40 protein-coding genes and 1 riboswitch are annotated in these 50,454 nt (G+C 70.5%); of the genes, 27 read left to right on the top strand and 13 right to left on the bottom strand.

All coding sequences use genetic code 11. The features are described from left to right. Positions 1-246 precede the first annotated feature (246 nt). A complete protein-coding gene (locus tag AB0C46_RS23860) occupies positions 247-1,083 on the bottom strand; it encodes a M23 family metallopeptidase (RefSeq protein ID WP_362830128.1) in 837 nt (278 codons plus the stop codon). A gap of 809 nt (positions 1,084-1,892) precedes the next feature. On the opposite strand from AB0C46_RS23860, the gene rpsB reads away from it, so the two are divergent. The 5 genes from rpsB (at position 1,893) to AB0C46_RS23835 (ending at position 6,569) form a co-directional block, all read left to right on the top strand. After that, positions 1,893-2,792: a 30S ribosomal protein S2 gene (rpsB, locus tag AB0C46_RS23855; RefSeq protein WP_018087132.1), complete on the top strand. Its 900-nt coding sequence runs from the start codon at positions 1,893-1,895 to the stop codon at positions 2,790-2,792. 108 nt (positions 2,793-2,900) lie between these two features. Then, positions 2,901-3,737, top strand: coding sequence for a translation elongation factor Ts (tsf, locus tag AB0C46_RS23850; RefSeq protein ID WP_362830127.1), 837 nt, complete (start codon positions 2,901-2,903; stop codon positions 3,735-3,737). A gap of 162 nt (positions 3,738-3,899) precedes the next feature. Beyond that, the gene (gene pyrH / locus AB0C46_RS23845) at positions 3,900-4,670 is read left to right on the top strand and encodes a UMP kinase (protein ID WP_362830126.1); all 771 of its coding nucleotides are present in this window, start codon (positions 3,900-3,902) and stop codon (positions 4,668-4,670) included. A gap of 175 nt (positions 4,671-4,845) precedes the next feature. Continuing rightward, the gene (frr, locus tag AB0C46_RS23840; RefSeq protein WP_006602824.1) at positions 4,846-5,403 is read left to right on the top strand and encodes a ribosome recycling factor; all 558 of its coding nucleotides are present in this window, start codon (positions 4,846-4,848) and stop codon (positions 5,401-5,403) included. Beyond that, positions 5,403-6,569 carry a phosphatidate cytidylyltransferase gene (locus tag AB0C46_RS23835; protein ID WP_362830125.1) on the top strand — a complete coding sequence of 389 codons (1,167 nt, stop codon included), beginning with the start codon at positions 5,403-5,405 and terminating at the stop codon, positions 6,567-6,569. The genes frr and AB0C46_RS23835 overlap by 1 nt, the downstream gene beginning before the upstream one ends. 229 nt (positions 6,570-6,798) lie before the next feature. On the opposite strand, the gene AB0C46_RS23830 is transcribed toward AB0C46_RS23835, so the two are convergent. Further along, positions 6,799-7,596: a hypothetical protein gene (locus AB0C46_RS23830; RefSeq protein ID WP_362830124.1), complete on the bottom strand. Its 798-nt coding sequence runs from the start codon at positions 7,594-7,596 to the stop codon at positions 6,799-6,801. Positions 7,597-7,846: 250 nt separating this feature from the next. Between AB0C46_RS23830 and rlmN the strand changes: the two genes are divergently transcribed. The 4 genes from rlmN (at position 7,847) to AB0C46_RS23810 (ending at position 13,082) form a co-directional block, all read left to right on the top strand. Next, positions 7,847-8,953: a 23S rRNA (adenine(2503)-C(2))-methyltransferase RlmN gene (gene rlmN, locus AB0C46_RS23825; protein WP_327224352.1), complete on the top strand. Its 1,107-nt coding sequence runs from the start codon at positions 7,847-7,849 to the stop codon at positions 8,951-8,953. A 33-nt stretch (positions 8,954-8,986) separates the two neighbouring features. Further along, positions 8,987-9,107, top strand: a riboswitch (TPP riboswitch). A gap of 103 nt (positions 9,108-9,210) precedes the next feature. After that, positions 9,211-10,287, top strand: coding sequence for a thiamine ABC transporter substrate-binding protein (locus AB0C46_RS23820; protein WP_362830122.1), 1,077 nt, complete (start codon positions 9,211-9,213; stop codon positions 10,285-10,287). Positions 10,288-10,355: 68 nt separating this feature from the next. After that, on the top strand, positions 10,356-12,008 hold the full coding sequence (locus tag AB0C46_RS23815; RefSeq protein WP_362830223.1) for an iron ABC transporter permease: 1,653 nt from the start codon (positions 10,356-10,358) through the stop codon (positions 12,006-12,008). Then, positions 12,009-13,082, top strand: a complete 1,074-nt coding sequence (locus AB0C46_RS23810) for an ABC transporter ATP-binding protein (RefSeq protein ID WP_362830121.1) — start codon at positions 12,009-12,011, stop codon at positions 13,080-13,082. A gap of 94 nt (positions 13,083-13,176) precedes the next feature. On the opposite strand, the gene AB0C46_RS23805 is transcribed toward AB0C46_RS23810, so the two are convergent. From AB0C46_RS23805 to AB0C46_RS23795, 3 genes are all read right to left on the bottom strand, one after another. Continuing rightward, positions 13,177-14,115 carry a hypothetical protein gene (locus tag AB0C46_RS23805; protein ID WP_362830120.1) on the bottom strand — a complete coding sequence of 313 codons (939 nt, stop codon included), beginning with the start codon at positions 14,113-14,115 and terminating at the stop codon, positions 13,177-13,179. A gap of 163 nt (positions 14,116-14,278) precedes the next feature. Further along, positions 14,279-15,439 (bottom strand): LOG family protein, encoded by a 1,161-nt coding sequence (locus AB0C46_RS23800; RefSeq protein WP_362830118.1) that lies wholly within the window; start codon positions 15,437-15,439, stop codon positions 14,279-14,281. Between the two features lies 1 nt (position 15,440). Beyond that, positions 15,441-15,848 carry a MarR family transcriptional regulator gene (locus AB0C46_RS23795; protein WP_362830117.1) on the bottom strand — a complete coding sequence of 136 codons (408 nt, stop codon included), beginning with the start codon at positions 15,846-15,848 and terminating at the stop codon, positions 15,441-15,443. Between the two features lie 140 nt (positions 15,849-15,988). Here AB0C46_RS23795 and AB0C46_RS23790 point away from each other — a divergent pair, with 140 nt between their 5' ends. Further along, on the top strand, positions 15,989-16,417 hold the full coding sequence (locus tag AB0C46_RS23790; RefSeq protein ID WP_362830116.1) for a Rid family hydrolase: 429 nt from the start codon (positions 15,989-15,991) through the stop codon (positions 16,415-16,417). A gap of 191 nt (positions 16,418-16,608) precedes the next feature. On the opposite strand, the gene AB0C46_RS23785 is transcribed toward AB0C46_RS23790, so the two are convergent. From AB0C46_RS23785 to AB0C46_RS23770, 4 genes are all read right to left on the bottom strand, one after another. Further along, positions 16,609-17,790, bottom strand: a complete 1,182-nt coding sequence (locus AB0C46_RS23785) for a hypothetical protein (RefSeq protein WP_362830115.1) — start codon at positions 17,788-17,790, stop codon at positions 16,609-16,611. Further along, positions 17,772-18,512: an ATP-binding cassette domain-containing protein gene (locus tag AB0C46_RS23780; RefSeq protein WP_362830114.1), complete on the bottom strand. Its 741-nt coding sequence runs from the start codon at positions 18,510-18,512 to the stop codon at positions 17,772-17,774. Before AB0C46_RS23780 ends, AB0C46_RS23785 begins: the two co-directional genes overlap by 19 nt. Positions 18,513-18,726: 214 nt before the next feature. Then, positions 18,727-20,088: an aspartate aminotransferase family protein gene (locus tag AB0C46_RS23775; protein ID WP_362830112.1), complete on the bottom strand. Its 1,362-nt coding sequence runs from the start codon at positions 20,086-20,088 to the stop codon at positions 18,727-18,729. Between the two features lie 2 nt (positions 20,089-20,090). Next, positions 20,091-20,585, bottom strand: coding sequence for an Lrp/AsnC family transcriptional regulator (locus tag AB0C46_RS23770; RefSeq protein ID WP_088800306.1), 495 nt, complete (start codon positions 20,583-20,585; stop codon positions 20,091-20,093). A gap of 170 nt (positions 20,586-20,755) precedes the next feature. On the opposite strand from AB0C46_RS23770, the gene AB0C46_RS23765 reads away from it, so the two are divergent. Both AB0C46_RS23765 and AB0C46_RS23760 read left to right on the top strand, forming a co-directional pair. Beyond that, positions 20,756-22,210, top strand: a complete 1,455-nt coding sequence (locus tag AB0C46_RS23765) for a gamma-aminobutyraldehyde dehydrogenase (RefSeq protein ID WP_362830111.1) — start codon at positions 20,756-20,758, stop codon at positions 22,208-22,210. A 146-nt stretch (positions 22,211-22,356) separates the two neighbouring features. Further along, complete coding sequence (locus tag AB0C46_RS23760) at positions 22,357-23,538, top strand: spermidine/putrescine ABC transporter substrate-binding protein (RefSeq protein WP_362830110.1); 1,182 nt, start codon at positions 22,357-22,359, stop codon at positions 23,536-23,538. Positions 23,539-23,701: 163 nt separating this feature from the next. Here the strand turns inward: AB0C46_RS23760 and AB0C46_RS23755 are convergent, their stop codons facing one another. Continuing rightward, positions 23,702-24,775 carry an adenosine deaminase gene (locus tag AB0C46_RS23755; protein WP_362830109.1) on the bottom strand — a complete coding sequence of 358 codons (1,074 nt, stop codon included), beginning with the start codon at positions 24,773-24,775 and terminating at the stop codon, positions 23,702-23,704. 70 nt (positions 24,776-24,845) lie between these two features. Then, positions 24,846-25,469: an NADAR family protein gene (locus AB0C46_RS23750; protein WP_362830107.1), complete on the bottom strand. Its 624-nt coding sequence runs from the start codon at positions 25,467-25,469 to the stop codon at positions 24,846-24,848. A 201-nt stretch (positions 25,470-25,670) separates the two neighbouring features. Between AB0C46_RS23750 and AB0C46_RS23745 the strand changes: the two genes are divergently transcribed. The 6 genes from AB0C46_RS23745 (at position 25,671) to AB0C46_RS23720 (ending at position 33,007) form a co-directional block, all read left to right on the top strand. Beyond that, positions 25,671-27,200 (top strand): gamma-aminobutyraldehyde dehydrogenase, encoded by a 1,530-nt coding sequence (locus AB0C46_RS23745; protein WP_362830106.1) that lies wholly within the window; start codon positions 25,671-25,673, stop codon positions 27,198-27,200. Positions 27,201-27,332: 132 nt separating this feature from the next. Further along, entirely contained in the window at positions 27,333-28,580 is a 1,248-nt protein-coding gene (locus AB0C46_RS23740) for a spermidine/putrescine ABC transporter substrate-binding protein (RefSeq protein ID WP_362830105.1), read from the top strand. Positions 28,581-28,639: 59 nt separating this feature from the next. Next, on the top strand, positions 28,640-29,803 hold the full coding sequence (locus tag AB0C46_RS23735) for an ABC transporter ATP-binding protein (RefSeq protein ID WP_362830104.1): 1,164 nt from the start codon (positions 28,640-28,642) through the stop codon (positions 29,801-29,803). Further along, the gene (locus AB0C46_RS23730; RefSeq protein ID WP_362830103.1) at positions 29,800-30,738 is read left to right on the top strand and encodes an ABC transporter permease; all 939 of its coding nucleotides are present in this window, start codon (positions 29,800-29,802) and stop codon (positions 30,736-30,738) included. Before AB0C46_RS23735 ends, AB0C46_RS23730 begins: the two co-directional genes overlap by 4 nt. Then, positions 30,738-31,583 carry an ABC transporter permease gene (locus AB0C46_RS23725; RefSeq protein WP_362830102.1) on the top strand — a complete coding sequence of 282 codons (846 nt, stop codon included), beginning with the start codon at positions 30,738-30,740 and terminating at the stop codon, positions 31,581-31,583. Before AB0C46_RS23730 ends, AB0C46_RS23725 begins: the two co-directional genes overlap by 1 nt. 20 nt (positions 31,584-31,603) lie before the next feature. Then, entirely contained in the window at positions 31,604-33,007 is a 1,404-nt protein-coding gene (locus AB0C46_RS23720) for an FAD-dependent oxidoreductase (RefSeq protein ID WP_362830222.1), read from the top strand. Positions 33,008-33,058: 51 nt separating this feature from the next. Here AB0C46_RS23720 and AB0C46_RS23715 read toward each other — a convergent pair whose 3' ends face one another. Both AB0C46_RS23715 and gabT read right to left on the bottom strand, forming a co-directional pair. After that, positions 33,059-33,688, bottom strand: coding sequence for a phosphatase PAP2 family protein (locus tag AB0C46_RS23715; RefSeq protein WP_362830101.1), 630 nt, complete (start codon positions 33,686-33,688; stop codon positions 33,059-33,061). Positions 33,689-34,385: 697 nt separating this feature from the next. Next, complete coding sequence (gene gabT / locus AB0C46_RS23710) at positions 34,386-35,735, bottom strand: 4-aminobutyrate--2-oxoglutarate transaminase (protein ID WP_362830100.1); 1,350 nt, start codon at positions 35,733-35,735, stop codon at positions 34,386-34,388. Between the two features lie 277 nt (positions 35,736-36,012). Here gabT and AB0C46_RS23705 point away from each other — a divergent pair, with 277 nt between their 5' ends. The 9 genes from AB0C46_RS23705 to AB0C46_RS23665 all read left to right on the top strand — a co-directional run bounded on the left by AB0C46_RS23705 (position 36,013) and on the right by AB0C46_RS23665 (position 50,217). Then, positions 36,013-38,505 carry an ATP/GTP-binding protein gene (locus AB0C46_RS23705; protein ID WP_362830220.1) on the top strand — a complete coding sequence of 831 codons (2,493 nt, stop codon included), beginning with the start codon at positions 36,013-36,015 and terminating at the stop codon, positions 38,503-38,505. A gap of 231 nt (positions 38,506-38,736) precedes the next feature. Continuing rightward, entirely contained in the window at positions 38,737-40,383 is a 1,647-nt protein-coding gene (locus AB0C46_RS23700; RefSeq protein ID WP_362830099.1) for a PucR family transcriptional regulator, read from the top strand. A 261-nt stretch (positions 40,384-40,644) separates the two neighbouring features. Further along, positions 40,645-42,105 (top strand): aldehyde dehydrogenase family protein, encoded by a 1,461-nt coding sequence (locus tag AB0C46_RS23695; protein WP_362830097.1) that lies wholly within the window; start codon positions 40,645-40,647, stop codon positions 42,103-42,105. Positions 42,106-42,596: 491 nt separating this feature from the next. Further along, a complete protein-coding gene (locus tag AB0C46_RS23690) occupies positions 42,597-44,516 on the top strand; it encodes an acyl-CoA dehydrogenase family protein (RefSeq protein ID WP_362830096.1) in 1,920 nt (639 codons plus the stop codon). A gap of 203 nt (positions 44,517-44,719) precedes the next feature. Continuing rightward, a complete protein-coding gene (gene dxr, locus AB0C46_RS23685; protein WP_362830095.1) occupies positions 44,720-45,985 on the top strand; it encodes a 1-deoxy-D-xylulose-5-phosphate reductoisomerase in 1,266 nt (421 codons plus the stop codon). Continuing rightward, positions 45,982-47,283 carry a site-2 protease family protein gene (locus AB0C46_RS23680; RefSeq protein WP_362830093.1) on the top strand — a complete coding sequence of 434 codons (1,302 nt, stop codon included), beginning with the start codon at positions 45,982-45,984 and terminating at the stop codon, positions 47,281-47,283. The genes dxr and AB0C46_RS23680 overlap by 4 nt, the downstream gene beginning before the upstream one ends. A gap of 195 nt (positions 47,284-47,478) precedes the next feature. After that, the gene (gene ispG, locus AB0C46_RS23675) at positions 47,479-48,636 is read left to right on the top strand and encodes a flavodoxin-dependent (E)-4-hydroxy-3-methylbut-2-enyl-diphosphate synthase (RefSeq protein WP_085927565.1); all 1,158 of its coding nucleotides are present in this window, start codon (positions 47,479-47,481) and stop codon (positions 48,634-48,636) included. A gap of 174 nt (positions 48,637-48,810) precedes the next feature. Next, positions 48,811-49,656: a GNAT family N-acetyltransferase gene (locus AB0C46_RS23670; protein ID WP_362830092.1), complete on the top strand. Its 846-nt coding sequence runs from the start codon at positions 48,811-48,813 to the stop codon at positions 49,654-49,656. A 24-nt stretch (positions 49,657-49,680) separates the two neighbouring features. After that, positions 49,681-50,217, top strand: a complete 537-nt coding sequence (locus tag AB0C46_RS23665) for a GNAT family N-acetyltransferase (RefSeq protein ID WP_362830091.1) — start codon at positions 49,681-49,683, stop codon at positions 50,215-50,217. The last annotated feature ends 237 nt before the right edge of the window (positions 50,218-50,454 follow it).

Genomic DNA, 50,454 nt, shown 5'->3' with positions numbered 1-50,454 from the left:
GGCACGCAGCACGCAGCACGCAGCACGCAGCACGCAGCACGCAGCACGCAGCACGCAGCACGCAGCACGCAGCACGCAGCACGCAGCACGCAGCACGGTGGCTCCTGTGGCGTGGTGTCGGTGTGCTGTGCGGCTCTCCTGCCCCCGGTGCCGGTGCCGGTGCCGGTGTCTGGATGTGTGCCGTTGCCCGTCCCGTGTGGTCGTTACCACTGCCTCGCTGACCTGGCTGTTCTCACCGTGCCGTGTTCACTGCTCCGTCGCGATCGCGGCCATCTCGCGGGCACTCACCACCCGCCGGAGGTCGTGCCAACCCCATCCCCGCCACCGCCTTCGCGTACCTTTCGCGCCTATCGCAGACCGAGCCGAGGGAAGTCGGCCGAGCGCCCAGATCGCCACGGACGCGAGTCCGACCGCTGCTATGAGGGCAGCTGCCGTCGGTGCCGAGCTCCTCGCATGAGCTGTTGGCTCCGGTGGTTCCGGATGCCGGGGAACCGTGTGGCCGCCCGCCGGTACGGGAACCCCGAAGATCGGCAGCAGGCGCGAGGGGCCGCCGCGGAGCATGCTCGGGGGCAGCAGCGACAACGGGTCCAGGTAGGTCGTGCCGCGGCGCAGGCCCCAGTGGAGGCAGGGCTCCCGGCAGTGGAACGGGCCGCCGCGCTGCAGAACGGCGACCGGCTGGCCCGCCGTGACGCGCTGACCCTTCCGGACCGTGGAGCGAACGGGTTCGTAGGTGGTGCGTAAGGGAGGACTGCCCGAGCGGGACACTTCGAGGGTCAGGACGCCACGGCCGGCGACGGCCCCCGCGTAGATCACCCGGCCAGGGGACGCCGCTCGCACCACGGCACCGGCGGATGCGGCCAGGTCCACCCCGCGGTGTCCGGCCGCCCAGGGGGCAGGAGGCGGCTCCCAGCCCCTGACCACCGTGGGCGGTATGCCCGCTGGCCCTCCCACCGGCCAGGACCTGTCCTCACCCGGTGGCGCGGCACGCGCCGCAGGCGCCACACGCTCGGCATGCCCTACACCCTCCTCGCCGCGTTCCACATCCACTGCCCGAGCCGCCGCCCCACCCGCCGCCCGATCCATCCCCCGTTCCACCGGCCGAGCCGCCACGAGCCCCAGCCCGTGCGGTGCCCCGCTTTCTGCTCCTCGTTCCACGCCATGTCCTGCCACCGCGGGCAAGGGCGAAGCGGCGGCGCTCGGGAGCGCCGGGGTGAGGAGCATGAGGACCGCAGCCGCGGTGGGGGCAAGCAGTACACCCGCCGCGTGGGCGGGGAAGAAGCAGCTCGGCCCGAATCCGTTCGGCTCCCCGCGCGGTGCCGGTGGTAGAGGCACGGGCGGCCGGAGGCGGGACCGGGGCCGGGACGGGGACCGGAATCGGACCCGGGGAGGAGGAAGGGGAAGGGGACGGGGGAGGGGGCCCGGCCCGTGTCCCGGCTGGCTCCGGGGGCTGGGGTGCCTGCGGTCTGCCGGTCGTGGGAAGCGTTCGCGGAGGCCGGTGAAGGCAGGGAAGCGCCTCGTCGGGACGGAGTTTTGTCGTGTGTTTCGTCGCATGTGCTGACGGTGGCGCAGTCCGTCGCGGCGTGCGGATCTTGGTCCGAAGCTGTGGACAACCGGGCGGTTGTGGACAACGGTGTCACCCGCCCGGGGCTCGAAATGGAGTGTGTCGCCCGGTGCATCGGCAGTCCCGTACACTTCTGGTGGCGATCCGGGTCACCGGGTCGACTTCGCACGCCCCGCCGTCAGTGCACCAGTCCCCATTCGGGCAGCACGACGGCCGCGCCCCTCGGTCCTCGGACGGCTCCGCAAGGTGTCATCCCCGGCAGGCGCGTCGGGGCGTCAGGCACCGCGGCCGACCGGCCGCAGTGGAACCGAGAACAACAAGGAGTACGGCCATGGCCGTCGTCACGATGCGGGAGCTGCTGGAGAGCGGCGTCCACTTCGGGCACCAGACCCGTCGCTGGAACCCGAAGATGAAGCGCTTCATCTTCACCGAGCGCAACGGCATCTACATCATCGACCTGCTCCAGTCGCTGTCGTACATCGACCGCGCCTACGAGTTCGTCAAGGAGACCGTCGCCCACGGCGGCTCGGTCATGTTCGTCGGCACGAAGAAGCAGGCCCAGGAGGCCATTGCCGAGCAGGCGACCCGCGTGGGCATGCCCTACGTGAACCAGCGCTGGCTCGGCGGCATGCTGACCAACTTCTCGACCGTCTACAAGCGCCTGCAGCGCCTGAAGGAGCTCGAGCAGATCGACTTCGAGGATGTGGCCGCCTCCGGCCTCACCAAGAAGGAGCTCCTGGTTCTCTCCCGCGAGAAGGCCAAGCTGGAGAAGACCCTCGGCGGTATCCGCGAGATGCAGAAGGTGCCCAGCGCCGTCTGGATCGTGGACACCAAGAAGGAGCACATTGCCGTCGGTGAGGCGCGCAAGCTCAACATCCCGGTCGTCGCGATCCTCGACACCAACTGCGACCCGGACGAGGTCGACTACAAGATCCCGGGCAACGACGACGCGATCCGCTCCGTCACCCTGCTCACCCGCGTGATCGCCGACGCCGTCGCCGAGGGCCTCATCGCCCGCTCCGGTGCCGCCACCGGCGACCAGAAGCCCGGCGAGAAGGCTGCTGCCGCCGAGCCGCTGGCCGAGTGGGAGCGCGACCTGCTCGAGGGCGAGAAGAAGGCTGACGACGAGGCCCCCAAGGCCGAGGAGAAGCCCGCTGAGGAGGCCGCCCCGGCCGCCGAGGCTCCCGCCGCCGAGGCCGAGAAGCCGGCCGCGGACGCCGAGCAGGCCTGACCCGCAGCATCCGGCTGATGACGGCGGGGGAGGGCGCCACAAGCGCCGCCCCCGCCGTCCACCCGTAGATCTTTCGACTTCGAGATTTCGAGAAGAGATTCACAGACCATGGCGAACTACACCGCCGCTGACGTCAAGAAGCTCCGCGAGCTCACCGGCGCCGGCATGATGGACTGCAAGAAGGCCCTGGACGAGGCCGAGGGCAACGTCGACAAGGCCGTCGAGGCGCTGCGCATTAAGGGCCAGAAGGGCGTCGCCAAGCGCGAGGGCCGCTCCGCCGAGAACGGCGCCGTGGTCTCCGTGATCGCCGCCGACAACACCGCCGGCGTCATCGTCGAGCTGAAGTGCGAGACGGACTTCGTCGCCAAGGGCGAGAAGTTCCAGGCCGTCGCCAACGAGATCGCCGCGCACGTCGCGAAGACCTCCCCGGCCGACATCGAGGCCCTGCTCAGCTCCGAGATCGAGGCCGGCAAGACCGTCCAGGCGTTCGTCGACGAGGCCAACGCCAACCTGGGCGAGAAGATCGTCCTGGACCGCTTCGCGCAGTTCACCGATGGCTACGTGTCGGCGTACATGCACCGCACCATGCCCGACCTGCCCCCGCAGATCGGTGTCCTTGTCGAGCTCGACAAGGAGAACGCCGAGGTCGCCAAGGGTATTGCGCAGCACATCGCCGCCTTCGCCCCGAAGTACCTCGCCAAGGACGACGTCCCGGCCGAGGTCGTCGAGGCCGAGCGGCGTGTCGCCGAGGAGACCACCCGCGCGGAGGGCAAGCCCGAGGCTGCTCTGCCGAAGATCGTCGAGGGTCGCATCAACGGCTTCTTCAAGGACGCGACGCTGCTCGGTCAGCCGTACGCGCTCGACAACAAGAAGTCCGTCGAGAAGGTCCTCCAGGAGGCCGGTGTCACCCTGAAGCGCTTCTCGCGCATCAAGGTCGGCATCTGAGCCTGTCGCGAAGGCAGCGAATGACCTACGACCCCGCTAGGGTCGTACGCAGTCGGCCGCTCAACGGCCGGCCGCAGATGTGACGAGGAGGCCATTGCCGCACAGGGATCTGAACCAGACCCACGGCAATGGCCTTCTTCGTATGTGCACGAGGAGAGCTCAATGATTCACGGTGCCGACGGCGCGCACACAGACCATCCCGGTCACGGCGGCAGGCGACGCTTCCTGCTGAAGCTGTCGGGCGAAGCCTTCGCCGGTGGCGGCGGACTGGGCGTCGACCCCGACGTCGTGCACGCGATGGCCCGCGAGATCGCCGCTGTGGTGCGCGAAGGCTACGAGATCGCCATTGTGATCGGCGGCGGAAACTTCTTCCGCGGCGCCGAACTCCAGCAGCGCGGCATGGACCGGGCCCGCTCCGACTACATGGGCATGCTCGGTACGGTCATGAACTGTCTGGCCCTCCAGGACTTCCTGGAGAAGGAGGGCATCGACTCCCGCGTCCAGACAGCCATCACCATGGGACAGGTCGCCGAGCCGTACATTCCGCTGCGCGCGGTGCGCCATCTGGAGAAGGGCCGGGTCGTCATCTTCGGCGCCGGCATGGGCATGCCGTACTTCTCCACCGACACCACCGCCGCCCAGCGCGCCCTGGAGATCGATGCCGAGGCCATGCTGATGGGCAAGAACGGGGTGGACGGGGTCTACGACTCCGACCCCAAGAAGAACCCGGACGCGGTGAAGTTCGACGCCCTCGAATACGGCGAAGTGATCACCCGCGACCTGAAGGTCGCCGATGCCACCGCCATCACGCTGTGCCGGGACAACAAGCTCCCGATCCTCGTGTTCGAACTGCTCGCCGAGGGCAACATCGCGCGCGCGGTGAAGGGTGAGAAGATCGGCACGCTCGTCAGCGATCAGGACACCCGGGCCTGACGGCCTCAACTGCCGCGATTCCGTACGGGCATCGGCCCATACGGGCGGCAACTCCCGGCCGGGGGAAGACCTCGGTACGGGGATGGACAACTGCCTGCCGGTCGGACACCGTGCAGGAGAAGACGCGCGGCAGGGGCGAGGCTCTGCTTCTTACCGAAAAGACCAGGAGCAAGTGGTGATCGAAGAGATCCTCCTCGAGGCCGAGGAGAAGATGGAGAAGGCCGTCGTGGTCGCCAAGGAGGACTTCGCCGCGATTCGCACCGGGCGTGCGCACCCGGCGATGTTCAACAAGATCGTGGCGGACTACTACGGCGCCATGACGCCGATCAACCAGCTGGCGTCGTTCTCGGTTCCCGAACCGCGGATGGCCGTGGTGACCCCGTTCGACAAGAGCGCGCTGCGCAACATCGAGCAGGCCATCCGTGACTCCGACCTCGGCGTCAACCCGAGCAACGACGGCAACATCATCCGAGTGACGTTCCCGGAGCTGACCGAGGAGCGCCGCAAGGAGTTCATCAAGGTCGCCAAGAACAAGGGCGAGGACGCGAAGATCTCGATCCGCAGCGTCCGGCGCAAGGCCAAGGAGACCCTCGACAAGCTGGTCAAGGACAAGGAGAGCGGCGAGGACGAGGTGCGCCGCGCCGAGAAGGAGCTCGACGACACCACCGCGAAGTACGTCGCGCAGGTGGACGAGCTGCTCAAGCACAAGGAATCCGAGCTCCTCGAGGTCTGATGAACGAGCCTTCCTGGGGGGCCCCGCCCGGCGCCGGTCAATGGGGACCGCCCGATCACGGACCGTCCCCCTCGCTTCGCGGAGCGGCGCCCCCCGCCCCGGCGGGTCCGGTGTACGACTGGGGCGATGCGGCGCAGACTCGGCCCATGCCCTTTGTGCCCGGGCAAGGCGGATACCAGGATGACAACCGGGAACATCGGGACATCCGGGATAGCCGGGACCACCTGGACGACCGGGGGGCTGCTCGACGGAGCGGCCCCCTGTTCCGCGACGAAAAGCCGCAGGAGCCCATGCCCACCTCTCTTTCCGGGTCCGACAACTCGCCGGACTCAGAGAAGCCGAAGAAGAAGAGCGCGGGCCGCAACCTGCCCGCTGCCATAGGGGTCGGTGTCGGCCTCGGCGCGATCATTGTTGCGTCGCTCTTCGTCTACAAGCCCGTCTTCATCGGCGTGATAGCGATCGCCGTTGTCGTGGGCCTGTGGGAGCTGACCTCGCGGCTGGCGGAGCGCAAGGACATCAAGGTGCCGCTGGTGCCGCTCGCGGTCGGTGGCACCGCCATGGTGGTCGCCGGATATGTCCGCGGCGCCGAGGGGGCCTGGGTGGCGATGGCGCTCACCGCGCTCGCCGTACTCGTCTGGCGGATGACCGAGGCACCCGAGAACTATCTGCGCGACGTCACCGCCGGCGTCTTCGCGGCGTTCTACGTGCCCTTCCTCGCGACGTTCGTGGCGCTGATGCTCGCGGCCGAGGCCGACGGGCCGCAGCGGGTGCTGACGTTCCTGCTGCTCACGGTCGTCAGCGACACCGGGGCGTACGCGGTCGGCTGGCGGTTCGGCAAGCACAAGCTCGCCCCGCGCATCAGCCCCGGCAAGACCCGCGAGGGACTCGTCGGCGCGGTGCTCTTCGCGATGGCGGCCGGCGCGCTGTGCATGGAGTTCCTGATCACGGACGGCGCCTGGTGGCAGGGCCTGCTGCTCGGCCTCGCCGTCGCGGCCAGCGCAACCCTCGGCGACCTCGGCGAATCCATGATCAAGCGGGACCTCGGCATCAAGGACATGGGCACCTTGCTCCCCGGCCACGGCGGCATCATGGACCGGCTCGACTCCCTGCTGCCGACCGCGCCTGTCGTCTGGCTGCTGTTCGTGGTCTTTGTGGGAGCCGGCTGATCGCAGGGCCCTCGCAGGTGAGGGCGGGTGGAGAGGCATTCTTCCCCGTCGACCTCTCCCGCGCGCCGCGCCGCTCCTCCGATGGCCCAGAGGGGTCTGCCACCTTGTGTGGCGGACCCCTCTCCGCATGTCTGAGGGCGGTCCGGCCGCCCGGCCACCTCGCCTCGGCCCGCTCGTGAGCGACCCAGCCGACGGCCGCAGAGCTCACCGTCCTGGCCCCCGGCCTCGCCTACTGGGGCGACGACAAGAACTGGACCGCCCCGCGCAGTGGCTCCGGCGACGTGGCGAACTCACCGAGGTAGGGATACGACAGTTCCGTGACGAGGAACAGGTTGGTGGCAACCAGGACGCTCACCGCCGCGACCATCCCGTAGTGGATCAGAGCCTGCTCGGAGCCGAAGGTGGCGGAGAACCCGAGGACCAGTGCACTGGTCAGCAGGACCGCCATCCACAGGGACAGGGGTGGCCCGAGGTTGGTGCGTGCCTGGAGCAGCCGTTCGGTGCGTGCGAGGCTCAGTTCCTTCAGGGACGCGAGCGAGCTGGCGAGGAAGGCCCGCTGGGTGTCGTTGCGGGGCTGAATGCTCTCGTACGTGCTGTGGAGGCGGCTCAGCGCGTGTTCGGCCTCGGGTGCGGTATCGCCGGCCGCGGCGCTGAACCATTCGGCCGCCGCCGCGCGTCCGTACGCCAACAGGCTCTGCCTGATCCGCGCGCTCTCGGCCGTGCCGAACACCTCGCTGCCCATGGCCAGCTGCGTCACCATCGCGCCCTCGGTGCGCGTCGTCTGGTCTGCCGTGTTCACCTGACCCCAGAGCGCGAGGACGATGAAGCCGATGAGGAATCCGTAGACGACCGCGACCACGGGGAAGAGGAACTGCGCGATCTCGTTCTGCTCGCCCCGCTTGAGGCGGGGGATGCGGTGCCGGACCGTCGCCTGGACGGCCGCTGTCCCGCCGGCGATCACGACGACGAGGCCTGCCAACAGCAACCAGGAAGGGAGGTTGGTCACGATCCAACGGGTCACGGCCACTGTTCCACGCTCCTGACGTACCCCACACCAGCCACCACGGCGCGGTGGCCAACGAAGGCACCGGGCTGCGGACACGCCTGCTGCGTCCCTTCGGTGAGCGAGTGCCGCCCTTCGGCGCGCGATTGCCCCTGCTTGGGTGCGCGATGACCCCTGCTTCGGTGCGCGATGACCGCGCATGATCGGCACCCACCGGGCGCGGGACACTGCCGCACCTGGGCCCCCGTAAACGATCTGCCACACTGGACGGACCATGCCTGCACCCGGAGAACTCACTTTCGTAGCGCCGCGCGGGGCCAAGAAGCCTCCGCGGCACCTTGCCGATCTCAGCCCCGTCGAGCGTCGCGAGGCGGTGGCGGCGATCGGAGAGAAGCCGTTTCGCGCCAAGCAGCTGTCGCAGCACTACTTCGCCCGTTATGCGCACGACCCGGCGCAGTGGACCGACATCCCGGCCGCGGCGCGCGAGAAGCTGGCGAGCGAGCTGCTGCCGGATCTGATGAAGGTCATGCGGCACATCTCGTGCGACGACGACACCACACGCAAGACGCTGTGGAAGCTGCATGACGGGACGCTCGTCGAGTCGGTGCTGATGCGCTACCCGGACCGGGTCACCATGTGCATCTCCTCGCAGGCCGGCTGCGGGATGAACTGCCCGTTCTGTGCCACCGGCCAGGCAGGACTGGACCGTAACCTCTCCACCGCCGAGATCGTGCACCAGATCGTCGACGGGATGCGTGCGCTGCGCGACGGTGAGGTGCCCGGCGGACCGGCGCGGCTGTCCAACATCGTCTTCATGGGGATGGGGGAGCCGCTCGCCAACTACAAGCGGGTGGTCGGCGCGATCCGGCGGCTGACGGATCCCGAGCCGGACGGGCTGGGGCTGTCCCAGCGGGGTATCACCGTCTCCACGGTCGGCCTGGTCCCGGCGATGCTGCGGTTCGCCGACGAAGGCTTCAAGTGCCGGCTGGCCGTGTCGCTGCACGCCCCGGACGACGAGCTGCGCGACACGCTGGTGCCCGTCAACACGCGCTGGAAGGTGCGGGAGGTGCTGGACGCGGCGTGGGAGTACGCCGAGAAGTCCGGCCGCCGGATCTCCATCGAGTACGCGCTGATCCGGGACATCAACGACCAGGCATGGCGCGGTGATCTGCTGGGCCGGCTGCTGAAGGGCAAGCGGGTCCATGTGAACCTGATTCCGCTGAACCCGACGCCCGGCTCGAAGTGGACCGCGTCGCGTCCCGAGGACGAGCGGGCGTTCGTCCAGGCCATCGAGGCGCACGGGGTGCCGGTGACGGTCCGCGACACCCGCGGCCAGGAGATCGACGGTGCCTGCGGGCAGCTCGCGGCCTCGGAACGCTGACCGCCCGCTGGTACCGTGTGGTCGAACAAATGCATATTCCGACAGGGGAGCGCCACAGCGCTGAGAGTGCGGAAGCGCCGTAGTCCTACGGTGCCCGCAGACCCTTGAACCTCGCCCGGGTCATTCCGGGTAGGAAGTTCGGTCGTCACTCATGCTGTTGCGCCCTGCCCGAAGTCCGCTCCGTACGTCCTGGGACGTCGGGAACGGCGGACATCGGGCAGGGCCGCGTCTCTTCCTGGCCAGCCAGGAGGAACTCAGTGAGCACCACCAGCAGGATCACCGCGACGGCGGTCGTCGCCGCGGTCGGTATGGCCGCCCTCGCCGGGTGCGGCAGCTCGGGCGGCGGGAGTGCGGACGCCAAAACCGTCACGCTGGTCAGCCATGACTCGTTCCGCGTCTCCAAGTCCGTGCTGGCCGCCTTCGAGAAAAAGAGCGGCTACAAGGTCACGATGCTCAAGGGCGGGGACGCCGGCAAGGCCGTGAACCAGGCGATCCTGTCCAAGGGCAACCCCCAGGGCGATGTCTTCTTCGGGATCGACAACACCCTGCTCTCGCGCGGTCTGGACGAGGGCCTCTTCAGCCCGTATCAGGCCAAGGGGCTGCAGAGCGTCCCGGCGGGGCTGCAGCTCGACAAGGGCGAGCACCGGGTCACCCCGCTCGACTACGGCGACATCTGCGTCAACTACGACCGCGGCTACTTCGACCGGCACAAGATCGCGCCGCCGAAGACCTTCGACGATCTGCTCAAGCCCCGGTACAAGGGGCTGCTCGTCACGGAGAACGCCGCCACCTCCTCCCCGGGACTCGCCTTCCAGCTCGGCACCATCGCCAAGTACGGCGAAAAGGGCTGGCCGGACTACTGGAAGAAGCTCAAGGCCAATGGCGTCGAGGTCGTCGACGGCTGGGACCAGGCCTACTACGACCGGTTCTCCGGCTCCGCGGCCGGCAAGGGCAAGGGCGACAAGCCGCTGGTGGTCTCCTACGCCTCCAGCCCGCCCGCCGAGGTGCTCGGCAAGAAGCCCGCGCCCAAGGAGGCACCGACCGGTGTCGCGACCGGCACCTGCTTCCGGCAGATCGAGTTCGGCGGTCTGCTCAAGGGCGCGAAGAACGAGAAGGGCGGCAAGGCGCTGCTGGACTTCCTGCTGAGCAAGGAGTTCCAGGAGGACGTACCGCTGCAGATGTTCGTCAACCCGGCCCGCAAGGATGCCGAGGTGCCGGAGCTGTTCACCAAGTACGGCACGACGATCGACAAGCCGGCGACACTGGCCCCCGAGACGATCACCAAGAACCGCGAACAGTGGATCAAGCAGTGGTCCTCACTCGTTCTGAAGTAGCGCCTGCGGACGTCACGGGCGCCCGGCGCGGCAGGCCCGCGCGGGGGACGGCGGTGCGGCTCGGCCTGATGGCGGTGCCGCTCGCCTTCTTCGCGCTGTTCTTCGCCTATCCCGTGGTGGCGATCGTCGGACGGGGGCTCAAGGACGGCGGGCAGTGGCAGCTCAGCCGGTTCGGCGCGGTGCTGAGCGACCCGGATGTCGTGCAGGTGCTGTGGTTCACCGTCTGGCAGGCGGCGGCCTCGACCGGGCTGACGCTGCTGGTCGCGCTGCCCGGCGCCTATGTCTTCGCGCGCTTCGACTTCCCCGGCAAACAGCTGCTGCGGGCGGTCGTGGCGGTGCCGTTCGTGCTGCCGACCGTCGTCGTCGGCTCGGCCTTCCTGGCGCTGGTCGGGCGGGGCGGACTGGTGGACGACCTGTGGGGCGTGCGCCTGGACACCTCGGTGTGGGCGATTCTGCTGGCGCATGTCTTCTTCAACTACGCCGTGGTCGTACGGACCGTCGGCGGGCTCTGGGGACAGCTCGATCCGCGTCAGGAAGAGGCGGCGCGGGTGCTGGGCGCCGGGCGGTTCGAGGCCTGGCGGCGGGTCACGCTGCCCGCGTTGGGGCCGGCCGTCGCGGCCGCCGCCCTGATGGTCTTTCTGTTCACCTTCACCTCCTTCGGGGTGGTGCAGATTCTCGGCGGCCCCACCTTCTCCACGCTGGAGGTGGAGATCTACCGGCAGACCGCGGACTTCCTGGATCTGCCGACGGCCGCCGTCCTCACCATGATCCAATTCGCGGCGGTGCTGGGCGTACTGGCGCTGCACGCCTGGACCGTGCGCCGCCGGGAATCCGCGCTCCGGCTCGTGGACGCGTCGCAGACGGCCCGCCGGCCGCGCGGCGGTGGCCAGTGGGCGCTGCTGTGGGGGACGTTCGCCGTCATCGCCGTGCTGCTGCTCGTGCCGCTGGTGGTGCTCGTCGAGCGGTCGTTCGCCGGGCCGGACGGCTACGGAGCGGTCTTCTACACCTCGCTGAGCTCCGCCGCGAGCGCCGACAGCACCTTCGCCGTCGCCCCCCTCGACGCCCTGTGGAACTCCCTCGCCTACGGGGCCGCGGCCACCGTGATCGCGCTGGTGGTGGGCGGACTGGCGGCCGCCGCCCTGACCCTCCCGAGGCTGCGCCGCGGCCCGTCCGGGCGGACCCCCGTGGTCAGCCGGTTCGTCCGCGGCTTCGACGTGCTGCTGATGCTGCCCCTGGGAGTCTCCGCGGTGACCGTGGGCTTCGGCTTTCTGATCACCCTCGACGAACCCCCGCTCGACCTGCGCGCCTCGTGGTGGCTGGTCCCGCTCGCCCAGGCGCTGGTGGGGGTGCCGTTCGTGGTCCGGACGATGCTGCCGGTCCTCCGGGCCGTCGACGGCCGGCTGCGGGAGGCGGCCGCCGTACTCGGCGCCTCGCCCTGGCGGGTGTGGCGCGAGGTCGACCTGCCGATGGTGCGGCGGGCGCTGCTGATCGCCGCGGGCTTCGCCTTCGCCGTGTCGCTCGGTGAGTTCGGCGCGACGGTCTTCATCGCACGGCCGGACCAGCCGACGCTGCCGGTCGCCGTGGCCCGGCTGCTGGGGCGTGCGGGGGAGCTCAACTACGGGCAGGCGATGGCCTTGTCGACCATCTTGATGGTGGTGTGCGCCGCCGCCCTGCTGGTACTGGAGCGCCTGCGACCCATCGACCGATCCGGGGAGTTCTAGATGACGGCACAGGCCGGCACCACGGCGCAGGAGCTGCTGCGGCTGGGCGGGGTGACCGTCCGCTTCGGCAGCCGCGGCCGCCCCGCGCTGGACGCGGTGGACCTGGAGGTCGCCGCCCACGAAATCGTATGCGTCCTGGGGCCGAGCGGCAGCGGCAAGTCCACCCTGCTGAGAGTGGTCGCCGGGCTCCAACAGGCCGACGCGGGGCAGGTGTTGCTGGAGGGGCGGGATCAGTCGGGAGTGCCCACACACCGGCGCGGGGTCGGCCTGATGTTCCAGGACCACCAGCTCTTCCCGCAGCGCGATGTCGCGGGAAACGTCGCCTTCGGGCTGCGGATGCGGCGTTCCTCGCGCGGTGACCAGGAGCGTACGGTCGCCGGACTCCTGGACCTCGTGGGGCTGCCGGGCGCCCAGCGGCGCGCCGTGGCGTCCCTGTCCGGCGGCGAACAGCAGCGGGTCGCCCTGGCCCGCGCCCTGGCCCCGCGCCCCCGTCTGCTGATGCTGGACGAGCCCCTCGGCCAGCTCGACCGCGGGCTGCGCGAACGGCTGGTCGTCGAACTCCGCCGGCTCTTCCACGAGTTGGGCACGACCGTGCTGGCCGTCACCCACGACCAGGGCGAGGCCTTTGCGCTCGCGGACCGGGTCGTGGTGATGCAGGACGGCCGGATCGCGCAGACCGGCACCCCGCTGGAGGTCTGGCAGCGGCCCGCGACCGAATTCGTCGCCCGCTTCCTCGGCTTCGACAACGTGGTCGAGGCGACGGTGCAGGGCGAGGCCGCCGCCACCCCCTGGGGGAAGGTGCCCGTCCCGGCAGCCACCCCGGACGGGCCGTGCCGGCTGCTGGTACGGCCGGCCGGTGTGCGGTTGACGGCCGCCCCGGAGGGCCTGCCGTGCACGGTCGCGGCCCGTACCTTCCGCGGCACCCATGTCGCGCTGCTGCTCCAGCCCTCCGGCGGACCGCAGGTGGAGGCGGCCTGCGCACTGCGGGACGCGCCCGAAGTGGGCGAGCGGGTGGGCATCGCCTTCCATGCGCAGGACGTGGTGGTGCTGGACGCCTCCGCCCCGGCGGGCTGACCGCGCGGCGGGGCATCCGGTGGGGCGCCGGGCCGTGGGCCGCCACCAGGCGCCCCACGTCCGGCAGTTGCGCCGTGCAGGCGCGGCGGCGGCCTCAGCGGGCCGCGGCCTCCGTGGGCAGCTCGTCGGCCTCCGATGACCCGGCCTGAGGTGCGCCGGGCTCCGGCTCCGGCTCGCCGAACCAGGCGACCGCGACAGCGCCGGCCACCGCCACCACGAAGCCGAGGACCGCGACCCAGGCGAAGCCCGGACGGGAGGAGTCACCCAGCCACAGCACCCCGAGAATGCCGGGGACCACCGTCTCGCCCACCACCAGCGCCGCCGTGGCGCCGTTCACCGAGCCGATCTGCAGGGCGACGGTGTGCAGGTACATGCCCCCGATACCGGCGACGAGAATCGCGTAGAGAGCGGGGTCGCCGAGCAGGGACGGCAGGTGGAAGGGTTCCACACCGTTCAGCACCCGTACGCCCACACCGAGCGCGCCGAACCCCAGCCCGGAGAGCAGACCCGCCAGGATCGCGGCCCGTCCGCCGAGCAGCCGCACGATCAGTGTGCCGCCGCCGATGAGCACGAGGGAGGCGACGAGCAGCCACCAGTGTGTGGCGATCGGTGTGTGGCCGCTGCCCTCCGGCCCGGCGGCCGTGGCCAGCAGCACCAGTGCCGAGCAGACCACCGCGATGGACGACCACTCCGCCCGGTTGAGCCGGATACCGAGGAGCTTGATGCTCAGTACGGCCGTGATCACGAGATTGGCGCTGATCACCGTCTGGGAGAGGAACAGCGGCAGCATCCGGGCCGCCAGCGCGCCGAGCCCGAACCCCACGAAGTCCAGCACTGTGCCCACCATGAATTCCCAGGTCACGGCCGCCTTCGCGGTCGACGACAGGCTGGGTCCGCCATGCTGGGTGACACCGGTGTCGGAGGACGCGGCCGCCTCCCGGCGGGCGGACTTGCGGGAGCCCACCGCCTGCAGGACCGATCCCGTGCCGTAGCAGGCCGACGCCGCCACGGCCGTCAGAAGGCCGATGATCACCAAGAGCTCCGTTCGCCTGCTGTCTGCATTACCTGTTCATTACCTTCCTGGCAGACGTGCATTTCGGGGCGGGAGTTGCCTCCGGTGGCAAACACGTCGAGTCGCCGAACGGCGGGGAAGTGGCGGGCCTTCGGCACGGGGGAGACGGAGGGCGGCGGCCGGGTCAGGAAAGCGCCTGGGAGCGGAGGCGGGCCAGCGCGTCCGGGGCGTCGTCCACCGAGTCGACCAGGGCGATCCGGGCCGCCATGGGCCGGTCCGCGGCGAGCGCCTGGAGCAGCGGCCAGGTGGGGAGCTTCTCGGTCCAGTGCGCGCGGTTCACCAGCACCATCGGGGTCGGCTCGCCCCGCGACCCGTAGTAGTTCGGGGTCGCGTTGTCGAAGATCTCCTGGACGGTCCCGGCCGCGCCCGGCAGGAACACGACGCCGGCACGGGAGCGCGCCAGCAGGCCGTCCTCACGCACCGCGTTGACGAAGTACTTCGCTATGTGGGATGCGAAGGCGTTCGGCGGCTCATGGCCGTAGAACCAGGTGGGGATGCCGACCGAGGTGCCGCCGCCCGGCCGGCTGCGCCGTATCTCGAAGGCGGCCTGTGCCCAGTCCGTGACGGACGGGGTGAAGTGCGGCGTCTTGGCGAGGAGTTCCAGCGCCGAGTCGAGCATCTCGTCCTCGAAGGGCGCGGCGTACGCCCCGAGGTTCGCCGCCTCCATCGCGCCGGGGCCGCCACCGGTCGCGACGGTCAGCCCGTCGCGGGTGAGCCGGCGGCCGAGCCGGGCCGCGCCCGCGTAGGCCGCGGAGCCGCGCTCCAGGGCGTGGCCGCCCATGATGCCCACCACCTGGGCACCGGCGAGGTGTTCGTCCAGGGCGTCGGAGACGGCGTCGTCGTGGATGCTGCGCAGCATGGAGGCGAAGATGTCGCCGTCCGACTTGGTCTCCTGGTACCAGCCGTAGGTGCGGGCGTCCGGGGTGGCGTCGAAGCCGGCGTCGGCCAGCCCCTCGAAGAGCTCGTCCGGGCCGTAGAGGACGCCCCGGTACGGATCGAACGGCAGGCCCGGTACGGGAGGAAAGACCAGAGCGCCACCGGCGCGTATCTTGGCGGCGGCGTCCGGCTCCATGACGCAGCCGAGGAACACCGACTCCGTGGTGTCCGCGCTGAGCAGCGCGAAGGTACGGTCCGTCAGATCGACCGACTGGACGCGATGTCCGGCGAGACTGCCCGAGGCGACCACCCGGTCGAACTCCTCGAGGGACTCGATCTCACGGTCGTCGTGGTCGTGGTGGGCGTGGCGGGGTGCTGGGGGCTGTGAATTCGACTGCACGTCCGTCATGTTAGGACCGCAGTGTCGCCACCAGGGGGCCGAGGTGTCCGTCCGCGGCCGCCGCGTCGAGTGCGTCGCGCAGCGCACCGTCGTAGGTCGGGCGCGCCTGCTGCTGTACTTCCCTGCCCTCGTCCGTGATCACGCTGTACACACCGCGCCGGTCATCGGGGCACAGGTCGCGGCGGGTCAGCCCGGACGACTCCAGGCGGGAGGCCAGCCGGCTCACGGAGCTCTGGTTGAGGCCGATGAGGTCGGCGAGCTCCTGCATCCGCAGCTCACCGTCGTCCGACTCGGCCAGCCTGGCCAGCGCGCGGTACTCGGACAGGCCGATGCTGTGATGCTGCTGCAGGGCTTTCGCCAGCTCCTGCTCGACGCGTGTGTGCAGCGTTCCGAGCAGGTCCCAGTGCTCCGCGTCCATCGCCCTCTGCCTTCTTCTGCCTCTTTGCCGTGTGTCGCTGGGCTCTTGACAGGAGCGTACATGCAACAGAAACTTGTGTATGTGCATGCAAGTGATTGCCGGGTGGGTGACGTGTGCGCAGGGAATCGAGGGGGAGAGCGATGACGATGTCGGTGGACGTTGCCGCCGAGGGACAGGGGCGGCGGGGGATCGAGCAGATCGCCACGACGCCCGACTGGTACGAGCCGTACAAGATCTCGCAGGCCGTCAGGGCGGGCGGACTGATCCATGTCTCGGGCCAGGTGGGTGTCGACGAACAGGGCCGGACCGTCGCCGACGACTTCCTGACGCAAGGGCGTCAGGCGTTCGCGAATGTCGAGCGGGTGCTCGCCGCAGGGGGTGCCGTGCTCGCCGATGTGGTGAAGGTGGGCCTCTTCGTCACCGACATGGCTGCCGACCTCGGCCATGTCAGCACGCTGCGCGAGGAGTTCCTGTCCGCGCCCTATCCCGCGGAGACGCCCGTGGAAGTGTCCTCGCTGGCTCAGCCGGAGTGGCGGATAGAGGTGGAGGTCACGGCGCTCGCGCGCTGAGGCGTCGCCCCCGCCCGCACCGGACCGCGCGGTGGTGCGGCCAGGGGGCGCCGGGGGTGCCCAGGCCTGTTGGTGCCGCGGACTGTTGCGGAGTCCGGGGCGGACCCGCCGCCCGACGGTGGCGCGGTCGGCATGCCGCGCCGCCGTCGGGCGGCGCCGTCAGGTGGACGGACCGCCCTGCGCCAACACCCTCAATGCACCAGCGGAAGTGTGGCCATTTCCGCGACGGTCCAGGTCAGGGGGGCCAGGACGATGACCAGAGCCAGGAAGCGCAGGGCTGCGGCGCGGTGGAGGACGGAGGCGGACGCACCCAGGCGGCGGAGGGCTGCCGTGGTGTGGGCGCGGGCCGAGCGGGATTCCAGCGCGGCGGTGAGCGCGCTGGCGGTGACACAGGCGAGGACGACCGCCGCGCCGACGGCGGTGAGCGGTCCGAATGGACGGGAGGAAGAGGCTTCGTACACCTTCACGGCGGCATACGCGGCGGAGCCGACCGCACACAGCACCCCGAGCGGGCGGCCGAGACGGTGCGACTCCTCCTGGAGCACGCGCCCGGACAGCAGACGCAGTGCGCCGGGACGGCCGACGCAGAGCAGCCGGCCGCACAGATGCACCAGACCGGGGCCGGCCAGCACGAGACCGAAGGCCGACAGTGCCCAGCCGGCGAGTACCCCAGGGGGGCTGCCGACCAGCCGGCCGGGCAGCGGCAGCAGTCCGCCGGTGGCGTGGGCGCCGCGGCTGGTGTACGCCTCGATCGCCAGGCCGGCCGCGGCCAGGGCGATGCCCCACGGGAGACCGGAGGGCGGGGCGGTCCTGGGGCGGTTCCCGGTCTCGGGCGAGCCGGACTCGTCGCGGGGGCGCAGGGAGACGGCGGTCGCGGCGGCAGCGGTCAGCGGCACGGTCGCCAGCAGCATGAGGGCGCCGACGAGCGGCACCGGGTGGCCGGCACCGAGCAGGTCGGCGTCGATACCGAGGGAGGACGGGCGGCCGAGGTGGCCAAGACCGTCCAGGTCGCCGCGGAGCCGGAGGAACAGGAGCAGGGCCAGCAGGACGCCGAGGAAGCAGGTCAGTGCGGTGGAGGCGGTGGCGAGCAGGGTGAGACGGAGCGGGCCCAGACCGGCGGCGGTCATCCCGCGCTGGAGGCGGGCGGCGGGGTCCGTACGGGCCGTGGACACCGCGAACTGGGCGGTGGCGGCGAGCGGGGCCGCACACCACAGCAGGCGCACCAACGACTCGTCGGCCGCGGACGGGTGGCCGGCGGCGTGGCCGAGGGTGGAGAGCAGGAGGAAGCCGGTGCCGGCCGCCGCGGCGGTGACGGAGAGGCGGCGCAGCAGGACGAGGGGGTGAGAGCCGCGGGCTAGACGGAGAGCGAGCACGCTGCCCTGCTTTCCTCATCGGAGGAGCCGTCGGTGGCGGGCGCGCCGCTCGACTGGTGGCCGTCGAGGAGCGCGAGGGACCGGTCGGCGAGCGTGGCGACTTCGGGGTCATGGGTGGCCAGGACCACGGTGATCTGGTGCGAGCGGGCCGCGGTGGTGAGGGTGCGCAGCACCTGCGTGCCGTCGGCGCGGTGCAGCGGGGCGGTCGGCTCGTCGGCGAACAGCACCTGGGGGGTGGTGGCGAGCGCACGGGCGATGGCGATGCGTTGGCGCTGGGACTGGTCGAGCTGCGCGGGGCGGCGGCTCGCGCACATGCCGACGTCGAGGCGGTCCAGCCATTCGATGGCGGTGTGCTTGGCGGAGCGGGTCCCGGTGCCGCGGAGCAGGAGGGGGAGAGCGGCGTTCTCCCAGGCGGTGAGTTCGGCGACGAGGTGCGGTTGGGTGTCGATCCAGCCGAACCGGTCCAGGCGCAGCCGTTCGCGGCTGGGGGAGGAGAGGGTGTGCACGGGGGCGCTGTTGAACCAGACCTCGCCCTCGGCCGGGACGAGTTGACCGGAGAGACATTTCAGGAGGGTGGTCTTGCCGCTGCCACGCGGGCCGGTGACGGCGAGGATCTCGCCTTCGCGGACGCCGACGGAGACTCCGGCGAGGGCGGAGGTGCCGCCGTACGCGTGGTGCAGGCCGCGGGCCCAGAGAACGTCGTTGTCAGGCGGGGCCACCATCTGCGCACCTCTTGTTGTAGGCGTCGAATCGTTCCCCCGACCGGGTGAACGACCATGGAGGGTATCGGTCACAAGCACGGTAAGGATTGGTGACCCCCGGTATTCGTCGCTTGGCAGCACAACGGCCCAGATTCACTCGTATGGCTTGAAGTGAGTGAATCTGAGCCGCTGGATACTCAATTGTGTACGTGTGGACCGGGAGGTGCCGTGAGGGTCAGAGCTTGGTCCAGGCCTCGGTGAGGACCGTGCGCAGAATCTGCTCGATCTCGTCGAAGACCGACTGGTCGGCGATCAGCGGCGGGGCGAGCTGGATGACCGGGTCGCCACGGTCGTCGGCGCGGCAGTAGAGACCGTTGTCGTACAGCGCCTTGGAGAGGAAGCCGTACAGGACGCGCTCGGTCTCCTCCTCGTTGAAGGACTCCTTGGTGGTCTTGTCCTTGACGAGCTCGATGCCGTAGAAGAAGCCGTTGCCGCGGACGTCGCCGACGATCGGCAGGTCGTGCAGCTTCTGCAGGGTGCTCAGGAAGTTGCCCTCGTTGTCGAGGACGTGCTTGTTGAGGCCCTCGCGCTCGAAGATGTCGAGGTTGGCGACACCGACGGCCGCGGAGACCGGGTGGCCGCCGAAGGTGTAGCCGTGCAGGAAGGTGTTGTCGCCCTTGTAGAACGGCTCGGCCAGGCGGTCGGAGATGATGCAGGCGCCGATCGGGGAGTAGCCCGAGGTCATGCCCTTGGCGCAGGTGATCATGTCCGGGATGTAGCCGAACTTGTCGCAGGCGAACGTCGTGCCGAGGCGGCCGAAGGCGCAGATGACCTCGTCGGAGACGAGCAGCACGTCGTACTGGTCGCAGATCTCGCGGACCCGCTGGAAGTAGCCGGGGGGCGGCGGGAAGCAGCCACCGGCGTTCTGCACCGGCTCCAGGAAGACCGCGGCGACGGTCTCCGGGCCCTCGAAGAGGATCTGCTGCTCGATCTGGTCGGCGGCCCAGCGGCCGAAGGCCTCGGGGTCGTCGCCGTGGATCGGGGCGCGGTAGATGTTGGTGTTCGGAACCTTGTGCGCGCCGGGGACCAGCGGCTCGAAGGGGGCCTTCAGACCCGGCAGGCCGGTGATGGACAGGGCGCCCTGCGGGGTGCCGTGGTAGGCCACCGCGCGGGATATCACCTTGTGCTTCATCGGCTTGCCGACGAGCTTGAAGTACTGCTTGGCCAGCTTCCAGGCGGTCTCGACGGCCTCGCCGCCACCGGTGGTGAAGAAGACCTTGTTGAGGTCGCCGGGGGCCTCGTTGGCCAGCCGCTCGGCAAGCTCCACGGCCTTGGGGTGGGCGTAGGACCACACGGGGAAGAAGGCCAGCTCCTGCGCCTGCTTGTAGGCGGTCTCGGCGAGCTCGACCCGGCCGTGGCCGGCGTTGACCACGAACAGGCCGGCGAGGCCGTCGATGTAGCGCTTGCCCTTGTCGTCGTAGATGTTGGTGCCCTCACCGCGCACGATCGTGGGCACGGGGGCATTCTCGTACGACGACATGCGGGTGAAGTGCATCCACAGGTGGTCGTAAGCCGTCTTGGAGAGGTCGCCGCTCATTGCTATCTCGTTCCCCAGGTGTAGGTCTGCTTCCGGAGCTTGAGGTACACGAAGCTCTCGGTGGATCGGACGCCGGGAAGCGTGCGGATCCGCTTGTTGATCATTTCCAGAAGGTGGTCGTCGTCCTCGCAGACGATCTCGATGAGGAGATCGAAGGAGCCTGCCGTCATGACGACGTACTCGACCTCTTCCATGGTCGTCAGGGCATCGGCCACGGGGTCGAGGTCACCTTCGACGTTGATGCCGACCATTGCCTGCCGCCGGAAACCGACCGTGAGGGGGTCGGTGACCGCGACGATCTGCATCACGCCTTGGTCGAGCAGTTTTTGTACGCGCTGGCGTACCGCCGCTTCGGACAGGCCGACGGCCTTGCCGATCGCGGCGTACGGACGGCGCCCGTCCTCCTGGAGCTGCTCGATGATCGCCAGGGAGACGGAGTCGATCGACGGGGTTCCGGTTCTGTCATGACTGTTTCGAGAGGCCGCCACGCCGTTCACTGTGCACGAGCCTCGCCCGTCTTGCAACCCTAAGACGATGAAATTAGTCGTGTCGCGATCGATATTTCACTGATTCCGTTGTTCCTGGGTGGCGGGTGTGTTGAAAACGTGGGTTCCATGGCTAGGGTGGATGTCCAAACCACCAGACTTCTGACTGAAGGGGGCGCACAGTGACCACCGCACTGCGTCGTCTGCGCAACTACATCGACGGGGAGTTCCGGGACGCCGCCGACGGGCGGACCACGGAGGTGGTCAATCCCGCGACGGGTGAGGCGTACGCCACCGCCCCTCTTTCGGCCGCCGCCGACGTGGACGCGGCCATGGCTGCCGCCGAGGCCGCCTTCCCCGCCTGGCGCGACCTGATCCCGGCCGAGCGCCAGAAGGTCCTGCTGAAGATCGCTGACCGCTTCGAGGAGCGGGCGGAGGAGCTGATCGCCGCCGAGTCGGAGAACTGCGGCAAGCCGATCGCGCTCGTACGGTCCGAGGAAATCCCGCCGATGGTGGACCAGATCCGCTTCTTCGCGGGTGCCGCCCGGATGCTGGAGGGCCGCGCGTCCGGCGAGTACATGGAGGGCTTCACCTCCATCATCCGCCGCGAGCCGGTCGGCGTCTGCGCCCAGGTCGCGCCGTGGAACTACCCGATGATGATGGCCGTGTGGAAGTTCGCCCCGGCGCTGGCCGCGGGCAACACCGTCGTCATCAAGCCGTCCGACACCACCCCGGCCTCCACGGTACTGATCGCCGACATCATCGGCAGCGTGCTGGACGAACTGGGCCACTCCCGCGGTGTGTTCAACGTCATCTGCGGTGACCGCGAGACCGGCCGGCTGATGGTCGAGCACAAGGTCCCGGCGATGGCCTCGATCACCGGCTCCGTGCGGGCCGGTATGCAGGTCGCCGAGTCCGCGTCCAAGGACCTCAAGCGGGTCCACCTGGAGCTGGGCGGCAAGGCGCCGGTCGTCGTCTTCGAGGACACCGACATCCCCAAGGCCGTCGAGGACATCTCGGTCGCCGGCTACTTCAACGCCGGCCAGGACTGTACGGCCGCCACCCGCGTCCTGGTCCACGAGTCCATCCACGACGAGTTCGTCTCCGCGCTGGCCAAGGCCGCCGCGGAGACCAAGACCGGCGCGGTCGACGACGAGGACGTGCTCTACGGCCCGCTGAACAACGCCAACCAGCTCAAGCAGGTCAAGGGCTTCATCGAGCGGCTGCCCGCGCACGCCAAGATCGAGGCGGGCGGCGAACAGGTCGGCGACAAGGGCTACTTCTTCGCCCCGACCGTCGTCTCGGGCCTCCAGCAGGACGACGAGATCGTCCAGCAGGAGGTCTTCGGCCCGGTCATCACCGTCCAGTCCTTCAGCGACGAGAAGCAGGCCGTGGAGTGGGCCAACGGCGTCGAGTACGCCCTGGCATCCTCGGTGTGGACCAAGGACCACGCCCGCGCCATGCGGATGTCCAAGAGCCTCGACTTCGGCTGTGTGTGGATCAACACCCACATCCCGCTGGTCGCCGAGATGCCGCACGGCGGATTCAAGAAGTCCGGCTACGGCAAGGACCTTTCGGCCTACGGCTTCGACGACTACACCCGGATCAAGCACGTGATGACCTCGCTGGACGGCTGAGCCGACCGGCCGGCCGGACCGGCTGAGGCGGGGATCCCCGCCGTCGGGCGGCACGGAAACGCTCGACACACCGTCGCGGGCGGAGGCCCGGCAACTGACGCTCTGTCGCTTGCCGCCTCCGCCCGCGGCACGTGAGAGTGCTCGCCATGGCTGATCTTTCGCGGCGGGCGCTGCTCCGGGGTATGGGCGGTTTGGGTGTGACGGGGGCGCTGGCCGCCATGACCGGCTGCGGGGTGCCGCCGGCCTACGTCGAGGCGGCGGACCGCGGAGGGCCGGACCGTTCGGCCCGGGACCGGAAGCTCGTCTTCGCCAACTGGCCGCTCTATATCGACGTCGATGACCACCACAAGCAGCGCCGACCCACCCTGGACGCCTTCGAGCGGCGCACCGGGATCTCCGTCACGTACACCGAGGAGATCAACGACAACGACGAGTTCTTCGGCAAGATCAGCCCGGCGCTGATGAACCACCAGAGCACCGGCCGCGATCTGATCGTCATCAGCGACTGGATGTGCGCCCGGTTCGTCCGGCTGGGCTGGGTGCAGGAGATGGACCGCGCCGCCCAGCCGCACGTCGCCCGGCATCTCGACCCGCTGCTGCGCACCCCGCACTTCGACCCCGGCCGCAAGCACTCCGTGCCCTGGCAGTCCGGGATCACCGGTATCGCCTACAACCGGAAGAAGCTCGGCCGGGAGATCCAGCACACCGCCGACCTGTGGAAGGACGATCTGCGCGGCCGGGTCACCCTGCTCTCCGGGCTCGATGAGTCATTCGCCATGCTCATGCAGGGCAACGGGGTGGACATTACCCGCTGGACGGCCGACGACTTCCACCGGATGACCGACCAGATCCGCCGTCTCGTGAGCAAGGGCCACATCAGGCGGTTCACCGGCAACGACTACATAAAGGACCTGGACTCCGGGGATGTGCTCGCCGCACAGGCCTACTCGGGCGATGTGATCCAGCTCCAGGCGGACAACCCGGACATCGAGTTCGTGGTGCCGCAGGAGGGCGCGGAGCTCTGGGCGGAGAGCCTGCTGATCCCCAACCTCGCCGAGCACAAGCGCAGCGCCGAGCGGCTGATCGACTACTACTACCGCCCGGAGGTCGCCGCGGACCTGGCCGCCTGGGTCAACTATGTCTGCCCCGTACCGGCGGCGCGTGAGGTCCTCGCCTCCTCCAAGGACAAGGACCGCGCCGCACTCGCCGAGGACCCGCTGATCTTCCCCGACGAGGCGATGCGCAAGCGGCTGGTCATCGCCCGCGACATCACATCGAAGGAACGGACCGCATTCGCCAAGGAGTGGAACGCGATCGTGGGGTTGTGAGGGTGGGGCGGTAGGGGAGGCGGAGGAGGCACAGGGGTGCCCGGCGGCCGTACGGGCACCCCGGGGAGCCCGTTCGGCCCCCGTCCCCGGCCCCGGCCACGGCGCGGGCCCGGCGGGGCGGCGGCCGGGGCAGCGGACGGTCAGGACTCCACGGCCTCCGTCGCTAGCCGCGCCAGGACGCCGTGTAGGTGTCGATCTCGGCCGTCAGCCGGGCCTTGGCGGTGGTGTCCATGAAGGACGCGGTGACGGCATTCCTGGCGAGCCCGGCCAGCCCCTCGGCGTCCAGCCCCAGGAGCCGGGCGGCGACGGCGTATTCGGTGTTGAGGTCCGTGCCGAACATCGGCGGGTCGTCGCTGTTGATGGTGACCAGCACACCCGCGTCGACCATCTCCTTGAGGGGGTGCTCCTCCAGGGTGCGCACCGCGCGGGTGGCGATGTTGGAGGTCGGGCAGACCTCCAGCGGAATGCGGTGCTCGGCGAGATGGGCCAGCAGCCGGGGATCCTGGGTGGCGCTGGTGCCATGGCCGATGCGCTCGGCGCGCAGCTCGTTGAGGGCGTCCCAGATCGTGCCGGGGCCGGTGGTTTCGCCGGCGTGGGGTACGGAGTGCAGACCGGCGGCGCGGGCGCGGTCGAAGTACGGCTTGAACTGCGGGCGCGGGACCCCGATCTCCGGGCCGCCGAGACCGAACGAGACCAGGCCCTCGGGCTGCAGGCCGCAGGCGATCCTGGCGGTCTCCTCCGCGGCCTCCAGGCCCGCCTCACCGGGAATGTCGAAGCACCAGCGCAGCACCACGCCCAGCTCCGACTCCGCGGCCTTGCGGGCGTCCTCGATGGCCTCGACGAACGCGGCGTCGGGGATACCGCGGCTGGTCGAGCTGAAGGGGGTGAGGGTCAGCTCGGCGTAGCGGATCTGCTGCCGTGCCATGTCCCGGGCGACCTCGTACGTCAGCAGCCGGACGTCCTCGGCATCGCGGATCAGGTCCACGACGGAGAGATAGACCTCGATGAAGTGCGCGAAGTCGCGGAAGGTGAAGTAGTCGACCAGCGCTTCGGGGTCGGAGGGGACGGCGGAGTCGGGGTGCCGCGCCGCCAGTTCGGCGACGATGCGCGGTGAGGCCGATCCGACGTGGTGGACGTGCAGCTCCGCCTTGGGCAGGCCCGCGATGAAGGCATCGAGATCGGACAACGGTTCCTCCTGGTCAAAGGGTGCGCCGGGTGCGCGGAACGGCCCGGCCATGCTAGGGGGTGGCGGCCGGGGGCGCGGGCCCGCGGACTTCTCCCGCGCCCGGCCGGCCCCACGGCCTGTCCTACGACGCCGCTCCGGCCGCTTCGCGCAGCCGCTGCCGGGCCGCCATCAGCGCGAAGCCCAGCAGATTCAGACCCCGCCAGCGCGCCGGGTCCGCGGCCCGCTCGTCGTCGCCGGCGAGGCCGATGCCCCATATCCGGTCCACCGGACTGGCCTCGACCAGCACCCGCGAGTTCGTACCGAGCAGGTACTCCCGCAGCGCGGCGTCCTGGCCGAACTTGTGGACGCTGCCCTCGACGACCAGGTCGAAGCGGTGCCGCTGCCAGGTCTCCTCGTCGAAGCCGCGGACCCGGCGCCCGGCGTCCTTGGCCTGCTTGGGGTGGGACGCCGCCAGCGCGAGCCGCTCGGCCTCCGCATCGTCGAACAGCCGGGCCTTGCCGGCCATCATCCAGTGCTCCGCGGTGGCATACCTGACCCCGTCGACGGTGAAGGGGGAGCGCCACCACTGGCTGAAGCAGCTCACGCCCAGGCTGCCGTCACGCCGCGGGCTGTGACCCCAGAAATGGACGTATTTGAGGCGCTTGCCGGTGGCGGTCACCCTGCGCAGCTCCTCGACCGAGCGGGGGCCGTCCGCGACCGGCCCGGCCGCGTCCCCCGTGGTGATCCCCGTGCTGTCGTGCATCATGCCGGGATTCTGTCAGCGGGCACTGACAACGTGTCGGGGCACCTGGGCGTGAAATCGCAGAATCCGTCGCGTAACCAAAAGGCAACAACGGAATCCCTTGTTGAGGCTCCTCTCCTCTGTCAAGATCAGCCATCGATTCCGGAAATAGCTACGCCAGGCAGTGCCGCTGAGCGGCCCCGGCGCCCGGCGGAGGAGAGCACCATGGATCACCGATTCGATGTCACCGAGCGGTTCGCCGAGGGCGCGCAATTCATTGCAGGGAGTCTCCGCGGCGGCAGTTCCGGCCGTACCCAGGACGTCGTGGACCCGGCGACCGGAGAGACGGTGTACTCGTATGAACTCGCGGGGACGGCGGATGTCGACGCGGCCGTGGAGGCCGCCCGGCAGGCGTTCCCGGAGTGGGGCGGTGCCACCCCGGGGGAGCGTTCCGACACCCTGCACCGTTTCGCCGCCGCGCTCACCGAGGACGCCGCCGATCTCGCCTACGCGGAATCGCTGAACTGCGGAAAGCCGATCAAGCTCAGCAACGAGTTCGACGTACCGGGCTCGATCGACAACGCCGCCTTCTTCGCGGGCGCCGCCCGCCATCTGGAGGGCAAGGCGGCCGGCGAATACAGCGCCGACCACACCTCCGTCATCCGCCGTGAGCCCCTCGGCGTCGTCGGCTCCATCGCACCGTGGAACTACCCGCTGCAGATGGCCGCCTGGAAGGTGCTGCCGGCCATCGCCGCGGGCAACACCATCGTCCTCAAGCCGGCCGAGATCACCCCGTTCACCTCGCTGCTGTTCGCCCAGGCCGCCCAGCGCGCCGGTCTGCCCGACGGGGTGCTCAACATCGTCTCCGGGGCGGGCCGGGACGCCGGTGAGCGCCTCGTCGGCCACCCGTCCGTCGCGATGACCTCCTTCACCGGCTCGACCGCCGTCGGCAAGCGCGTCGCCGAGATCGCCACCGGCACGGTCAAGCGGCTGCACCTCGAACTCGGCGGCAAGGCCCCCTTCGTGGTCTTCGACGACGCGGACCTGGAGGCCGCCGTCCATGGCGCGGTCGCCGGATCGCTGATCAACACCGGCCAGGACTGCACCGCCGCCACCCGCGCCTACGTCCAGCGCCCGCTCTACGACGCCTTCGTCAGCGGTGTCGCCGACCTGATGGCGACCGTACGGCTCGGTGACCCCTTCGACCCGTCCACCGACCTGGGCCCGCTGATCTCGCACGCCCAGCGCGACCGGGTGGCCGGCTTCGTCGACCGGGCGCGCGGCTACGCCACCGTCGTCACCGGCGGCGAGGCACCCGCCTTCGGCAACAACAGTGAACTGGCCAAGGGCGCCTACTACCGGCCGACGCTGATCGCCGGGGCCGCGCAGGACAGCGAGATCGTGCAGTCCGAGATCTTCGGTCCGGTGCTGGTCGTGCTGCCCTTCGACAGCGACGACGAGGGCATCGCGCTGGCCAACGACACCCCCTACGGGCTGGCCGCCTCCGCCTGGAGCCGGGACGTCTACCGCACCGGCCGTGCCACCCGCGAGATCAACGCGGGCTGTGTCTGGGTCAACGACCACATCCCGATCATCAGCGAGATGCCGCACGGCGGCGCCAAGGCATCCGGCTTCGGCAAGGACATGTCGGCCTACTCCTTCGAGGAGTACACCCAGGTCAAGCACGTCATGTACGACAACACCGCGGTCGTGCGGAAGGACTGGCACCGCACGATCTTCGGGGACCGCACGTAAGGGACGTTCCCCCGCCCAGCACCACCGAGCCCCCCACCGGGCCCACCCCATGGGCCCACCCAGCGGCCAGTGCCGCGCGGCATCGTCACCACCGGCCGAGCGCCGGGCTCACCCCTCGAAAGGGCACTGCGCATGGAGCACCACGAGCAGCCCGAACCCCTGTCCCCGGTCGAACTCACCGCCATGCGCCAGAGCCTGACCGACGGCCGGCTCGCCATGACCCGCCGCTCCCTGCTGCGCGCGAGCGGTGCCATGGCGGCCACGGTCGGCGGCCTCGGTGCCCTGTCGGCCTGCGGTATCCCGCCCGCGGGCCGTACGGACGCCGGCCGTTCCGCGGACCACTCCGGGGCGGAGAAGCGGATCAGCTTCTCCAACTGGACCGAGTACATGGACGTCAGCGACGACGGCAAGCACCGGCCGACCCTGGAGCACTTCACCAAGCGCACCGGCATCGCCGTCAAATACACCGAGGACATCAACGACAACGACGAGTTCTTCGGCAAGATCCAGGCCCAGCTCGCGGCGGGCCAGGACACCGGCCGGGATCTGATCGTGCTCACCGACTGGATGTGCGCGCGGATGATCTCCCTCGGCTGGATCGAGTCGCTGGACCCGGCCAACCTGCCGCACGCCTACGCCAACCTCTCGCCGCAGTTCCGCAGCCCCGCCTGGGACCCGGGCCGCGCACACTCCTACCCCTGGCAGGGCATCCCGGCGATCATCGCGTACAACAAGAAGGCCACCGGGGGCCGCAAGGTCGACTCGATCGGCCAGCTGCTGGAGGACCCCAAGCTCAAGGGCCGGGTCGGCTTCCTCTCCGAGATGCGCGACAGCGTCGGCCTGACCCTCCTGGACATGGGCAAACGGCCCGAGGACTGCACCGCGGACGACTTCGACGCGGCCATCGCCCGGATCCAGAAGGGCGTGGACTCCCAGCAGATCCGCCGCTTCACCGGCAACGACTACACCACCGACCTGGACAAGGGCGACCTCGCCGCCTGTGTGGCCTGGGCGGGCGACGTCGTCCAGCTCCAGAACGACAACCCGGACATCGGCTTCGCCGTCCCCAAGGCCGGCTACATGACGTCCAGCGACAACCTCATGGTGCCGAACAAGGCCCGCCACAAGCAGAACGCCGAACGGCTCATCGACTACTTCTACGAGCCGAAGGTGGCGGCGAAGATCGCGGCGTACATCAACTACGTCTGCCCCGTGGACGGCGTACGCGAGGAACTCGCCAAGATCGACAAGAAGGCGGCCGACAACCCGCTGATCATTCCGGACAAGGAGATGGCCGAGCGGTCCCACTCCTTCCGGGCCCTGTCCGCCAAGGAGAACAAGGCGTTCACGCAGAAGTTCTCCGACCTCACCGGCGCCTGATCCCCCACCGCCCAGGCCTGCCCGAGCCGTTCTGCCCTCCGACCCACGGGACGACCGACATGACCCACACCGCGACCCCCCAGAGCAGCGGCGGCGACGTCCGCCTCCACGGGATCAGCAAAACCTACGGCTCCTTCACCGCCGTCCATCCGCTCGACCTGACCGTCCCCGCGGGCTCTTTCTTCGCGCTCCTGGGCGCCTCGGGCTGCGGCAAGACGACCACCCTGCGCATGATCGCCGGGCTGGAGGAGCCCACCACCGGCACCGTCGAGCTGTCCGGCCAGGACGTCACCGTCCTGCCGCCGTACAAGCGCCAGGTCAACACCGTCTTCCAGAACTACGCGCTCTTCCCGCACCTGGACATCTACGAGAACGTCGCCTTCGGTCTGCGCCGCCGCGGCATCAAGTCCGTGAAGAAGCAGGTCGAGGAGATGCTCGACCTGGTCCAGCTCGGCCCGATGGCGCGCCGCAAGCCGCAGCAGCTCTCCGGCGGCCAGCAGCAGCGGGTCGCGGTCGCCCGCGCGCTGATCAACCACCCGCAGGTGCTGCTGCTCGACGAGCCGCTCGGCGCCCTCGACCTCAAGCTCCGCCGTCAGATGCAGCTGGAGCTCAAGCGCATCCAGACCGAGGTCGGCATCACCTTCGTGCATGTCACCCACGACCAGGAGGAGGCCATGACGATGGCCGACACCGTGGCCGTGATGAACGGCGGCCGGGTCGAACAGCTCGGCGCCCCCGCCGACCTCTACGAGAACCCCGCCACCACCTTCGTCGCCAACTTCCTGGGCACCTCCAACCTCATCGAGGCCGAGGTCGTCGAGGCCGGCGGTGAGGAGCTGCTCCTCAAGGCCGCGGACACCACGCTGCGGCTGCCCGCCGCACGGTGCAGCGCCTCGGCCCGTACGGGCGAGAAGGTGCTGGCCGGCGTACGGCCCGAGAAGGTCTCCCTGACGCACGCCGACGACGCCGGCTCGATCACCGACGGCCGCAACCGGCTGCCCGGCCGCATCAAGGACGCCAGCTTCATCGGTGTCTCCACCCAGTACGTCGTCGTGGTGCCGGGACTGGGTGAACTCGCCGTCTACGAGCAGAACGTCGAGCGCGACGGGCGCCTCGTCCCCGGCGCCGACATCGCCCTGCACTGGAGCCCGGCGCACACCTTCGGCCTCGACGCCGCACAGGACATCCAGGCCGGCGCGGACCTCGACGAGGAGGCCGCGTGACCACCACCGAGACGCCCGCGCCACCGGACGGACAGGCCGGCACCGCACCCCTGGAGGTGCGCAAGACCCCCGCCCGCAAACGGCTCGTCCCCTACTGGCTGCTGCTGCCCGGCATCCTGTGGCTGATCGTCTTCTTCGCCGCCCCGCTCGTCTACCAGGCGTCGACCTCGATCCAGACCGGCTCCCTCGAAGAGGGCTTCAAGGTCACCTGGCACTTCGCGACGTACTGGGACGCGCTCGGCGAATACTGGCCGCAGTTCGTCCGCTCCGTGGCCTACGCCGCCACCGCCACCGCGCTCTGTCTGCTCCTGGGCTACCCGCTGGCCTACCTCATCGCCTTCAAGGCCGGCCGCTGGCGCAATGTCGTGATGATCCTGGTCATCGCCCCGTTCTTCACCAGCTTCCTGATCCGTACGCTCGCCTGGAAGACGATCCTGGCCGACGGCGGACCGGTCGTCGGCCTGCTGAACTCGCTGCACGTCCTGGACGTCACCAGCTGGCTGGGCCTCACCGAAGGACAGCGGGTGCTGGCCACCCCGCTCGCGGTGGTCTGCGGACTGACCTACAACTTCCTGCCGTTCATGGTGCTGCCGCTCTACACCTCGCTGGAGCGCATCGACCCCCGCCTCCACGAGGCCGCCGGGGACCTCTACGCCCGCCCGGTCACCACCTTCCGCCGGGTGACCTTCCCGCTGTCGATGCCCGGAGTCGTCGCCGGCACCCTGCTCACCTTCATCCCGGCCGCCGGTGACTACATCAACGCCGAACTGCTGGGCTCCACCGACCAGAAGATGATCGGCAACGTCATCCAGTCGCAGTTCCTGCGGGTCCTGGACTACCCGACCGCCGCCGCCCTCTCCTTCATCCTCATGGCGGCCATCCTCGCCATGGTCACGATCTACATCCGCAAGTCGGGGACGGAGGATCTGGTCTGATGGCCGTCCACGGGACCACCGAAGCCACCGCGGTCCGCACCCCGAACCGGGGACTGCGCTGGCTGCGCCGCAACATCATCGCGATAGCGGGCCTGTGCACGCTGGGCTATCTGATCCTGCCCAACATCGTCGTGATGGTGTTCTCCTTCAACAAGCCCAACGGCCGCTTCAATTACCAGTGGCAGCGCTTCTCCACGGACGCCTGGAGCGATCCGTGCGGCGTCGCCGACCTGTGCGGCTCGCTGGGCCTGAGCCTGCAGATCGCGCTGTGGGCCACCATCGGCGCGACCGTCCTCGGCACCATGATCGCGTTCGCGCTGGCCCGCTACCGCTTCCGGGCCCGCTCCGGCGTCAACACCCTGATCTTCCTGCCGATGGCGATGCCCGAGGTCGTCATGGCCGCCTCGCTGGCGACCCTCTTCCTCAACATGGGCATCCAGTTCGGCTTCTGGACGATCCTCATCGCGCACATCATGTTCTGCCTGAGCTTCGTCGTCACCGCCGTCAAGGCCCGGGTGATGAGCATGGACCCGCGTCTGGAACAGGCCGCCCAGGACCTCTACGCCTCACCCCTGCAGACCTTCCTGCGGGTGACCCTGCCGATCGCCGCCCCCGGCATCGCGGCCGGCGCGCTGCTGTCCTTCGCCCTGTCCTTCGACGACTTCATCATCACCAACTTCAACGCCGGCTCCACCGTGACCTTCCCCATGTTCGTCTGGGGATCGGCGCAGCGTGGCACGCCCGTTCAGATCAACGTCATCGGCACGGCGATGTTCCTGGTCGCCGTGTTGTGTGTAGTCGTCGGCCAGCTGGCCGGGGCCCGCAAGAGGAGCAAGAGGAGCTGAGAACCATGGCACGAGCTGCCATGACCCCGTCCGCCGCGCATGCGCTCGCGGACGCCGAACCCACCCCCTTCTGGCTGGCCGACCCGGGCCGGCCGGCCGCCCGGCCCGCCCTCGTCGGTGACGAGACCTGCGATCTGCTGGTCGTCGGCGGCGGCTATTCGGGACTGTGGACCGCGCTGATCGCCAAGGAACGCGACCCCGAGCGCGAGGTCGTTCTCGTCGAGGGTGCCGAGATCGGCTGGGCGGCCTCCGGACGCAACGGCGGCTTCTGTGCCGCCTCCCTCACCCATGGCCTCGGCAACGGCCTGGCCCGCTGGCCCGGTGAACTCGCCACCCTCGAAGAGCTCGGCATCCGCAACCTCGACGCCATCGAGGAGGCCGTCGCCCGCTACGGCATCGACTGCGCCTTCGAGCGCACCGGCGAGATCGACATCGCCACCGAGCCCCACCAGATCGCCGAACTCCAGGAGTTCGCCGAGGACGCCGCCAAAATCGGGCTGGACCGGCACACTTTCCTCGACGAGGACGAGCTGCGCGCCCAGGTCGACTCACCGACCTTCCGGGCCGGACTGTGGGACCGCAACGGCGTCGCCATGCTCAACCCGGCCCGTCTCGCCTGGGGCCTGAAGCAGGCCTGCCTCGGCCTCGGCGTCCGCATCTACGAGCGCACCCGCGCCACCGAACTCGCCTCCGACGGCACGGGCATGGCCGTCCGCACGCCCTACGGCCGGGTCTTCGCCCGCCATGTCGCGCTCGGCACCAACGCCTTCCCGTCACTGGTCAAGCGGATCCGCCCGTACATCGTCCCGGTCTACGACCACGCCCTGATGACCGAGCCGCTCTCGGAAGAACAGCTCGCCGCCATCGGCTGGAAGAACCGCCAGGGCCTCTCGGACTCCAACAACCACTTCCACTACTTCCGCATCACCGCCGACAATCGCATCCTGTGGGGCGGCTACGACATCGTCTACCGCTACGGCGGCGGCGTCCGGGCCGAGTACGACCACCACCCGGCCACGTACGAGAAGCTCGCCCGGCACTTCTTCCGCTGCTTCCCGCAGTTGGAGGGGCTGCGCTTCACCCACACCTGGGGCGGCGCCATCGACACCTGCTCCCGCTTCTCCGCGTTCTTCGGCACCGCCCACGCGGGCCGGGTCGCCTACGCCGCCGGCTACACCGGCCTCGGCGTGGGGTCCACCCGCTTCGGCGCCGAGGTGATGCTCGACCTGCTGTCCGGCGAGCGCACCGAGCGTACAGAGCTGGAGATGGTCCGCAGCAAGCCGCTGCCGTTCCCGCCGGAGCCGCTGCGCTGGGCCGGCATCGGGATCACCCAGTGGTCGATGACCCAGGCCGACGCCCGTGGCGGCCGCCGCAATCTGTGGCTGAAGGCCATGGACAAGGTGGGGCTGGGCTTCGACAGCTGACGCCCGACGCAGCGGACGGGCGGCCCGGAGCCGCCCGTCCGCATGCGGTCATCAGGTCTTCGGCGCCCGCCCGGCGCCCGTCCCCGACCACCGGTCGCACACCGCACACCACACCGCGAGCAGCACCCCGGCCAGGCACCAGCTGCCGACCACGTCCAACGGCCAGTGATAGCCACGACGCACCAGACCGAGGCCGACGGCCACATTGAGCAGCGCCACCGCGGCCATGACCGCCGACGCGACCGGGCGGGCGGCCGGGCGGCCCGCCCGCATCCGCCGCTGACCACGGATCACCAGCAGCGCGGCCACGCCGTACGCCACCGCCGCCGTGGCGCCATGGCCCGACGGATAGAAGCCGTCGTGCGCACCGCCCGCCATCTGCGGCGGGCCCGGCCGGGCGAGCCACAGTTTGAGCGGGACGACCAGCGCGGGCACCGCGGCCAGTGCGAGGCCGGCGGCGAGCGGTGGCAGCCACCACCGCACCGGAGCACCCTCGTCGGACGGCTCCCTGCCCCTGCCGCGCCACCCCGCCCACACCATGACCACGCACAACACCGGCACCGCCACGGCCGTATTGCCGAGATCGGCACAGAACTCGGCGGGCCCGACGGGGAGTTCGCCGGCGACAAGGGCGCGGCCGAGCCGTTCGTCGAGGGTGCGCAGCGGACCGTGGACCGCCACCTGCCAGGTGACCGCGGTGAAGAGCAGTGCACCGGCCAGACAGAACCACCAGGGGGAGAAGCGCCGGGTGCCGCCGCCGGACGGGCCCGTGGAGCCCGGGAAATGGGTCGGCCGCCTCGGAACAGGGGGGGTGGTTCCGAGGCGGCCGTGCTGACCGGTGTCCCGCGCGCCCCGGGGGGTATGGGGCGGGCGGACATCCGATCGGTGAGGATTCCCGGAACCGGGGGTTCCGGTGTTGTGCGCGAGGGCACGGCCTGATCGGAGCCGGGGAAGCGCCGACCGGGCGTCGCCCGCAGTCCCCTGCGAGCGGGGTGTTTCTCTCATCTGCAGAAACCGTACGGCACGGGGAGCGCACCCGACAGGCGCATCACCCGGCCGCCATCGGCCCCGCACATCTTCTTCACGCCATGTCTGCAGCTACGCGCGTCCATGCAGAAATGAGGGCAGAAATGGGGACAGAAGGAGGGCGGAGGAAGGGCGGAGGAAGGGTGGAAGAGGGACGACGAGAGGGCGGAAGAGGGGCGGAAGGGGGGACGACGAGAGGTCGGAAGAGGGGCGGAAGGGGGGACGGACGAGAGGGCGGAAGAGGACGTGTCCCGGGCCGTGCCCTCGGAACGGGGTACGGCCCGGGGGCACGGCTCATGCCGCGCCCGCGGGCCGTACCGGGGTTCCTCCCGCGGAGCGCGGTGGGTGCCGCTCAGAGCGCGGCGAAGGCGCCTTCGAGGATGTCCAGACCCTCGTTGAGCAGGTCCTCACCGATGACCAGCGGCGGCAGGAAGCGCAGCACATTGCCGTACGTACCGGTCGTCAGCACCAGCAGGCCCTCCTGGTGGCAGGCCTTGGCGAGGGCGGCGGTGGCCTCCGGGTTGGGGTCCTTGGAGCCGGACTTGACCAGCTCGATCGCGATCATCGCGCCGCGGCCGCGGACCTCGCCGATGATGTCGTACTTCTCCGCGATCGCGTGCAGACGGGCCGTCATGACCTCGCCGATCCGGCGGGCCTTGGCGTTCAGGTCCTGCTCGCGCATGGTCTCGATCGAGCCCAGCGCCGCGGCGCAGGCCACCGGGTTACCGCCGTAGGTGCCGCCCAGACCGCCCGCGTGCGCGGCGTCCATGATCTCGGCGCGGCCGGTGACGGCGGCCAGCGGCAGACCGCCGGCGATGCCCTTGGCCGTCGTGATCAGGTCCGGGACGATGCCCTCGTCCTCACACGCGAACCACTGGCCCGTGCGGCAGAAGCCGGACTGGATCTCGTCCGCGACGAAGACGATCCCGTTCTCCTTCGCGAAGTTCGCGATCGCCGGGAGGAAGCCCTTGGCCGGCTCGATGAAGCCGCCCTCACCGAGCACCGGCTCGATGATGATCGCCGCGACGTTCTCCGCGCCGACCTGCTTGGTGATCTGCGAGATGGCCTGGTCGGCGGCCTCCTGCGCGCAGTTCTCCGGGCCGGTCAGCCAGCGGTAGGGGTAGGCCACCGGGACGCGGTAGACCTCGGGCGCGAACGGTCCGAAGCCCTGCTTGTACGGCATGTTCTTGGAGGTGAGCGCCATCGTCAGGTTCGTGCGGCCGTGGTAGCCGTGGTCGAAGACGACGACCGCCTGGCGCTTGGTGTGCACGCGGGCGATCTTGACGGCGTTCTCGACGGCCTCGGCGCCGGAGTTGAACAGCGCCGACTTCTTCGCGTGGTCGCCCGGCGTCAGCTCGGCCAGCTGCTCACACACCTCGATGTACGGCTCGTACGGCGCCACCATGGCACAGGTGTGGGTGAAGGCCTCGAGCTGCGCGGTGGCCCGGCGGACGACCGCCTCCGCACTGTTGCCGACCGAGGTCACCGCGATGCCGGAGCCGAAGTCGATCAGGGAGTTCCCGTCCACGTCCTCCAGGACGCCACCGCCCGCGCGCTTGACGAAGACGGGCAGCACAGCGCCGACACCACCGGCCACCGTGGCCTGCTTACGGGCCCACAGCTCCTGCGACTTCGGGCCGGGAATCGCAGTGACGACGCGACGCTCCTGGGGGAGGGCGGGGCCTCCGGACAGTTCGGTCATGGCAGTCTCCTGAGGGTGGAACGGGGACGTACAAAGGTGTTGTTCTCGCAGGCTAGGGGCGGCCGGGCGGGTCTGGCATGTTCCGTTCGGGAGAAGTGCGCGTGTTGCGTTGTCCGCACCGGACATAGCGACGGCCCACGGCCAGTAGATTGAGCGGCGGCCCGCACGGCAACGGGCGGACACCAGCGCGGGCATGACAATGACAACGCGGCCGGACATCCCGGCCGCAGCGCCAGAACGCAGCAGGCCACGGCTCAAGGGGGACAAGGGGCACCGGATGGACACCGAGGGCACGCAGGACGCACGCAACACCCGCTCCGACCAGGTGCCGCGGCCGGCGGCCCCCCCGGACGCGCCGCCGCGGCCCAGTGCGCCGCCGGGCTTCGCCGCTCCGACCGCCGCGGCCGGCCGGGCCACGGGGTCCGGCACCTCCGCCCGGGCCGGCGGCGCTCCGCAGTCCCCGTTCATGGCCTGGCTGAGCGCTCCACGCGTCCTGTCGGGGCCGGGGATCTGGGCCTTCGAGCACAAGCCCCGGCCGAAGGAGGAGCCGCACGACATCGCGGTGCCGCAGCTGATCGCCGGGGCGGTGATCTCGTTCCTGTGCGCGTGGCTGATCTGGTCGTTGCTGATGAACGACTACCTCGGCCCCTACTGGAAGTGGCCGCGCGAGGTGATGCTGCCCGACGCGTGGAAGACGGGTAACGCCAACGTCATCTCGTCGTTCGTCTACATGGCTCTCATCCTCGGCGCGATCGTCATCGTCTTCGGCCGGGTGGGGCGATGGCCCACGCTGTTCCGCCGGCTGCTCGCCCCGCCGGCGAACCGGGTCTGGGACAGGCTCCCTGCATGGCTGGCGCCCAAGGACCCCGCTTCGCTCCCCGGCGGACAGCTGATCGCGCGTGCGGCGGTGACCCTGCTGCTCGTGTGGTTTCTCTGGCAGTGGTGCATCGACAAGACGACCGACTCGTCCCTCCTGATGCTGCAGCTGGAGAATCTGACGCCGGTGTCGGGGCAGGCCGCGTCGTATTTCTACTACGCCACCAGCTATTCGCTGATCGACCTCGGTGTGCTGCTGGCTGTCTTCAGCCGGTTCGCCTGCCTTCCGGAGCTGCGCCGTCGATACGGTTCATCGAGCCGTCGTGCCACGTCCGAAGCCAGGAAGACCGCGGACAGCACCGCCCGGGTGCTACAGGTGGACCAGGCCGAGTGGGCCGCCCTTCGCGCCGCCGGCGCTCCGGCGGCCGCCGACCGCTTGGCGCACGAGGCCAGGTCCGGGCTCATGAACGACGTCGATCACGCGCGGATCGGCCGCGCCTGGCAGTCCGTACGTGCACAGCCGAGCCGGCTTCAGGCCTTCGTCGACAGCGTGCAGGAACAGGGCGCCGCCGCGTGTCTGCACCCCTCTGGGGCACGCGATCTGACGACGCGGACCGCACTCCACGACCTGCTCACCTCCCAGGTGCGTATCGGCACGGCGTCCGAGGACGCGCGCAACCCCTATGAGCGGCGCGGCACGGGCTGTGCGCTCGAACCTGACGTGCTCGGTACCTCGCTGCTGGCGGTGGGTCCGCCCGGTTCCGGGAAGACAACTCGCCTGGTGCGCCCGCTGGTTGAGGCCCTGTGCCTCCAGGCGCTGGCCGGGCGGGCCGCCGTCGTGTCCCTGGGAACGGCTGCCTCGGCACCCGCGTCCGATGACGCCTTCGACGCCGTGATCAGGATCGGTCACCGCGACGCGGAGTGTGATCTGGACCTGTACGGCGGAACGACCGACCCCGATGAGGCGGCCGGGATGCTGGCCGAGGCCCTGGTAGGGGATGTGGCGGCGACGCTGCCCGGGGGAGATGTGCGGCGGGCGGCAACTGTGCTGGGGCAGTTGCTGGGGCCCTTCCGGGTGGCACACGGGCGGTTCCCCGGGGTGGCGGAGCTGCGGGAGTTGCTGGACGGGTCGCGAGAGGCGACGGCGGGACTGCGGGCCATGCTCGAGGCGGCAGGCGAGAACGGCGCGCTGCGGGAGCTGGACGCCCGGGAGCGGCAGGCGGAGCGGCCGGGAGACGCCGGGGTGCTGCTCGCGGACCGGGTCGCGCTGCTGGACCGGCCGGCGTTCGCGGGGTTCTTCGACCCGACCGGGCGCTCACGGCAGGTGTCGCTGCGCGCCCTGGACCATCCTCTGCGGGTGCGGATCGATCTGCCCGAGCGCGGACACACGGAGGCCTCACGGATTCTGGCGCGGCTGGTTCTGGCGCAATTCACCGAGTGCGCGGTCGCCCGGACGGACCGGTCGGTCTTCGCCTGTCTGGTGCTTGACGACGCCTCGCATGTGATCACCCAGGAGGCGCTGCGTGGACTGCAGCGGCTGCGGTCGGCGAACGCGGGGGCGGTGCTGACGCTGCGGTCGTTGGACGACGTACCGGAGTCGCTGCGTGGCGCGCTGCTCGGTGCGGTCGGCTGCCGGATGGCGTTCGCGGGCGTGACCACCTGGGACGGGGCGCGGTTCGCCGAGGTGTGGGGCAAGGCGTGGGTGGAGACGCGGGACGTCACCGACCGGCAGATTGTCTCCGACGAGCCGTTCACCAAGGTCATGCACTCCATCCGGCGGCTGGTCACGGGGAAGAACGTGACCGCCAAAGCCGTCACCGTCCGCACCGTCGAGCGGGAACGCTGGTCCGCCTCGGATCTTGCCAATTCCGTGCCGCCCGGGCATGCGGTGCTGTCCGTGACCTCGGTGGCGGGGGAGCATGCTCCGCCGGTGCTGGTGGATCTGCGGTCCTGACGGCAGGGGAGTGGGGCGGGCGCCGTCTTGTGCGTCTGTCCGGCCGGGTGTGGGGGCCCGGCCGTGTGGGGCGGGAAGGCGTGGGGTCCCCCCGATTCCTCCGCTGAGGCAGAATCGGCACTGGCCGTTATACGAGGCGGCGCAAATAATCGGGTGTCGAGCGGGCTTCGGCCGGTTCGTGGCCGGTTGCCGCCCGGTCGTTCCCGCAGTCGTCGACGTCATGAAGGTCCCATGCCGCACACCCTGGCTTCCCTGGTCAGTCACACCGCGCTCAAGCTGACCGTGCTCGCGGGCGAGGAGCGGCTGGAGGCGCCGGTGCGCTGGGCGCATGCGAGTGAGCTGATCGATCCGGTGCCGTACATGGAGGGCGGTGAGCTGCTGCTGATCACCGCGCTCAAGCTGGACGCGGAGGACGTGGAGGCCACCCGGAGGTATGTGCGGCGGGTCGCGGAGGCCGGGGTCGTCGGGCTGGGGTTCGCGGTCGGGGTCAATTACGAGGGTGTGCCGCAGGCGCTGGTCGACGCGGCCAGGGAGCAGGGGCTGCCGCTGCTCGGGGTGCCGCGCAGGACGCCGTTCATCGCGATCAGCAAGGCGGTGTCGGCGGCCGTCGCCGCCGACCAGTACCGCGCGGTGACGGCGGGGTTCGAGGCCCAGCGGGAGCTGACCCGGGCGGCGCTCAGCGCCGAGGGGCCGGCCGAGCTGCTGGCCCGGCTCGCGGCTCATCTGGACGGCTGGGCCGCGCTCTACGACGCCTCGGGTGCGGTGGTGGCCGCCGCTCCCGATTGGGCGGCCCGCCGCGCGGCCCGGCTGTCCGACGACGTCGGGCGGCTGCGGGAGCGGCCCGCCCCCGCCAGCTCGGTCGTCAGCGACACCGACGGCGATGACCGGGTCGAGCTGCAGTCGCTGGGCACCGGCCGCCGGGCCCGCGGGGTGCTCGCGGTGGGGACCGGTGCGCCGCTCGGCACCGCCGAGCGCTATGCCGTGCACTCCGCGGTCGCGCTGCTCACCCTGACCACCGAGCGGTCCCGGGCACTGCAGGACGCCGAGCAGCGGCTGGGTGCCGCGGTGCTGAAGATGCTGCTCGCGGGGGAGCCGGACCATGCACGGGCGGTGGCGGGCCGGCTCTACGGCGGGCTGCTGGACGCGCCGTTCCGGGTGCTGGTCGCCGAGCCGGTGGCCGGTGTGGCGCCGTCGTCGGGCGTGGCCGCGGGCGCCGGGGCCGTGGGGGTGCTCGACGCGCTCGCCGATGCGATGGACTCCGCGGCCGCGAGGACCGGTGAGGCGGTGCTGGCCGTCCCCGACGGCGGCCGGCTGGTCGTGCTGGTCGCGGACGGCGGGGCAGCCGCGGAGGCCTCGGCCGCGTACGCCGCCGAGGCCGAGGCCCGCGCCGGTGCGCAGCCGCGTGCGCGGGGCCGGGCGGGGCGGGCGGAGACGGGGCACGGCGAGGAGGTGGCCGTCGGGCTGTCGGCGCCGACCGGGCCGATCGCCGCCGCGAACGCCTACCGCCAGGCCGAACAGGCGCTGTCGGTGGCGCGGCGGCGCGGCCGTGTGCTGGTCGAGCACGAGGACGTGGCGGCCGGGTCCGTGCTGCCGCTGCTCGCCGACGACGCGGTCCGTGCGTTCGCGGACGGGCTGCTGCGGGCGCTGCGGGAGCACGACGCGACCGGCCGCGGCGATCTGGTGGCCTCACTGCGCGCCTGGCTCGCCCGGCACGGCCAGTGGGACGCGGCCGCCGCCGACCTGGGAGTGCACCGCCACACCCTGCGCTATCGGATGCGGCGGGTGGAGGAGATCCTGGGGCGCTCGCTGGACGACGCGGATGTGCGGATGGAGCTGTGGCTGGCGCTCAAGGCGACCTCGGCGCCCCAGGGGGAGTGAGGGCGGGGCGCCCTGCTCGTTCCGCGCAGGTGGCAGCCCCGGGGGACCGGCGTGCGCGCTTCCGGGAGGCCGCGCATCCACCCGCCCCTGACCCGTCTCGTACGCCCCCTCCACCGCGGAGAGACGGGCGCAGTGATTTCGCCGCTTCGGACAAACGCCACGACGGCGCCGCACCCCTACCGTGGGTCCAGAGTCAAAACCGCAGAGACGCTCCCTGAGCCATGCGCACCACCCACCACTTCTGAAGGGCCGGGTTCCACTGTGCCGATCCCCACTGATGCAGCCCCCACCGCCTTTTGGCTCGCCGGCCGCGAGGCCACCGGCGAGGCCACCTTCGATGTCACCTCCCCCTGGGACGGACGTCTCGTCGGCACGGTGAGCGTCCCCACCGAGGCCCAGGTCGAGGCGGCCATCGCCGCCTCCGTCGCCGTCCAGGACGAACTCGCCGCGACCCCCGCGCATGTGCGGGCCGCCGCGCTGGACCATGTGCACCGCCGGCTGGTGGAGCGTACCGAGGAGATCGCCCGGCTGATCTCCGCGGAGAACGGCAAGCCCATGAAGTGGGCGCGCGGCGAGGTCGGCCGGGCCGTCTCCGTGTTCCGTTTCGCCGCCGAGGAGGCCCGCCGCTTCAACGGCGGTGAGGCGCAGCGCCTGGACACCGACGCCGGCGGCGCCGGCCGGCTGGCGCTGACCCGCCGCTTCCCGCGCGGCACGGTCCTGGGCATCGCCCCGTTCAACTTCCCGCTGAACCTCTGCGCCCACAAGATCGCCCCGGCCATCGCGGCCGGCGCCCCGATCCTCCTCAAGCCTGCCCCGGCCACCCCGCTCTCCGGCCTGATCCTCGGTGAGCTGCTGGCCGAGACCGACCTGCCGGCCGGTTCCTGGTCGATCCTCCCGGTGCCCAACGACCGTATGGAGGCGCTGGTCCAGGACGAGCGGCTGCCCGTGGTCTCCTTCACCGGCTCCGAGAAGGTCGGCTACGCGATCCTGGACTCGGTGCCGCGCAAGCACTGCACCCTGGAGCTCGGCGGCAACGGCGCGGCCGTTGTCCTGCCGGACTTCTCCACCGAGGCGGACCTGGACTGGGCGGCACAGCGCATCGCCACCTTCTCCAACTACCAGGGCGGGCAGTCCTGCATCTCGGTGCAGCGGGTCATCGCGGACGCGTCCGTGTACGACCGGCTGGTGCCCAAGATCGTGGCGGCCGTCGAGGCACAGGTCACCGGCGACCCGTCGGACGACGCGACCGAGGTCGGCCCGCTGGTCAACGAGGACGCCGCCAAGCGCGTCGAGTCCTGGGTGGACGAGGCCGTGGAGCGCGGGGCGAAGCTGCTCGCGGGCGGCAAGCGCGACGGTGCCTCCTACGCGCCGACCGTGCTGGAGGACGTGCCCGCCGACGCCACCCTCGCCTGCGAAGAGGTCTTCGGCCCGGTGCTCACGATCAAGAAGGTCGACGGGGAGGCCGAGGCCTTCGCGGCCGTCAACGACTCCAAGTTCGGCCTGCAGGCGGGGGTGTTCACCCACGACGTGAACACCGCCTTCCGTGCCCACCGCGCGCTGGAGGTCGGCGGCGTGATCGTCGGCGATGTGCCGTCCTACCGCGCCGACCAGATGCCGTACGGCGGTGTGAAGCAGTCCGGTGTGGGCCGCGAGGGCGTGCGCTTCGCGATGGACGACTACACCTACGAGCGGGTACTGGTCCTCACCGGCCTGGCCCTGTAACACCCGGCCCGGCCCGGACCGGTGGACAGCGACGGCCATCCCTTGGGCCGTATCGCCGTCCGGGCCCCGGCCGGCGCACCACCCGGCGCCGGTCCTCGACGCGGCGCGCTCCGGCACCCTGTTTCCGGAGCGCGCCGCGTCCCCCGTTTTCCGGCACCGCCATGCCGGATCTTGACGGTACGGGACGCGCCCCCTCCGCTTCCTCCTGTCTGAGAGGGAGCCGCGGATGTACCCCAGGGGGGAATCGCCACCGCGCGTACAACCTTCGCGGTATGCCGCACCCCCCGAAGGGCGGAGGGCGGCCGGCCGGCCCGGTCCGGTGCCGGGGGGTATGTCCCGCTTGGTGTGCGGTGGCCCGAACACTCCCCTGCGCCTGGTAGCTCCAGTGGTGCAACCCGTGCGGATCGGGTAACTCTCACAAGTAGCGCTGTCCAGCGGCCGACCGGCCCGCCGGCGCTGAACTCCCGACCCAGCGGCGAGGTGAGCTCCTGATGACCGCTCCATCCATCCGCAACGTTTCCGAGCGCGAAGCACGCCAGGTCGCCGAAGCGGCACGCGAGCAGGACTGGCGCAAGCCCAGCTTCGCCAAGGAACTGTTCCTGGGGCGCTTCCGGCTCGACCTCATCCATCCGCACCCCACCCCCGCGGTCGACGACGTACGCCGCGGCGAGAAGTTCCTCGCCACGCTGCGCGAGTTCTGCGAGAGCGAGGTCGACGGCGCCCGGATCGAGCGCGAGGGGCAGATCCCGGACGAGACCGTCGACGGGCTCAAGGCGCTCGGCGCGTTCGGGATGAAGATCGACCCCAAGTACGGCGGCCTGGGCCTCACCCAGGTCTACTACAACCGGGCCCTGTCCCTCGTCGGCACCGCCAGCCCCGCCATCGGCGCGCTGCTCTCGGCGCATCAGTCGATCGGTGTACCGCAGCCCCTGAAGCTGTTCGGCACCAAGGAGCAGAAGGAAACCTTCCTGCCGCGCTGCGCCCGTACGGACATCTCGGCCTTCCTGCTGACCGAGCCCGATGTCGGCTCGGACCCCGCCCGGCTGGCGACCACGGCCGTCCCGGACGGTACGGACTATGTGCTCGACGGTGTGAAGCTGTGGACCACCAACGGGGTGGTCGCCGATCTGCTGGTGGTGATGGCGCGGGTGCCCGCGTCCGAGGGCCACAAGGGCGGCATCACGGCCTTCGTCGTCGAGGCGGACTCACCCGGCATCACCGTCGAGAACCGCAATGCGTTCATGGGCCTGCGCGGCCTGGAGAACGGTGTCACCCGCTTCCACCAGGTACGGGTCCCGGCCGCGAACCGCATCGGCCCCGAGGGCGCCGGTCTGAAGATCGCCCTGACCACCCTCAACACCGGCCGGCTGTCGCTGCCCGCGATGTGCGTCGGCTCCGGCAAGTGGTGCCTGAAGATCGCCCGTGAGTGGTCCGCGGCCCGTGAGCAGTGGGGCCGGCCGGTCGCCAAGCATGAGGCCGTCGGCGCCAAGATCTCCTTCATCGCCGCCACCACCTTCGCCCTCGAAGCGGTCGTCGACCTCTCCTCCCAGATGGCCGACGAGAACCGCAACGACATCCGCATCGAGGCCGCCCTCGCCAAGCTCTACGGCTCCGAGATGGGCTGGCTGATGGCCGACGAGCTGGTCCAGATCCGCGGCGGCCGCGGCTTCGAGACCGCCGACTCGCTCGCCGCCCGCGGCGAACGCGCCGTCCCCGCCGAGCAGATGCTGCGCGATATGCGCATCAACCGGATCTTCGAGGGCTCCACGGAGATCATGCATCTGCTGATCGCCCGCGAGGCGGTGGACGCCCATCTGTCGGTCGCCGGCGATCTCATCGACCCCGACAAGACCCTCGCCGACAAGGGCCGGGCGGCGGCCCGGGCCGGCGGGTTCTACGCCCGCTGGCTGCCCAAGCTCGTCGCCGGTCCGGGCCAGCTCCCGCGTACGTACCAGGAGTTCGGCCGGCTCTCGGGCCATCTGCGCTATGTCGAGCGGACCTCCCGCAAGCTCGCCCGCTCCACCTTCTACGCGATGTCCCGCTGGCAGGGCCGGATGGAGACCAAACAGGGCTTCCTCGGCCGGATCGTCGACATCGGCGCCGAACTCTTCGCGATGAGCGCGGCCTGCGTACGGGCCGAGTATCTGCGGGAGACCGATGACCACGGCCGGGAGGCGCAGCAGCTGGCCGATGTGTTCTGCCGGCAGGCGCGGATCCGCGTCGAGGAGCTGTTCGGCCGGCTGTGGAGCAACACCGATGAACTCGACCGCAAGGTCGTCTCCGGAGTCCTCGACGGCAGCTACGCCTGGCTGGAGGAGGGCATCATCGACCCCAGCGGCGAGGGCCCCTGGATCGCCGACGCCACTCCGGGCCCGAGCATGACCGACAACGTCCGGCGCCCCATCCGCTGAACGTACCTCGGCCGTGCGCCCAGGGCCGGTCCGGCAGCGATCCACCGGACCGGCCCTGGAGCATGTCCCGCCGAGCGCGCCGAGCCACCTGATCCATTTGACCGATCCGGGGCCTGTCCTCCGGATCGGCCCGCGCCCGCGGCTGATCCACAAGACAGCCCTAGGTGTCACGGCCCCCTCGGCGACCGGCCACAATGGACCACATGACGGACTCCCTCGCCCACCCGCAACTGCGTTTCGAGCCGGCCGCCACCCACGCGGACGGCCCGCGCGACATCGTGATCCTCGGCTCGACCGGGTCGATCGGCACGCAGGCGATCGACATCGTGCTGCGCAACCCCGACCGGTTCCGGGTGACCGCGCTCTCCGCGGCCGGCGGCCGGGTCGAGCTGCTCGCCGATCAGGCGCACCAGCTGCGGGTGACCGCCGTCGCCGTGGCGCGCGAGGAGGCGGTGCCCGCGCTGCGTACGGCGCTGGCGGACCGCTACGGCGCGGGCGAGCCGCTGCCCGAGATCCTGGCCGGCCCCGACGCGGCCACCGACCTGGCCGCCTCCCCCTGCCACACCGTCCTCAACGGCATCACCGGCTCCATCGGCCTCGCCCCTACCCTCGCCGCCCTCAAGGCGGGCCGGGTGCTCGCGCTGGCCAACAAGGAGTCGCTGATCGTCGGCGGCCCCCTGGTCAAGGCGCTCGCCGCGCCCGGCCAGATCATCCCCGTCGACTCCGAGCACTCCGCGCTCTTCCAGGCGCTCGCCGGCGGTGCGCGGGCAGAGGTCCGCAAGCTGGTGGTCACCGCCTCCGGCGGCCCGTTCCGCGGCCGCACCAAGCGCGAGCTGGAAGAGGTCACGCCCGAGCAGGCGCTGGCCCACCCCACCTGGGCGATGGGGCCGGTCATCACGATCAACTCCGCGACGCTGGTCAACAAGGGGCTGGAGGTCATCGAGGCGCATCTGCTCTACGACGTCCCCTTCGACCGCATCGAGGTCGTCGTCCATCCGCAGTCCTACATCCACTCGATGGTGGAGTTCACCGACGGCTCCACACTCGCCCAGGCCAGCCCGCCCGACATGCGGATGCCGATCGCGCTGGGCATCGGCTGGCCGGAGCGGGTTCCGGACGCGGCCCCGGGCGTGGACTGGACGAAGGCGCAGACCTGGGAGTTCTTCCCGCTGGACGAGGAGGCCTTCCCGTCCGTCCCGCTGGCCTGCCGGGTCGGTGATCTGGGCGGCACCGCCCCCGCCGTGTTCAACGCGGCGAACGAGGAATGTGTGGAGGCATTCCTCAAGGGCGGGCTGCCGTTCACCGGGATTGTGGATACGGTCGCCGCAGTGGTCGCCGAGCACGGCACGCCCGGACGGGGAACCTCCCTGACCGTCGCGGACGTCCTGGAGGCGGAAACCTGGGCGCGCGCCCGCGCCCGCGAACTGGCCGCCCGTGCGGCACGGACACCTTCGGAGGCTCGCGCATGACGACCTGGATGACCATCCTCGGCATAGTCGTCTTCGTCGTCGGCCTGCTGTTCTCCATTGCCTGGCACGAGCTCGGCCATCTCTCCACGGCCAAGCTGTTCGGTATCCGCGTGCCGCAGTACATGGTGGGCTTCGGGCCGACGCTCTTCTCCCGCAAGAAGGGCGATACCGAGTACGGCATCAAGGCCGTCCCGCTCGGCGGCTACATCCGCATGATCGGCATGTTCCCGCCCGGCGACGACGGAAAGCTGCAGGCCCGCTCCACCTCGCCGTTCCGCGGCATGATCGAGGACGCCCGCTCGGCGGCCTTCGAGGAGCTGCAGCCCGGCGACGAGAAGCGGCTCTTCTACACCCGCAAGCCCTGGAAGCGCGTCATCGTGATGTTCGCCGGGCCGTTCATGAATCTGATCCTTGCGGTCGTGATCTTCATGAGCGTGCTGATGGGCTTCGGCATCAACACCCAGACCACCCAGGTCGGCTCGGTCTCGGAGTGCGTCATCTCGGTCGCCGCCAAGACCGACAAATGCCCGGCCGGCGCCAAGGACTCCCCGGCCAAGGCCGCGGGCCTGCGGGCCGGCGACAAGATCGTCTCGTTCAACGGCCGTCCCGTGCCGGACTGGGGCGCCCTGCAGCAGCAGATCCGTGACACCACCGGGCCCGCGACCCTCGTCGTCGAGCGGCACGGCGCGCGCACCACTCTGCACGCCGACCTCATCGAGAACAAGGTCGCCAAGACCGACGGCCACGGCGGCTATGTCCCCGGCGAATTCGTCACCGCCGGCTTCCTCGGCTTCACCCCGGCCAGCGGCGTCGTCCAGCAGTCCTTCGGCCAGTCCGTCGACCGCATGGGCAACATGGTCGAGCAGGGTGTCTCCTCGCTGATCAACCTGCCCGCCAAGGTCCCGGACCTGTGGGACGCGGCCTTCAACGGCGGCGAACGCAAGCAGGACTCCCCGATGGGCGTGGTCGGCGCGGCCCGGGTCGGCGGCGAGGTCTTCTCCCTGGACATCCCGCCGGAGCAGCGGGTGGCCACCATGCTCTTCCTGGTCGCCGGCTTCAACCTCTCGCTGTTCCTGTTCAACATGCTGCCGCTGCTGCCGCTGGACGGCGGGCACATCGCCGGCGCCCTGTGGGAGTCCCTCCGACGGGCCTTCGCCAAGATCGTCCGGCGGCCCGACCCCGGCCCGTTCGACGTCGCCAAGCTGATGCCGGTCGCCTACGTCGTCGCCGGGATCTTCATCTGCTTCACGCTGCTGGTGCTCGTCGCCGACGTGGTGAATCCGGTGAAGCTGACCTGAAAACGGGTTTGGCGGCGGCCGGGCCCCTTCGTGGCGTGTGCCGGGGCACCTCTGTGGCGTTTGGAGGTGCCCGGCCGTCTCCATTCGTGGCGCCACACGGGCGCGATGTGCTTGCCGCGACTCCTGTGCCGTAATCTCGAAGACCGGAGCCCGCCGCTGCGGGGCCTAGATCCACACCTTGGGGTTGCTCGCCAGATGACTGCCATTTCACTGGGAATGCCGGACGTACCGACCAAGCTTGCCGACCGCCGGGTCAGCCGCAAGATCCAGGTCGGGCCGGTTGCCGTGGGCGGAGACGCACCGGTCTCGGTGCAGTCGATGACGACCACACGTACGTCCGACATCGGTGCGACGCTGCAGCAGATCGCCGAGCTGACGGCCTCCGGCTGCCAGATCGTCCGCGTCGCCTGCCCGACACAGGACGACGCCGATGCGCTGCCCGTGATCGCCCGGAAGTCTCAGATTCCGGTCATCGCGGACATCCATTTCCAGCCGAAGTACGTCTTCGCCGCGATCGATGCCGGCTGCGCGGCGGTCCGGGTCAACCCCGGCAACATCAAGCAGTTCGACGACCAGGTCAAGGAGATCGCCAAGGCCGCCGGCGACGCCGGCACCCCGATCCGGATCGGGGTCAACGCCGGCTCCCTGGACCGCCGCCTGCTGCAGAAGTACGGCAAGGCCACCCCCGAGGCGCTCGTCGAGTCCGCGCTGTGGGAGGCGTCCCTCTTCGAGGAGCACGGCTTCCGCGACATCAAGATCTCGGTCAAGCACAACGACCCGGTCGTGATGGTCAATGCCTACCGGCAGCTCGCCGCCCAGTGCGACTACCCCCTCCACCTCGGCGTCACGGAGGCCGGCCCCGCCTTCCAGGGCACCATCAAGTCCGCCGTCGCCTTCGGCGCGCTGCTCAGCGAGGGCATCGGCGACACCATCCGGGTCTCGCTGTCCGCGCCGCCCGCCGAAGAGGTCAAGGTCGGCATCTCCATCCTGGAGTCGCTCAACCTCCGCCAGCGCCGGCTGGAGATCGTCTCCTGCCCGTCCTGCGGCCGTGCCCAGGTCGATGTCTACAAGCTCGCCGACGAGGTCACCGCGGGCCTGGACGGCATGGAGGTGCCGCTGCGCGTCGCCGTCATGGGCTGCGTCGTCAACGGCCCCGGTGAGGCCCGCGAGGCCGACCTCGGTGTCGCCTCCGGCAACGGCAAGGGCCAGATCTTCGTCAAGGGCGAGGTCATCAAGACCGTCCCCGAGTCGAAGATCGTCGAGACCCTCATCGAAGAGGCCATGAAGATCGCCGAGCAGATGGAGAAGGACGGCATCGCCTCCGGCGAGCCGACCGTGGCCGTCGCGGGCTGACCCACGGCCCCGCACCGCCGCTGAGCCCCGCCGCCCGCCCGGGCCGCGGGGCTCAGCGCTGCCCGGGACGATCCGTCCCGCAGCGGCCGGGTGCTCCCCGCAGGCGCGAGGTAAAGTGCCAAGACCTGCTCCCGCCTGGCCTCCCAGGCCCGTAACGGTGAGGCTTTCCGACACGTGCTGACGACCACCGCCATCAAGGTCCTCGAGCCCGGGGAGCTCGACGACGCCCTCGCGGTCCTCGACCGCGATCCGGTCGCCAATGCCTTTGTCGCCGCCCGCGTACAGATCGCCGGCCTCGACCCCTGGCGGCTGGGCGGCGAGATGTGGGGCTGGTACGTGGACGGCCGCCTGGAGTCGCTCTGCTACGCCGGCGCCAACCTCGTCCCGGTCTGCGCCACCTCCGAAGCCATCCGCGGCTTCGCGGAGCGCGCCCGCCGCCAGGGCCGCCGCTGCTCGTCCATCGTCGGCCCCGCGGAACCCACCGCCGAACTGTGGTCGCTCCTGGAGCCGTACTGGGGACCGGCCCGCGAAATCCGCGCCCACCAGCCCCTGATGGTCACCACGGCACCGTCCGCCGAGATCGCCCCCGATCCGTACGTCCGGCGGATCCGCAAGAACGAGATGGACCTGATCATGCCCGCGTGCGTGGCCATGTTCACCGAGGAGGTCGGCATCTCCCCGATGGCGGGTGACGGCGGACTCCTCTACCAGGCCAGGGTCGCCGAACTCGTCGGTGCCGGCCGGTCCTTCGCCCGTATAGAGAACGGCAAGGTCATCTTCAAGGCCGAGATCGGCGCCGCCACCCAGCGGGCCTGCCAGATCCAGGGCGTCTGGGTCGACCCCGCCTACCGCGGCAAAGGCCTCTCCGAGACCGGGATGGCCGCCGTGCTGCGCTACGCCCTCAGCGACGTCGCCCCCATCGTCAGCCTCTACGTCAACGACTTCAACACCGCGGCCCGCGCCTCCTATCGCCGGGTGGGCTTCGAGGAAGTCGGAGCGTTCATGAGCGTACTGTTCTGACGCACCGCCTTGTACGCTCCGAGCATGGATGACGTCGCGGTCGGCCCCCTTGATCTCGCTGCCCGCGTGGATGACGCGCTGGCCGTCCAGGCGCTCGCCTTCGGCCTGAGCCCCGAGGAGACCGCCGTCCGCCGGCACATCGTGCTGCGCCACTTCGGCTGCCCCGGCGCCCGCGCGCTCGGCGCCACCACCCCCGACGGCCGGCTGGTCGGCTTCGTCTACGGCATGCCCAACGACCGCGCCCACTGGTGGTCCACCGTCGTCCAGCCCTACCTCCGCAGCGAGGGCCTCGACCACTGGCTCGACGACTCCTTCACCATCACCGAGCTGCATGTCCACCCCGCCCACCAGCAGCGTGGCATCGGCCGGGCGCTGATCACCCGCATCACCGACGAGGCCGCCGAACCGCGCTCGATCCTGTCGGCCATCGACACCGAGAGCCCGGCCCGCCGCCTCTACCGCTCCCTCGGCTACCGCGACCTCGCCCGCCGCGTCCTCTTCCCGAGCGCCCCCACGCCCTACGCAGTGATGGGCGCCACTCTTCCGCTGCAGCGCCCCTGACCCTCCGCTGCACTTGGCCTTCCTTCCCACGTTTTCGGCTGTCCCGCCGTGGGGGTTGTTCGCCGTTGCGGCTCCGCTGCGCGGGGCGTGGGCTCGGGTGATGTTTGCGGGTGCCCCGCCGTTGCGCCTGCGGCGGGCAGGTGGTTGTCGGGTGCGGTGACGGACCTCCGGGGCCTGGTGTGTGGACTGCTTCGCTTTTAGTACAAACAACACGCCCCACCCGCCCCTCCCCACCCC

Origin of the sequence: Streptomyces sp. NPDC048637 (genome assembly GCF_040650675.1) — a bacterium.
Taxonomy (GTDB): Bacteria; Actinomycetota; Actinomycetes; order Streptomycetales; family Streptomycetaceae; genus Streptomyces.
The sequence above is the reverse complement of the archived record's forward strand: the minus strand, read 5'-3'. Positions and strand labels throughout refer to the sequence as shown.

Coding starts and splice junctions, on each gene's coding strand:
- AB0C46_RS23860 (WP_362830128.1), bottom strand. CDS start 1,083: ATGGATCGGGCGGCGGGTGGGGCGGCGGCTCGGGCAGTGGATGTGGAA.
- rpsB (WP_018087132.1), top strand. CDS start 1,893: ATGGCCGTCGTCACGATGCGGGAGCTGCTGGAGAGCGGCGTCCACTTC.
- tsf (WP_362830127.1), top strand. CDS start 2,901: ATGGCGAACTACACCGCCGCTGACGTCAAGAAGCTCCGCGAGCTCACC.
- pyrH (WP_362830126.1), top strand. CDS start 3,900: ATGATTCACGGTGCCGACGGCGCGCACACAGACCATCCCGGTCACGGC.
- AB0C46_RS23835 (WP_362830125.1), top strand. CDS start 5,403: ATGAACGAGCCTTCCTGGGGGGCCCCGCCCGGCGCCGGTCAATGGGGA.
- rlmN (WP_327224352.1), top strand. CDS start 7,847: ATGCCTGCACCCGGAGAACTCACTTTCGTAGCGCCGCGCGGGGCCAAG.
- AB0C46_RS23815 (WP_362830223.1), top strand. CDS start 10,356: ATGGCGGTGCCGCTCGCCTTCTTCGCGCTGTTCTTCGCCTATCCCGTG.
- AB0C46_RS23810 (WP_362830121.1), top strand. CDS start 12,009: ATGACGGCACAGGCCGGCACCACGGCGCAGGAGCTGCTGCGGCTGGGC.
- AB0C46_RS23800 (WP_362830118.1), bottom strand. CDS start 15,439: ATGACGGACGTGCAGTCGAATTCACAGCCCCCAGCACCCCGCCACGCC.
- AB0C46_RS23795 (WP_362830117.1), bottom strand. CDS start 15,848: ATGGACGCGGAGCACTGGGACCTGCTCGGAACGCTGCACACACGCGTC.
- AB0C46_RS23790 (WP_362830116.1), top strand. CDS start 15,989: ATGACGATGTCGGTGGACGTTGCCGCCGAGGGACAGGGGCGGCGGGGG.
- AB0C46_RS23780 (WP_362830114.1), bottom strand. CDS start 18,512: ATGGTGGCCCCGCCTGACAACGACGTTCTCTGGGCCCGCGGCCTGCAC.
- AB0C46_RS23775 (WP_362830112.1), bottom strand. CDS start 20,088: ATGAGCGGCGACCTCTCCAAGACGGCTTACGACCACCTGTGGATGCAC.
- AB0C46_RS23760 (WP_362830110.1), top strand. CDS start 22,357: ATGGCTGATCTTTCGCGGCGGGCGCTGCTCCGGGGTATGGGCGGTTTG.
- AB0C46_RS23755 (WP_362830109.1), bottom strand. CDS start 24,775: ATGGCCGGGCCGTTCCGCGCACCCGGCGCACCCTTTGACCAGGAGGAA.
- AB0C46_RS23750 (WP_362830107.1), bottom strand. CDS start 25,469: ATGATGCACGACAGCACGGGGATCACCACGGGGGACGCGGCCGGGCCG.
- AB0C46_RS23745 (WP_362830106.1), top strand. CDS start 25,671: ATGGATCACCGATTCGATGTCACCGAGCGGTTCGCCGAGGGCGCGCAA.
- AB0C46_RS23740 (WP_362830105.1), top strand. CDS start 27,333: ATGGAGCACCACGAGCAGCCCGAACCCCTGTCCCCGGTCGAACTCACC.
- AB0C46_RS23735 (WP_362830104.1), top strand. CDS start 28,640: ATGACCCACACCGCGACCCCCCAGAGCAGCGGCGGCGACGTCCGCCTC.
- AB0C46_RS23725 (WP_362830102.1), top strand. CDS start 30,738: ATGGCCGTCCACGGGACCACCGAAGCCACCGCGGTCCGCACCCCGAAC.
- AB0C46_RS23720 (WP_362830222.1), top strand. CDS start 31,604: ATGACCCCGTCCGCCGCGCATGCGCTCGCGGACGCCGAACCCACCCCC.
- gabT (WP_362830100.1), bottom strand. CDS start 35,735: ATGACCGAACTGTCCGGAGGCCCCGCCCTCCCCCAGGAGCGTCGCGTC.
- AB0C46_RS23705 (WP_362830220.1), top strand. CDS start 36,013: ATGGACACCGAGGGCACGCAGGACGCACGCAACACCCGCTCCGACCAG.
- AB0C46_RS23700 (WP_362830099.1), top strand. CDS start 38,737: ATGCCGCACACCCTGGCTTCCCTGGTCAGTCACACCGCGCTCAAGCTG.
- AB0C46_RS23690 (WP_362830096.1), top strand. CDS start 42,597: ATGACCGCTCCATCCATCCGCAACGTTTCCGAGCGCGAAGCACGCCAG.
- dxr (WP_362830095.1), top strand. CDS start 44,720: ATGACGGACTCCCTCGCCCACCCGCAACTGCGTTTCGAGCCGGCCGCC.
- AB0C46_RS23680 (WP_362830093.1), top strand. CDS start 45,982: ATGACGACCTGGATGACCATCCTCGGCATAGTCGTCTTCGTCGTCGGC.
- ispG (WP_085927565.1), top strand. CDS start 47,479: ATGACTGCCATTTCACTGGGAATGCCGGACGTACCGACCAAGCTTGCC.
- AB0C46_RS23665 (WP_362830091.1), top strand. CDS start 49,681: ATGGATGACGTCGCGGTCGGCCCCCTTGATCTCGCTGCCCGCGTGGAT.